Here is a 46,908-nt window from a genome sequence, read left to right as displayed (position 1 = left end):
GGTCGAGTCCGGCCGCCTCGACCCGGCCGCGGAGACCGTCGTCTTCAACACCGGCGAGGGCCTCAAGACCATCGACGCGGTGGCCGCCCAGGTCGGCCCCACCCACCGCATCAAGCCCTCCCTCCGCGCCGCCCGCGACGCCGGCCTCCTGACCTGACCCCACCCCCCCCACGCCCACCCCCACCCCGCTCTTGCAGTTGCTGCCCCGGCGTTTCGCTCTTTCGGCACATGCGGGGGGTCGCCGTCCCTCGCCGGGCCGCCACCACTCCGTTCCCCGGTCAAGATCGCGCTCGATGCAGGAAGTAGTGGCCTCCGAGCGATCGCGACGCCACTACTTCCTGCATCGAGCATGACTTCGGCGGGTGGTGGGCCAGGGCGAGCAGCCTGACCGCCCAGCCGACATGCCGACGGCGATCCGCCCGGCGAGCAGGAAGTGCAAGATCGCGGCGGCGCGGGGCGGCGCGGGGCGGCGCGGGGCGGCGCGGGGCGGGGCGGCGCGGCGGGGCGGCAGGGGCGGGGCGGCAGGGGCGGCGGAGCGCGGCGGGGACGGCGGAGCGCGGCGGGGACGGTGCGGTGGGTGCGGCGGGAGCGGTGGCGTGAGGCGGGGGAACGAGGGACGGGCGGCGGGGAAGGGGTGGAAAGGGGAGGGTGGGTCGGCCGGATGGGGGATTGGGGCGATTCGGTGGGTAGCTGGGTTTTCGCTGTGAGTGCGGAAAACGCGCCGACAAGGACTTGACGGCAGGAACCGGACGGCGCAAGATGCTCCGTGCGGGAGGGCGTTTCGCCGGAGACCTTGAGTTCTTGCGACCCAACGCCGGAGGCGTTGTGCGAGCGTCCCTCCCGACCAACGTCCGATCGGGCCAGCGATTTAATCGCTGGCCCGATCGTCGTTTCGTGCCGCACCCTCGGGGGATGGGCGTCACCATCGCGCGGATCGAAGCCGCCGACCAGGCCGCGATCGACGAGGCGTACCGGATCGGTGTGCTGGCCACCGAGGTCGACCTGCCGGACTTCCCGCCCTTCTGCCGGCGGCGCTTCGAGGCGTTGATCCGGCAGCCGCAGCCGGGTGCCGGCCCGCTCTGGGCGCTGGCCCGGCTCGACGGTGTGCCGGCCGGCTACGTGCTGCTGGACCTGCCGCAGCTCGACAACACGGAGAACGCCACGGTCGACCTCGTCGTGCACCCGGCGTACCGGCGTCGGGGCGTCGGCCGCGCGCTGCACGAGCATGCCGTACGCCTGCTGCGGGAGCGGGGCCGCAAGCGGATGCTGGGGATGGCGGTCGCGACGCTGCCCGGCGGTCCGGCCCGCTCCGGGGCCGCGGCGGCCTTCGCGGCGTCGACCGGTGCGCAGCCGGCGCTGGCCGAGGTCCGCAGCCGGCTCGACACCGCCGGGCTCGACCACGACGGCCTGGCCGCGTCGCTGGCCGGGGCCCGGTCCCGCGCCGCCGGGTACCGCACCGTCCGCTGGCAGGGACACACCCCGGAGGCGTACGTCGCCGACGTCGCCTACCTCGACGGGCGGCTGATGGCCGACGCGCCGCTGGGCGACGTGGAGTGGGAGCCGGAGCGGGTCGACGCCGAGCGGCTCCGGGGCACCGAGCGGGCGCTGGACGCGCGGGGGCGGCGGCGCTACCACACGGCGGTCCGCCACGAGGCGTCCGGCCGGCTGGTCGCGTGGACGCTGCTCGACGTGGGCGCCTCCGCCGACTGGCACGCGTTCCAGCAGATCACCATCGTCGACCCCGATCACCGGGGGCACCGGCTCGGCCTGCTCGCCAAGATCGAGAACCTGCGCCACCTGCTCGCCCACGAGCCCGCGGTACGCGCGATCGACACCTTCAACGCGGCGGAGAACAGCCACATGATCACGATCAACGAGCAGCTCGGGTTCCGCCCCGTCGACGCCTGGACGGACTGGCAGCTGAGGATCTGAGTTGTGACACGGCCCTACTGATCCTGGGGCTTCCTGTTGCATGATGGCGGGCATGACGGAGACCCCGCACCCCCTGTACGACAGGCACGCCGACACCCTCAACCGGGCGCTGACCGCGATCACGGAGCGCGGGTACTGGTCCGCCTATCCCGAGTCACCCAGCCCGCGGGTCTACGGCGAGACCGCCGCCGCCGACGGCAAGGCCGCCTACGAGGCGTACCTCGGCGGTGACTTCCCCCTCGACCAGCCGGGAGCCGGTGACCGGGTCGCCACCGAGACGAGCCCGTACGGCGTCGAGCTGGGCGTCCGCTACCCGCACGCCGGGGCTGACGAGCTGGTCGCCGCCGCCTCCGCCGCACTGCCCGGCTGGCGCGACGCCGGCCCGCAGGCCCGGGCGGGGGTGTGCCTGGAGATCCTCGACCGGCTGCACAAGCACGTCTTCGAGCTGGCCAACGCGGTGCAGTTCACCAGTGGCCAGGCGTTCGTGATGGCGTTCCAGGCCGGTGGCGCCCACGCGCTGGACCGGGCGCTGGAGGCGGTCGCCTACGCGTACGCGGAGATGACCCGGCACCCCGGCACGGCGGGCTGGGAGAAGGCGGCCGGCAAGGGCGACCCGCTGCGGATGAGCAAGACCTTCCACGTGGTGCCCCGTGGCGTGGCGCTGGTGATCGGCTGCAACACCTTCCCGACCTGGAACTCGTACCCGGGGCTGTTCGCCTCGCTGGTCACCGGCAACCCGGTGGTCGTCAAGCCGCACCCACGCGCGGTGCTCCCGCTGGCGATCACCGTGAAGTACGCCCGGGAGGTGCTCGCCGAGGCCGGCTTCGACCCGAACCTGGTGCTGCTCGCTCCCGAGGCGCCCGGCGAGAAGCTCGCCTCGACGCTGGCCCTGCACCCGGCCGTGAAGATCGTCGACTTCACCGGCTCCACGGAGTACGGCGACTGGCTGGAGGCCAACGCCCGGCAGGCGGCGGTCTACACCGAGAAGGCCGGGCTGAACACGGTGGTGATCGACTCCACCGACGACTTCGCCGGGATGTGCCGCAACCTCGGCTTCACGCTGACCCTCTACAGCGGCCAGATGTGCACCACCTCGCAGAACATCCTCATCCCCGCCGGGGGCATCGAGACCGACCAGGGGCACAAGAGCTTCGACGAGGTGGCCGGCGGGATCGCCGCGGCGGTCGGCAAGATCACCGCTGACCCGGCGCGCGGGGTGGAGCTGACCGGCGCGATCGTCAACGACGGGGTGCTGGAGCGCCTCGACGAGGTCACCAAGGTCGGCGAGGCGGTGCTGGCGTCGCGTACGGTCGAACACCCGGCCTTCCCCGGCGCGGTGGTCCGCACCCCGACGGTCGTCAGGCTGGCGGCCGACGACACCGCGACCTACTCGCGGGAGTGGTTCGGGCCGATCTCGTTCGCCATCGCGACCGACTCCACCGCGCACAGCCTGGAGATCCTGCGGTCCACGGTCGGCGAGAAGGGCGCGCTCACGGCGGCGGTCTACTCCACCGACGGGGCGGTCCTCGACGCGGCCGAGGCGGCGGCGATCGAGGTCGGGGTGCACCTGTCCTGCAACCTGACCGGCGGGGTCTTCGTGAACCAGTCGGCGGCCTTCTCCGACTTCCACGGCAGCGGCGCCAACGCGGCGGCCAACTCCGCCCTCACCGACGGCGCCTACGTGGCCAACCGGTTCCGGATCGTGCAGTCACGCCGCCACGTGTGACCCGCTCCGGTCGTCCCGGGTCGGCCCCGCGCGGGCCGATCCGGGCGGCCGCACCGGTCGTCAGGCCGCCCGACGCATCTGGAGCTCGGTGAGCGTCGGGACGGTCGGGTGCGGAACGCGTACCCCGGTGTCCACGAAGCCCAGCCGCTGGTACGCGCGGTAGGCCCGGTCGTTGCCGACCACGACCTCCAGCATCAGCTCCGGGCGTCCGCAGCCCCGGGACCAGGCCGCCACCGCGTCGACGAGTTCGCCGAGGAGCCCGGTGCCCCGCCAGGACGGGGTGACGTAGACGGCGTACACCACGGTGAGCCCGGGCTCGCCCGCGGTCGCCGTGCCCCCGGCGTGCCCGACCAGCCGGCCGCCCGGGTCCGCGACGAACTGCGCGGTGCCCGCGCCGGTGGAGACGGACGCGATCCGGGCCGCGTAGTCGGCGTGCGGTCGGGCCGCCGCGTCGGCGAGGGTCTCCAGGAAGGCCAGCGGCGCGTCGGCGAGCATCTCCAGCCGCAGGGCCCGCGTCCGGGCCGCGTCCCGTGGCCGGACCCGCCGGATCTCCGCCCACCGCCGCGCCGGCGCCGACCCGCCGGACGTGCTCGTCATCACGCATACCTACCACAGCGATGGACGCCGATGCGGATCGCTCGGAATATGCCCGATTTGTGGTCGTGCGCCGTCGTCACGCTTCGTGTAGCGTGCGATTTCGGTCACCGTTTCAGCGACCCTCGCCGATCGCAGAACCGGTGGTCCCTGGGGGTGTCCGGGTCTGCCCGGCCGCCGGGTCGTGGAACGCCGCGCAGAGTGAGGAAGTGCACCGTGGCACAGGGCACCGTGAAGTGGTTCAACGCCGAAAAGGGCTACGGCTTCATCGCCGTCGACGGCGGGCAGGACGTCTTCGTTCACTTCTCCGCCATCGAGATGGACGGCTACAAGGCGCTGGACGACGGCCAGCGGGTCGAGTTCGAGATCGCCCAGGGCCAGAAGGGACCACAGGCCGAGCGCGTGCGCGTCATCGCCTGAGTCGACCGACCCACTCCCGGCACCCGGGCCTCGCCGACGACGGTCGTACGGTGCCGGGCGGGACGACCTGCCGGGCCCGGCCGCCGTCAGCCGGTGCCCGACACCCCTCGGGGCGGGCTTGCGTCGACAGGGGAGGATCTGAACCGTTCCAGCCATCGCTGAGGAGGGTTCATGTCCGACCAGCCGCCCCAGGCCGCGCCGTCCCCGGGAGACTCGGGCCCCTCCGCGACGCCACCCGGCGATCCGGCCGTGCCGCACCCGGGCGCGGCCACGTCCCCGCCCACCGGGGCACCCGCGGACCAGCCCGCCGGGGTGCCGGCCATCCCGCCCGCCGGGCCCGCCGGCGATCCCGTGGTTCCGGGCGCCGAAGGGTCCGCCGGTCCGGGTGCCGGTGATCCTGCCGTCCCCGGTGCCGGCGAGCACGCCGGGGCGCAGCAGCCGCAGGGCTGGGCGTTCCCGCCCACCGGCGGCCTCCCGGTCGGCTCCGGTCCGTACGGCGGCCAGCCGTGGTATCCGGGCGCCCCGGTCGCCTACCCGGGCCAGGCGTGGTACCCGCCGGGGCACGGTCTCGACCCGGCCGACCCGCTCGTCACCCCGCCGGGTGCCGGCGTGAGCGGCTGGTTCGACCGGTGCGTCGGCGCGGTACGCCGGGGCTGGCGGGTGCTGCTGCCCATCCTGCTGCTCACCCAGGTGCTGCCGGCCGTGGTGGTGTCGGCGCTCACGCTGGTCGTCGACCCGTCGGCAAGGTGGGAGGAGTCGATGGTCGACGACCCCGCCGCGCTGCCCGACACCTTCGTGGCCGACCTGGGCGTCATGCTGGCCGTGGTGCTCGGCAGCGCCGTCGTGTTCGGCCTGGTGCAGAGCCTGGGCTGGGCGGCCGGCAGTTGGGTGATCGCCCGGCAGGCGGCCGGCGAGCCGGTGAGCGTGGGCGCGGCCCTGTCCTACGGCCTACGCCGGGCGCTGGGCCTCTGGGGCTGGACCCTGGTGATGAGCCTGATCATCGGGCTCGGCATCTGCTTCTGCTTCATCCCCGGCATCTACTTCGCCTTCGCGCTGAGCATGGCCGGCCCCGTCTACCTCTTCGAGCGGCAGCACCCGATCGGCCGCTCGTACCGGATGTTCCACGACCGGCTCGGCCTGATGCTCGGCCGCGTGGCGCTGGTGGCGGCGGCGGTGATCGTCGGCGGCGGGGCGGCCGGCCTGGTGGAGGGCATCGGCACGCTGCCGTTCGGCACCACCCCGCTGGAGTCGCCGGGCACCGCGGTGGGCGTGCTCGTGGTGACGCTGGTGGGCGGGGTGCTGGCCCTGCCGACCCACCTCGCCCAGCTCGTCGGCCTGGTCGTCACGTACGCCGAGCAGCGTGCGCACGAGGGGCCCGTGAACAGCGCGCGGCTGGCGGGGGAACTCGGCTGAGCGGGGCGGGCGTGCTTGCACTCGGCAGGGGAGAGTGCTAAACAAGTCATTGGCACTCGCATACCGTGAGTGCCAATGGTCGGGGCGGTAGGGCCACGGTCGCAGCGGCGTCCAGACGCGGTTGCGGCACATGGCCGGTCGTCGCGGGCTATCCGGCCCGGCCGAGGAGACGTCGTCGTCGCCAGGTGGCGACGTCCCCAAGGTGCGTACACCAGGCGGCCCATCCGGGACACACACTCGGGTGGCCCGTGAGTGTCCAGGAGGACAACGCCGTATGGCCAAGATGATCGCGTTCGACGAAGAGGCGCGCCGCGGCCTCGAGCGGGGCATGAACCAGCTCGCCGACGCCGTGAAGGTGACCCTCGGCCCCAAGGGCCGCAACGTCGTGCTCGAGAAGAAGTGGGGTGCCCCCACCATCACCAACGATGGTGTGAGCATCGCCAAGGAGATCGAGCTCGAGGACCCGTACGAGAAGATCGGCGCTGAGCTGGTCAAGGAGGTCGCCAAGAAGACCGACGACGTCGCCGGTGACGGCACGACGACGGCGACCGTCCTGGCCCAGGCCCTGGTCCGCGAGGGCCTGCGCAACGTGGCCGCCGGCGCCAACCCGATGGCCCTGAAGCGGGGCATCGAGGCCGCCGTGGCCAGCGTCTCGGAGGAGCTGTCCAAGCTCGCCAAGGACGTCGAGACCAAGGAGCAGATCGCCTCCACTGCCTCCATCTCCGCCGGTGACAGCACCGTCGGCGAGATCATCGCCGAGGCGATGGACAAGGTGGGCAAGGAAGGCGTCATCACCGTCGAGGAGAGCAACACCTTCGGGCTGGAGCTGGAGCTCACCGAGGGTATGCGCTTCGACAAGGGCTACATCTCGGCCTACTTCATGACCGACCCGGAGCGCATGGAGGCCGTCTTCGACGACCCCTACCTCCTGATCGCGAACAGCAAGATCTCGTCGGTCAAGGACCTGCTCCCGATCCTGGAGAAGGTCATGCAGTCGGGCAAGCCGCTGCTGATCATCGCCGAGGACCTGGAGGGCGAGGCCCTCGCCACCCTGGTCGTCAACAAGGTCCGGGGCACCTTCAAGTCGGTCGCCGTCAAGGCGCCGGGCTTCGGTGACCGCCGCAAGGCCATGCTGACCGACATCGCCATCCTCACCGGTGGCCAGGTCATCAGCGAGGAGGTCGGCCTCAAGCTGGACGCCGTCGGCCTCGACATGCTGGGCCGCGCCCGCAAGGTCGTGGTGACCAAGGACGAGACCACCATCGTCGACGGTGCCGGCGACGCCGACCAGATCCAGGGCCGGGTCAACCAGATCCGGGCCGAGATCGACAAGAGCGACTCCGACTACGACCGCGAGAAGCTGCAGGAGCGGCTGGCCAAGCTGGCCGGCGGCGTCGCGGTGATCAAGGTCGGCGCGGCCACCGAGGTCGAGCTGAAGGAGCGCAAGCACCGCATCGAGGACGCCGTCCGCAACGCGAAGGCCGCCGTCGAGGAGGGCATCGTCCCGGGTGGTGGCGTCGCGCTGGTGCAGGCCGGCAAGACCGCCTTCGACAAGCTGGACCTGGTCGGCGACGAGGCGACCGGCGCGCAGATCGTCAAGATCGCGCTGGACGCCCCGCTGCGGCAGATCGCCGTCAACGCCGGTCTCGAGGGTGGCGTGGTCGTCGAGCACGTCCGCAACATCGAGCCGGGCCACGGCCTCAACGCCGCCAACGGCGAGTACGTCGACCTGCTGGCCGCGGGCATCATCGACCCGGCCAAGGTGACCCGGTCGGCGCTGCAGAACGCCTCGTCGATCGCGGCGCTCTTCCTCACCACCGAGGCCGTCGTGGCGGACAAGCCGGAGAAGACCCCGGCCGCCCCGGCTGGTCCGGGTGGCGGGGACATGGACTTCTGAGTCCAGCTCCAACGCCGAGAGGGGCGGGCCGCGTCAGCGGCCCGCCCCTCTCGCTGTCACGTCGGTAGTGGCCGCTGGTTGCGCCTCTTGTGCGCCCTGTCGTACGGCTGCGGGACCTGCACCGGCTCGTCGACAAGTGTCACCGGCTCGTCGGCCGGGTCCTCGGCGCCGGTCATCTCGGCCTGCTGCTCGGCGTCGCCGTAGTCGAGCCGGTCGAACGGCAACGGGCCGGGGCGTTCGTCGTCCGTGGTCATGGCTGCCTCCCTCTACCGAAACGGTAGGGCGCGACGATCACCGATACGGGCGAATGGCGCGATGTCCCGTTCGCCCTGTTGTCAGTCCGCGAGTGTTTTGCGGTAGAGGAAGAAGACGCGCTCGATCCGGGCGCCCGCGCTGCCCGAGTAGAAGGGGACCGGCCCCACCCAGCCGATCTGCGCCGCCGTCACGCCCGCCGCCCGCTGGTCGCGCAGGCACCGGCGCAGCAGCACCCCGCCGATCCCCGCGCCCTCGGCCGCCGGGGCGGTGCCCATCGGGCCGAACCAGCTCGGCCGGGACGACCCGTACGCGGCGAAGCCGAGCAGCTCGCCGTCGCGTTCGGCCAGGTGGCAGCCCGCCCCCTCCCGGCCCACCGAGCCGGCCAGCTCGGCGTCCCAGGACCCGCCGAAGTTGGCGCGGGCGAACTCCGTAAGCGCCGGCAGGTCCCCCGGCCCGGCGCGGCGGACCGACACGCCCTGCCCGGCCAGCCGCTCCTGGGCGGCCTCCGTCGAACGGAGCGCGGGCGAACCGTCGTACGACAGGTCGGCGGTCATGTTCCAGGCCGTCCCGTGCTGTTCGTAGCCGAGCGCCAGCGCGGTGCACACGGCCGGGGTGTAGCGCACGTCGATGCCGGGCCAGGCGTAGTGCGGGGGATTGCCGACGAGCCGCACCTCGGCCGCGCCCAGGCCGGCGAGGGCCCGCTCGGCGGAGGCCAGCAGCGCCCGTGCCACGCCCTGCCGCCGGTGGGCGGGATCCACCGCGACCAGGTCCACGTGGCCGTGCTGGGCGTACCGGGCGGAGACGGAGCAGACCAGCGCGCCGACCAGCTCCGCCCCCCGGTACGCGCCCAGCGCGACGACCGGCCGGTCGACGGCCGCCCGGGACCACACCGCGTCCACCACGTCCGACGCCTCGGCCGCGTCCTCGGGCACGTCCAGGGCCCGGCGGCACAGTTCCGCCACGGCGGGCACCTGGTCGGCGGTCAGCTCGGTGATCTCCGTCTTCATGGTCGCCGACCCTAGAGCACGAGGTCCGGGGCAGGGCAAGACCCTGCTCACCCCCGGGCCGCCCGCACCGCCGCGTACGCGTCGACCAGACCGGTGCCGGTGATGTTCCGGTCGCCGCCGCAGGTGTCCGTCCGGGATGCGTACGACGGCTCGGCCGGGGCCGCCGTGTCCCGCAGGATCTGCCGGGTGCGGGGCAGGTCGCCGACCAGCGCCGGGTTGGCCGACCACATCAGCGCCACCACGCCGGCCACCTGCGGCGTCGCCATCGAGGTGCCGCCCAGGGTGGCGTACCCGCCCCCGGGCATCGCCGACAGCACCTCGTCGCCCGGCGCGACCACGTCCGGCTTGGCCGCCCCCGGCACCGGACCCCGCGACGAGAAGTCGGTCACCCGGCGCTGCTTGTCCACCGCGCCGACGGTCAACACGTCCGCGTACGGGGCCGGTGGGTCGTCGATCGAGCCGCAGTACGGACCGGTGTTGCCGGCCGCCGCGACCACCAGGATGCCGGCGGCGTCGAGGGCGGCGGTGGCCGGCAGGAACGTCCCCGGGTCGCAGCCCTCGATCGCGGGGCAGCCCCACGAGTTGGTGAGGATCTCCGGGGCGCGGGCCGGTCGCCCGTCGGTGAACGGGTCCCCGCCCGGCGGGAAGGGCGCCAGCATGAACTGGAGACAGTCCAGGTAGTACCCGGGGTTGCCGAGGTTGCGGTCGAGGTTGACGCAGCCGACCCACCCGGCGCCGGGGGCCACCCCGATGCCGCCCCGGCCCACCGCGCTGCCCATCGTGTGGGTGCCGTGCCCGCCCTGGTCGGTCGGCCGACGGGTGCCGTCCCACGGGTCGTACCAGGAGTCGTCGCCGCCCCGGAAGCCGCCGGCCAGCGCCGGGTGCCCGCCGTCCACCCCGGAGTCCGAGCTGCCGACCACGATCCCCGAGCCGTCCACCCCGAGCTGGGACCAGACCCGGTCCGCACCGAGCATCCGGATGTTCCACTCGGGGCCGGTCGGCGCGGGCGCGGTGCCGCGAGCCTGGCCGGCCGGCGCGGGCAGCGGCCGTACCCGCTGGCTGACCAGCACCCGGGCCACCTCGGGCCGGCGCGACAGCCAGGCCCGGACGGCGGGCCCGCCGTCCACCTCGACCGCGTTCACCAGGTAGTAGGGGGTGTGGTCCAGCCGCAACCGGCGCAGGTCCCGGCGCAGCTCGGCCTGGGTGCGGTCGGCGGTGTCGACCAGCCGCCGGTAGACCTCGCCGGCCCGGGCGTCCCGGCCGGCCCGTCCGGTCGTCGCCGGGATGCCGCCGAGATCGGCCTGCTCCCGCAGCACCACGAACAACCGCTCGCCGTGCAGGCCCGGCTGTCCCACGCCGACGGCGACCACGCCGACCGCGACCAGCAGCGCGGCGGCGGTCACCCCGGCCACCCGCCGGCTCGGCCGCCGGCCCCGGGCCAGCAGCACGCCGTACGCCACGGCGAGGACGGCCGCGACGGCGAGCCCGGCACCGGCGGCGACCGCCACCCAGAACGGCACGTCGCGGGTGCCGGCCAGGACGAGCGTGATCTCCTCGGGGTCGGCGAAGGCCAGCGGACCGAGCACGCCGAGCCCGACCAGCCAGCGGACCGCGGGACGATCCCCGGCCGGGCGGCGGGCCGCCGCGTGCAGGGCCGCCAGCGCGAAGCCGGCCGGCGGCAGGGTCAGCAGCAGGGGAAGCTGGGCCCCGGACTGCCCGACCCCGGCGGCGAGCAGGAGCAGGGCGACCCCGGCGACCAGCCCGCCGACCAGCACCAGCCGGGCCGGCCGGGGCGGCTCGCCGACGGCGAACGGCGACCAGAAGGCGTCGCCCAGCAGCACCCCGGCCAGCGCGCCCAACGCGGCCGCCGCGACCCCGGCGAGCACCGTCTCCAGCAGCCCGCCGAGCGCCCCCAGCCAGACCCAGGGCAGCAGCAGCGCCAGCCCGCCGGCCGCCCCGAACAGCGTGGCGGCCGGTGCCGGCACCCGGGACGCCCCGCCCGCGCGGCGGCGGGGCAGCGCGCGCAGCAGCAGCGCGGCCAGGGCGGCCGTGCCGGCCAGCGCGGCGAGGTACGCCTCGTGGTGCACCGGCGGCAGGGCCCGCAGCAGCGTCAGCGCGCCGAGCACGAGCACCGCCGCCAGCCAGGCCCGGCCGGTGGCGCGCACCGCCACCGAGCGGGGCAGCAGGGCGAGCAGCAGCGCGGGCGGGCCGACCAGCAGCACGGTCGCCAGGGCCACCGCCGGCCACAGCCAGACCGCCCGGTCCAGCCCGGAGGCGAGCAGGACCTGGTCGGCCAGCCACCCGCCCAGCTGACCGACGACGACGAACCCGACGGCCCAGCAGCCGGTCAGCACCGCCGCCACCACCGCCCACGGGCTCGACCGCCTCGGCGGGGCCGGGGGACGCGGTGCGGGCGGATAGGCGGGGAACGGGGGGCCGACCTCCATTCCCCAGACAGTACGGCGCGGACGGTCCCTGCCGCGCGGTGGCGGCGACGGTTACCGTGGACGGGTGCGTGACCCCAACGTGTCCCGAACCGCAGCCGGTCAGCTCTCCCCCGAGCGACGGGCAACCGACCTGCGCCGCCTGCGCGCCGAACGCTTCGACGTGCTGGTCATCGGCGGTGGAGTGACCGGTGCCGGGGCCGCTCTGGACGCGGCCTCGCGGGGGTTGAAGGTGGCGCTGGTGGAGGCGCGGGACTACGCCGCCGGCACCTCCAGCCGCTCCAGCAAGCTCATCCACGGCGGCCTGCGCTACCTGGAGCAGTTGGAGTTCCACCTGGTGCACGAGGCGCTCACCGAGCGTGGGCTGCTCGCCACCCGGCTCGCCCCGCACCTGGTCCGCCCGGTCCCCATCCTGGTCCCGCTGCCCGAGGGGAAGGGTGCCCGTGGCCTGCCCGCCCGGGCGTTCCGCCGGTCCTACTACGGCGCCGGCGTGGCGGCCTACGACGCCTTCGCCGGGATCTTCGGCGGTGGGCGCGGCATGCCGCTGCACCGGCACCTGACCCGCGAGGGCGCCCGCCGCGTCTTCCCCAGCCTGCGGGCCGACGCGGTGGCCGGCGCGATCCGCTACTACGACGGGCAGGTCGACGACGCCCGGCTGGTGGTGACCCTGGCCCGCACGGCCGCCAGCCTCGGCGCGACGGTGGTGAACAGCGCCCGGGCCGTCGGGCTGATCCGGCAGGCCCGCGAGGTCACCGGCGTCCGGGTCCGCGACCTGGAGGCGCCCCCCGGCTCCCCCGACGCCGAGTTCGAGGTACGCGCCCGCACGGTGATCGCCGCCACCGGAGTGTGGAGCGACGACATGTCGCGGATGCTGAACGACGTCGGGCTGCGCCCCGGCATCCGGGTCCGGGCCTCCAAGGGGGTCCACCTGGTGGTGCCCCGCTCGGCGATCACCGGCGAGGCCGGGCTGATCCTGCGTACGGCCACCAGTGTGCTCTTCGTCATCCCGTGGGGCGGGCACTGGATCATCGGCACCACCGACACCGACTGGCGGCTGGACAGGTCCCACCCGGCCGCCTCCGCCCGCGACATCGCCTACCTGCTGGACCAGGTCAACACGGTGCTGGACCGGCCGCTGACGACGGCCGACATCGAGGGCGTCTACGCCGGCCTGCGACCGCTGCTGGCCGGCGAGGCGGACTCCACCTCCAAGCTGTCCCGCGAGCACGCCGTCTTCGAGCCGATGCTCGGCCTGCTGCTGGTCGCCGGCGGTAAGTACACGACGTACCGGGTGATGGCCTCCGACGTGGTCGACCGGGCCGCCCACCGGCTCGGTGCCGTACGCCCCTCACGGACCGCCGACCTGCCGCTGCTCGGCGCCGACGGCTACCCGGCGATGTGGCGGGACCGGGCGGATCTGGCCCGCCGGCACGGGGTGCCGGTCGGGGTGGTCGAGCACCTGCTGGAGCGCTACGGCACCCTCACCCTCGACCTGCTCGCGCTTGTCGACGCTGACCCGCTGCTCGCCTCCCCGCTTGCCGGTGCCCCGGAGTACCTGGCCGCCGAGGTGACGTACGCGGCCCGCTCCGAGGGGGCGCTGCACCTGGAGGACGTGCTCACCCGGCGGACCCGGATCTCCTTCGAGACGGCCCACCGGGGCCTGGAGTCGGCGGAGCACGCGGCCGAGCTGATGGGCGCGGTGCTCGGCTGGGACGAGGCCACCCGGGCCCGCGAGGTGGAGCACTACCGGGCCCGGGTCGAGGCGGAACGCCAGTCCCAGCTGATGCCCGACGACGCCACCGCCGACGCCGCCCGGCTCGGCGCGCCCGACGTCCGGGGGTTCGCGGCGGACCGTGGCGTGGGCGACGATCCCGCCGAACTGCCGTCCTCGTCGCACTGATCGCCGGGCGGCGGTGTGTCGGTGCTGACGGAGCAGTTCGGGCTCCTCGACCGGGCGGAGCTGCTGGAGGTCGCCACCGCCGAGGGGCCCGGCGCGCTGATCGACCGGGTACGCGTCGCGGAGCGTGAGCACCCGGACCGGCTGCGCCGGCACGAGGCGGCCGACGACGCCTCGGTGCTGCTCTGCGAGTTCGACCCCGCCCGCGATGTAGATCTTGGTACGAAGTGGCCCCTTGGAGGGCCGTTTCCTACCAAGATTTACTGCCGTCGTGGGGGTCAGGGGCCAGGATCCAGAGGGCTCGCTGCTCTCAGAGGACCTTGCCGGGGTTGAGCAGGCCGGCCGGGTCCAGCGCGGCCTTGATCGCCTGGTGCACGCGTACGCCCACCGGGCCGATCTCGCGGGCCAGCCAGTCGCGTTTGAGCAGGCCCACGCCGTGCTCGCCGGTGCAGGTGCCGCCCAGGTCGAGGCCGAGGCGCATGATCTCGTCGAACGCCCGCCGGCCGCGTTCGAGGCTGGCCGGGTCGGCCCGGTCCACCACGATGTTCGGGTGCATGTTGCCGTCCCCGGCGTGACCCACCACGCCGATCGGTATGTCGCACTCCGCCGCGATCCGCTCGACCCCGTCGAGCAGCGCCGCCAGCGCGGCCCGGGGCACCGCCACGTCGTCGATGACCAGCCCGCCGTTGCCGCCCGGGTAGGTCTCGGCGGCGAACTTCTCCATCGCCGGGTGGGCGAGGCGGCGGGCCTGCAGCAGGGCCGCCGCCTCCACCGCGTCGGTGGCCGCGTAGACCTCGTCGGCACCGGCCGCCTCGCACACCGCCGACAGCGCGGCGAGGTCGTCGGCCGCCCGCGAGCCGGTGTCGGCGGCGGCCAGCAGCAGCGCCCGCGCGTCCGTCCGCAGACCCATCGGCCGGTACGCCTCGATCGCCCGCAGGTGCGTCTGGTCCAGCAGCTCCAGCAGGCTGGGCGTGAGCCCCCGGGCGGCGATCCCGGCGACGGCCGTCCCGGCGGCGGCGGTGGACGGGAAGACCGCCACCATGGTCAGCGACTCCGCCGGGGCGGGCCGCAGCGCCACCGTCACCTCGGTGATCACCCCGAGGGTGCCCTCGGACCCCACGAAGAGCCGGGTCAGGTCGTACCCGGCCACCCCCTTCGCGGTACGCCGGCCCGTGCGCAGCACCTCACCCGAGGCCAGCACCACCTCCAGCCCCAACACGTACTCGGTGGTCACGCCGTACTTCACGCAGCACATGCCACCCGCGTTCGTGGCGACGTTCCCGCCGATCGTCGACGACTCCCAGGAACCCGGATCCGGCGGATACCACAGCCCCCGCTCGGCGACGGCGGCCGACAACACCGCGTTGACCACACCCGGCTGCACCACGGCGATCCGGCTCACCGGATCGATCTCCAACACCGCGTCCATCGCCACGGTGCTCAGCACCACCGCGCCGTCGACCGCGTTCGCCGCGCCCGCCAGCCCGGTGCGCGCCCCCTGCGGCACCACCGGTACGCCGTACCGCGTGGCCGCCCGCAGCACGGCGGCCACCTGCTCGGTGCTGCGTGGACGGACCACCACCAGGGGCGTGCCGGCCGCACAGAGGTCGGCCTCGTCGCGCTCGTGCGCCCGCAGCAGGTCCGGGTCGGTGAGCACGGCGTCGTCGCCGAGCGCCGCGCGCAGGTCGTCGAGGAGAGGTCCGGCCATGTCGCCGAGGCTACGGTCGGCCCCGTGCGATCACCAACCGGCCCCCGAACGGGGGTAGCTTGGCCGGCATGCTCTACCTGGACCGGCCCGCCTGGCCGTGGCGGGGCCGGCTCTGGTCCCACCTGATCAGCGACGTCTCCCACGCCGAGCTGCACGCCTTCGCGGAGACGCTGGGCGTGCCCCGCCGGGGGTTCGACCGCGACCACTACGACATCCCCGCCGAACGGTTCGCCATGGCGGTCTGGTTGGGCGCCTGGGTGGTGCCGAGCCGGGAGCTGGTGCGCCTGCTCCGCGAGGCAGGCTTGCGCCGCCCCAAGCACCTCACCCGCCCACACCCTGACCCGTCCCCCACCCCGAGCCCCGCCCCGAGTCCCGCCCCCGCCCCGAGCCCCGCCCCGAGCCCCGCCCCCACCCCCACCCAGAGCCCCCGCGATCTTGCACTTCCTGCCCACCCTTTGCGGTGATCCGCGGCTTTCGTCCGGGCCACAAGTGCAAGATCGCGGGAGGCTCCGGGCGGGGGCGGGGGCGGGGAGGGTTAGAGGAGCGTCGCCAGTTCGCGGGTCAGGTTCGCCCGGGCCGGGGCCTCCCAGCGGTGGGCCAGCGGCGGCAGCCGGAACAGCGCGGGCAGGGCGAGCAGCCCGGTGAGCACCTGGGCGCGCCCGGCCCGGAAGGCGGGTTCGGGCACGTGCGCGTACTCCCGGCGGACAGCGGCGGCGTACCTGTCGTACGCCTCGGGTGGTGCCGCCAGGACGGCGAGGTCGGCGTCGCAGAGCAGCGCGCCGTCGGCGTCGTCCGGGTCGACGGCGTGCCCGGCGGTGAGCAGCACCAGCCGGCGTACCTCGGTCACGGCGTCGGCCGGCAGGCCCAACCGGGCGAGCCGGGTGCCGGCGAGCGCCGCGCTCTGCCGCTCGTTGTCGTCGCCGCCGGCGCGCGGGTCGTAGACCGCGTCGTGACACCAGGCCGCGAGGCGCACCAGGTCCGGCCGCGCGGCTGCCGACGCGTGGGCGTCGACCACGTCGAGGACGGCGGTCAGGTGATCAGGGGTGTGGTAGTGCCGGTGCGGCTCCCGCCAGCGCGTCAGCAGTTCCGCGCCGACCCGGTCCAGCTCCGCCGCGTCGATCGCCCCGGCACCGCGGGCCGCCGCCCGCCACCGGTCGAGAAGGTCAACCACCAGGCCGAGTCTGCCGTACGGTCGCCACCGCCGAGGATTCACCAGGCGCGGCACGGGTAGTCCCCGCCATGGCCGTGGCCCGGGACCGCCTACCCTCGCTCGTGCGGCGCGTCATCCTGCGGGACCGGGAGACGGACGTCGACGGGGCCCGGATCGCGGATGCGGTGGAGCACCTGCGGCACCGGGGCAAGGCGACCCTGCACGACCGCCTGCACCGGCTGCGGATGGCGTTGGGCCTGGCGGGGCAGGCCGGCCTCGCCGCCGGGCTGTCCTGGCTGGCGGCGCACGAGCTGCTGGGCAACCCGCAGCCGGTCTTCGCGCCGATCTCCGCCGTCGGTACCCTCGCCGCCTCGGTCGGCCAGCGGTTCCGCCGCACGGTCGAGCTGATCATCGGCGTGGCGATCGGGGTCGCTGTCGGCGACCTCCTCATCTATCTCCTCGGTACGGGGCCGTGGCAGCTTGGCCTGGTGGTCACCCTGGCGATCCTGCTGACCATCTTCGCGGGCGCCAGCGTGGCCATCGTCATCCAGGCGGCGGCCACGGCGGTGCTGATCGTCACGTTGAGCCCGTCGACCGAGGACCTGGAGATTCCCCGGTTCGTCGACGCGTTCGTCGGCGGCGGCATCGCGTTGCTGGTCACCGCGATCCTGCTGCCGCTCAATCCACTGCGGGTCGTCAACCGGGCCGCCCGGCCGGCCCTGGACCTGCTCGCCGCCCAGCTCGACATCACCGCGAACGCCCTGCGGGAACGGGACCGGGACAAGGCCCAGCGGGCCCTGGACCGGCTGCGCAACAACCAGGAGGAGCTGAACACCTTCACCGAGGCGATCCAGGGGGCGAAGGAGACCGCCATCCTGTCGCCGGCCCGGTGGCACCGGCGGGAGGAACTCACCCACTACGCCGACGCCGCCGACCCGATCGACCGGGCCATGCGTAACGCCGGCACGCTGATCCGGCGCGCGGTCACCCTGATCGAGGACGAGGAGCCAATCCCGGATCCGATGCCGGACGCGGTGGCCGACCTCGCCGAGTCGGTACGCCTGCTCAAGCACGAGTTCGCCGTCGCGGAGGAGCCGCAGCGGGCCCGGGAGCGGGCACTGCGCGCGGTCAGCGAGGCCGGCCGTGCGTACGCCGAGGGGGTCGGCTTCTCCGGCAGCGTGGTCATCGCGCAGGTGCGTACCACCGCCAGCGACCTGATGGTGGCCTCCGGCATCACCCAGGAGGAGGCGAACCAGGGCGTACGCCAGTCCTTCGGCGACCAGGACCGCCCCAACCCCGCAGACCAGAAACCCACCCCCGCCCCTCCCCCCTGACCCACCCCGCCCTCCCCGCCCCCGCCCCCGTCCGCAGTCGGTGATCTTGCACTTTTGGCCCGAGGGAAGGGCGTTATGCCCCTTTTTCCCGGGCAACAAGTGCAAGATCGCCGCGGGCCTGGGAGGGAGGGGCGGGGGAGGGTTAGGGGAGGGTTAGGGCAGGGTGGTCAGGGCGGTCAGGAGGTGGTCCACGTGGTGGGGGGTGGTGCCCAGGCCGATGCTGGCGCGTAGGGCGGTTGTGGGCAGGTCGTGGCGGCCGCTGCGGGTGGCGGCCTCGGTGAGCAGCCGCCGGGCCAGCGGATGGGCGCAGAAGAGCCCGTCGCGTACCCCGATGCCGTGCCGGTCGGCCAACGCCGCCGCCACCTCCGCCGAGTCCCGGCCGGCCACCACGAACGACACGATGCCCACCCGGGGCGCCTCCGGCCCGAAGGTGCGCAGCTCCACCACGTGCGGCAGGGCCGCGATGCCCTCGCGCAGCCGGGCCAGCAGGGCCTGCTCGGCGGCGTGCAACGCGACCCGGTCGGCGTCGGCCAGGGCGGCGCAGACCGCCGCCAGGGCGACCGCGCCGAGCAGGTTCGGCGTGCCCGCCTCGTGCCGGGCCGGGCCGGTCGCCCAGCGTACGTCGTGGGTGGCCGCCCCGACGTGGCTGGTGGCGCCGCCGCCGACCAGGTACGGGGGTGCGGCGTCCAGCCAGTCCGCCCGCCCGACGAGCACCCCCGCGCCGAACGGCGCGTACAGCTTGTGGCCGGAGACCGCGAGGTAGTCGACGTCGAGGGCGGCGACGTCCACCGGCGCGTGCGGGGCGAGCTGTGCGGCGTCCACCGCTATCCGGGCTCCGTACCGGTGGGCCACCTGGGCCAGCTCGGCCACGGGCCAGCGCTCGCCGGTCACGTTGCTCGCGGCGGTCACCGCCACCAGCACCGGCGGGCCCTGCTCGGCGCCGAAACGCGCAAGCCGAGGCGCCGGGTCCTGCTCGGCGCCGAAGCGCGCGGGCTGAGCATCGGAACGCGCGGGCTGAGCATCGGAACGCGCGGCCTGAGGACCGGGGCCGCCGGCCTGAGGACCGGGGCCGCCGGGCTGAGGACCGGGGCCGCCGAGCCGCGCCTCCGGTCTGCGCAGTTCGCCGAGCGCGGCGGCCAGCGCGCGTACCGCCCCGCCGGGCTCGTGCGGCACCGGCAGCCGGACCGAGCCGCGCGGCCAGGGCAGCAGGTTGGCATGGTGCTCCCCGCCGAAGGTCACCACCGTGGTGCCGGCGGGCAGGGCCCGGGCCAGCAGGTTCAGCGCGTCGGTGGTGTTCCGGGTGAAGATCACGTGGTCGTCGGCCCGGGCGCCGAAGAAGTCACCCACGGTCTGCCGGGCGCGCTCGTAGGCGAGGGTGCAGCGCCGCGACAGCGCCCCGGCGCCGCGATGCACGCTGGCGTACCAGGGCAGCAGCTCGGCCACCGCGTCGGCCGCGGCCTGCGCGCAGGGCGCGGTGGCCGCGTAGTCCAGGTTGATCTGGCCGGGCACGCCGAGCACGTCGAGCGGGCCGGCGGCCGCGGGCGGCGGCCCGGTCCGCGTCGGCTGTGGCACAGGCGGGGGTACGAGGGTGACGGTCATCGGCCGACCTCCGGGTCCAGGGACCCCGGGTGGGCGCACACGGGCGGGGTCCGCGCTTGCCCGGCGCGCGGTTCGGGCCGGGCCCGGTCATCACCCGGGGCACCCCACCGCGAACTCGACGAGGGTTGCCGGCCAGCTAGCCGGGGCTTGACGCTGACGCTCGTGACCTGCCGGCAGCATAGCCGGGGCGAATGCGGCCGGACCAGCCGGCCGGCGGTGACTACGCTGACCGCATGGCCGACACTCCGCCCGGCGGACCCCTGTCACCGTCGCCGTCCGCGCCCGCCGTCCCGCCGCCGGGCGGGGCCGCACCCCGGATGCCGCTGCGCCGGCTGGGCTGGCGGCGGATCCTGGTGCTGGCCGGGTCCGTCCTGTTCATCGCGGCCTGCGCGGTGTTCATGGTCTTCACGCTGGGCGAGAACCTCGGCGCCGAGGCCCTGCTGATCGGCGTGGTCGCCGCGATCCTTCCGGTTCCGGTGCTGGTGGCCTGTTTCCTCTGGCTCGACCGCTACGAGCCGGAGCCGTTGAAGTACCTGATTTTCTGCTTCGCCTGGGGCGCGTTCGTCTCCACCGCCGCCTCGCTGACCGTCAACGAGTTCTCGGCCGGCCGGTTCGAGGACTGGGGGCTGCCGACCGCGCTGACCGCCGTGCTGGTCGCGCCGTTCATCGAGGAGCTGACGAAGGCGCTCGGGCCGATCCTGCTGCTGATCTTCCGCCGGCGGGAGTTCTCCGGCATCACCGACGCCCTGGTCTACTGCGGGCTCTCCGCGATCGGCTTCGCGATGGTGGAGAACATCCTCTACCTGGGCGGTTACGGCTACGCCAGCGGCGTGGAGCAGTACGGGCCGGCGACCGGCACGCAGCAGGTCATCGCCATCTTCATCGTCCGGATCCTGCTCTTCGGCTTCGCCCACCCGCTGTTCACCTCGATGACCGGGGTGGGGCTGGGCATCGCCGCGCGGGCCGCCGACCGGTGGGTCCGGGTGCTCGCCCCGATCGCCGGCCTGCTGCTGGCGATGATGCTGCACGGCCTCTGGAACCTGCTGCCCACGCTCACCCAGGCCACCGGCGAGATGCTGATCATGCTGTACGGCTTCATCGGCGTGATGGTGCCGGTGTTCTTCGGCATGGTCGGGCTGGCCGTGTGGCTGCGCGCCTGGGAGGGGCGGCTCACCGAGCGGACCCTGCCCGACTACGTCCGGGCGGGCTGGCTCACCCCGCCCGAGGTGGCGGCGCTGAGCAGCCTGGGGAGGCGGCACGCGGCCCGGGCGTGGGCCAAGCGGGTGGCCGGCGACGCCGGGCTGAAGGCGATGCGCGGCTACCAGTACGCGGCGACCCGGCTGGCGCTGCTGCGCGACGGCGCGCTGCGCGGCCTGGACCGGCGGCCGGCGGACCGGGAACGGACGGCACGGGAGGAACGGGAGCTACTGGAGGCGATCGGCGCCTACCGGTCGTTCTTCGTGGGCCGGGATCCGCAGGTGCCGGCGGGAATCTGGGACGGAAACCGCTACCACCTGCGGTTCCCGGACGGTTCGCAGCGTGCCGTCGAGGCGCCGGACGAGCCCGTGGTGCCCATCCCGGTGGTCCTCGCCCCGCCTCCGCCTCCGGCCTATCCGACCGGGCACGGCGGTCCGGGCTGGCACGGCCAGCCACCGGCGGCACCGTGGTCGCCCGGCCACCCGTGACGTGACCGGCCCGGCGGCCCCGACGGGTCCCGGGCCGTCAGGTCATCAGGCTGGTGAGGAAGTCGCCGAGGCCCTGCGCCATCGCCATCAGCCCCGCCCCGATCGCCTTGAACATCTCGGCCGCGCCCTCCGGCCGGAACGCCATGAAGTAGATCAGGAACGCGACGCTTCCCCAGATCAGGAGCTTCTTCACGAATACCGGCATCGTCCCTCCCCAGGGCCGGTGGTGCGGCTGGCTTCCCGGCCGGGAGCGACGCAAACGACACCGACGCCCTCATCCGGGCGGGTGGGGAGACTGTCAGAGGTAGAGGCCGGTGGAGTCGTTCTCCACCCGCTCCGCGGCCACGGCGTGCACGTCGCGTTCGCGCAGCAGCACGTACCCACGGCCGTGCAGCTCGACCTCGGAGCGGTCGTCCGGGTCGAAGAGCACCCGGTCGCCGGAGACGATGGAGCGCACGTTCGGCCCCACACCCACCGCGGTGGCCCAGGCGAGGCGCTTGCCCACGGCGGCGGTCGCCGGGATCACGATGCCGGCGGTGGAGCGTCGCTCACCCTCGCTTCCCTCCATCCGCACCAGCACACGGTCGTGCAGCAGGCGGATCGGCAGCCCGGAGTCGAGGTTCTGGTCGACGGTCACGCCGGAAACGCTACCGTGTCCCGGACGGCCGGCCGTGGGCGGTTACGCGCCGAGGGGCGAGGGCAATGTGTGGCGGACCTGCCATACGGTGGCACGGTCGGACGTATCCTGTCCGCCCACCGGTGCGGTGTGGGCAGGCTGGTTCTACTGCCAGGAGGTGCGCTTGAGCCGCTTCGAGCGGATGCGCGGACGGCTCCGTCGCGCGTACGAGTCAGGTCGGGAGTCGGTGCGGGTCCGCCGTACGGACCCGGCCAGCGGTCCCGAACCGGCCGGCGTGGCCTCGCCGACCTCCCCCGGGCCGCTGGCGCCACCGTCCGCGACCGTGGTCGGCGCGGCTCCGCCCGCGGCCATGCACAACTCCACCGTCAGCCGGGACGACGCGGACGTGCCCCACGCGCTGCGGATCGCCGCCGCCTGGTCGTGGCGGCTGATCGTCGTCGGCATCGTCGCCTGGGCGCTGCTGAAGATCGTCGGCACCGTCCGGATCGTGGTCATCCCGCTGGCCATCGCGCTGCTGCTCTCGGCGCTGCTCGCGCCGGCGGTCGGCTGGCTGCTGCGGGCCCGCTTCCCCCGGTCCCTGGCGACCGCGGTGGTGCTGGTCGGCGGCCTGGCCGCGGTGATCGGCACGCTGACCCTGGTGGTGAACGAGTTCATCCAGGGCGTGCCGGAGCTGAGCAAGAAGTCCTCGGAGGGCGTACGGCAGATCCAGGACTGGCTGAAGACCGGCCCGCTGCACCTCTCCGACGGCCAACTCGACAACTACATCGAGGAGGGCCAGAAGTGGATCAACGACAACACCGACAGGTTCACCAGCGGCGCCCTGTCCACGGCCGCCACGCTGGCTGAGGTGTTGACCGGCACACTGCTGGTGCTCTTCGCCACCTTCTTCTTCCTGCGGGACGGCAACCGGATCTGGCGCTTCCTGGTGCGGCTGCTGCCGGTCGCCGCCCGCTGGAAGGTCGACGACGCCGGCCGGGCGTCCTGGGCGACCCTGGTCGCCTACGTCCGGGCGACCGTGCTGGTCGCCTTCATCGACGCGGTGGGCATCGGCGTCTTCCTGGTCATCTTCGACATCCCGTTCGCCTTCCCACTCGCGGCGCTGGTCTTCCTCGGGGCGTTCATCCCGATCGTCGGGGCGACGCTGTCGGGCGTCGTCGCGGTCCTGGTCGCACTCGTCGACAGCGGCCTGGTGACCGCGCTGATCATCCTCGGCGTGGTGATCGGCGTGCAGCAGGTGGAGGGGCACCTCCTCCAGCCGCTGATCATGGGCCGGGCGGTGGCCATCCACCCGCTCGCGGTGATCATCGGGATCGCGGCCGGCGTGGTCCTCGCCGGGATCACCGGCGCGCTGGTCTCGGTGCCGCTGATCGCCGTGCTCAACACGGCCGTCCGCCGGCTCGCCGCCCGCACCGTCCCGGACACCCCACCCGACGCCGTCGTGGTCGCCTCCCAGGCCCCCTGACCCCATCCCACGCCCGGCCCCGTGCCTACACGCCCCGCCGCGCCCCGCCGCGCCTCGTCCCGCTCAGTCCTCAAGATCGCGCTGTTTCATGGAAGTAGTGGCCTTCCCAGCTTGAGAGGCCACTACTTCCAGGAAACAGCGCGATCTTGAGAGCCGGGCAGAGGGCGTCGCGGGCGGGGCGGAGGGTGTCGCGGTCGAGCGCCGGTCAGGCCTTCGCGAGGCGTTCGAGGGCGCCGCGGGCGACCTCCGGCCGGGTGGTGTACCAGAACGGCGGCAGCGACCGGCGGAGGAACGGCCCGTAGCCCCGGGCGGTCTCCAGCCGCGAGTCGAGCACGGCCACCACGCCCTTGTCGCCGGTCGACCTGATCAGCCGCCCCACCCCCTGCGCCAGCCGGACCGCGGCGATCGGCACACTGACGGCGGCGAAGCCCGACCCGCCGCCGGCGTCCACCGCCGCCGCCCGGGCCGCCGCCAGCGGCTCGTCGGGCCGGGGGAAGGGCAGCCGGTCGATGACCACCAGTTGGCAGGCGTCACCCGGCACGTCGACCCCCTGCCAGAGGGACATCACCCCGAACAGACAGCTGGACTTCTCCTCGCGGAACCGGCGGACCAGCAGCGGCAGCGCCTCCTCACCCTGAAGCAGGATCGGCAGGTCGGTCCGCGCGCGCAGCAGCTCCGCCGCCTGCTGCGCGGCCCGCCGGGAGGAGAAGAGCCCGAGCGTACGCCCGCCGAGCGCGTCGACTAGCGCGAGCAGCTCCTCACCGGCCGCGTCGGGCAACCCGGACACGCTCGGTCGGGGCAGGTGCGCGGCGACGTACAGGATGCCCTGCCGGGGATAGTCGAACGGCGAGCCGACGTCGAGGGAGCGCCACCCGGCCCCCGACGTCGCCGGTGCTCCCGACGTGCCGGTGGGCTGGCGGCCGGCCGGGCCGACGTTCCCACTGGAGCCGGTCTCCTCCGGCCGGCCCCCGTTTCCGGCGGGCGCGGCGCCGGGGCGCCCTGCTCCGGCCCTGGCGGCCAGGGCGGCTGCGGCCGGCGACGGCGGGTCGGCCGGCGGCGCCTCCAGGCCCAGTGCCCGGGCCACCGTGTCGAACCGCCCGCCCAGGGTCAGGGTCGCCGAGGTGGCGACCACGGTGCGCTCGTCGTACAGGTGGGTGGCGAGGGTGCCGGCGACCGAGAGCGGCGCGACGACCAGCGCCCGGCGGCCGGTGTTGTCGTTCTTCTCCACCCAGGCCACGTCGTGGTCGGCTTCCTCCAGCAGCCGTTGTGCCGTCGCGGACAGCTCGTCGAGCACCGCCTTGGCCTGCTGCTTGCGCACCGGGTCCGGGTCGTCGGCCTTGACCTCGCCGATCGCGTCGAGCGCGGCCCGGGTGGCCGCGTCGAGCAGGGTGCACGCCTCGCGCAGCGCCGACGGCAGCCCGGAGGTGATCCGCCCGGCCGGCGCCTCGGCGAGCCCGACCGCCAGGGCGTCGCCGGCCGCGGTGAGTGACTCGGCGGTCTCCGGCCGCAGCAGGGGGCGGGCCCGCTTCGCGGAGCGGTCGATCAGCTCCGGCACCAGCTCCGCCTGGGCCGCCGAGGAGACCCGGTCGGCCAACTCGTGCGCCTCGTCGACGATGAGCAGCTTGTGCGGCGGGACGATGTGCCGGCCGGCGATCATGTCCACCGCGAGCAGGCTGTGGTTGGTTACCACGATGTCGGCCTCCCGGGCGCGGGCCCGGGACGCCTCGGCGAAGCACTCCGCGCCGAACGGGCAGCGGCTCGCCCCGACGCACTCCCGGGCCGGCATGGAGACCAGCCGCCAGGCCTGGTCGTCGACACCCGGGTCCAGCTCGTCCCGGTCGCCGGTGTCGGTCTTCTCCGCCCAGTCGCGCAGCCGCTGGACCTGCTTGCCGAGCCGCCCCGCCTCGCCGAGCCACCGCGTCCCGCCACCGGGTTGCGCCGCCGGTGCGTCGAAGAGAGTGTCCTCCGGCTCGTCCTCTGTGGAGTTGTCCAGCCGGGCCAGACAGAGGTAGTGGTGCCGCCCCTTCAGCACCGCGAAGGTGGGCCGGCGGCCGAGCACCGGCTCCACGGCGTCGGCGAGCCGGGGCAGGTCGTGGTCGACCAGTTGGGACTGCAACGCCAGGGTGGCCGTGGAGACCACGACCGGACCGTCCACGGTCAGCGCGGGCGTCAGGTAGGCCAGCGACTTGCCGGTGCCCGTGCCGGCCTGCACGAGCAGGTGCTCGCGGGCCTGCACGCACTCCTCGATGGCCGTCGCCATCTGCTGCTGCCCCGGGCGGGCCGCCCCGCCCGGCACCGCGCCGACCGCGGCCGCGAGCAGGTCGGCCCCGCTCGGCCGGGCGCCCCGCCGCCGCCCACTGGCGCGGGGCGAGGGGGCGGTCGGGCCGGTGGCGAGGCGCGGAGTCACCGTGCGACCGTACCCGCCGGCCCCGACACCGGTCGCGCCGATCCTGGCGTGGCGTCGTCACGGTACGGCGTCCCGCCGACCGCGTCCGGTTACTTCCGTGCGGCGACCGATGGGCGGTATCGGTTAGGGTGCGATTCATGCCGAGCGACGTGGTCCGTGTGATCTACCGCAAGTACGACGGCAGCGCCCACCGTGACTACCCGGCCCGCCGCCTGGCCGAGGACGACCTGGGCGTCTGGCTCGGGGTGCCCGAGGGCACGGCGTCCGTCTACCATGGCCGGCCGTCGGTCGAGCAGATCCCGTTCGTCCTGCTGGTGCCGCACCACGCCTGGTGGACCGGGATGTTCAACCCGCCACCGCGGACCAGTGAGGTCTACTGCGACATCGCCAGCCCGGCCCGCTGGGAGAACGACGACACCGTCCACCTCATCGACCTCGACCTCGACGTGGTGCGCCGCCGGGGCACCGGCATGGTGGAACTGCGCGACGAGGACGAGTTCGCCGAGCACCGGGCCCGCTTCGGCTACCCCGACGAGGTGGTGGCGGAGGCCGAGGCGGCGGCTCGCTGGCTCCTCGGCACGTTGGGCGACGGCACCGAGCCGTTCGCCACGGCGTACCGGAAGTGGCTGGCGCTGGTGGTCTGACCAGCGGGCTCCGGCGACTCGGCAGCGCGCCGCACGAGGCCGGGGCCGGGTCGCGCGGGGCCGGGCCGGCCCCGCGGGGCGGCCGGGAGGTGTCACCAGCGCGGCGGCCAGACATCCTCCGCCGTCAGCGGCGCCAGGCCGCGCAGCTTCTCCGGGTTGAGCTGGTGGAAGACCCCGGTCACCCGCCCGCCGTCCACCGCGACCGCGGCGACCACCCGCAGCGTCCGGCCGTCGGAGTGCGAGGCCTCCAGTTGCAGGCCCAGCACGCCGTCGACCAGCACCGGGCGGGCGCGCAGCCCGCCGGTGTAGCGGCCGGCCTGGCCGAACAGGCCCAGGAGGAGGCGGGCCACCGAGTCGGCCCCGGTCACCGGCCGCCGGGCCGCCGGGAAGTGGCCGCCGCTGTCGCCGATGAGGACCACGTCGGGGGCGAGCAGGCGCACCAGGGCGTCCAGTTCGCCCGATTCGACTGCGGCGACGAAGGCGGCGACCACCCGGCGCTGCTCGACCGGGTCGGCGGTGTGCCGTGGCGCGTCGGGCGCGTGCACCGCCCGGCGGGCCCGGGAGGCGAGCTGGCGGGCGGCGACATCGGTCGTGCCGAGCACCTCGGCGATCCGGGAGAACGGCACGGCGAAGACGTCGTGCAGCACGAAGGCGACCCGCTGCTCCGGCGCGAGCCGCTCCAACACCACCATCAGGGCCGTGCCGACCTGGTCGGCACGGACCGCCCGTTCGGCGGGGTCGGGCGCGAAGCCGTCGGTGCGGGGGCCCTGGTCGAGCGGGGCGACCACGGGCTCCGGCAGCCACTGGCCGGGGTACGCCTCCCGCCGCACCCGGGCGGAGCGGAGCACGTCCAGGCAGATCCGGGCGCAGGTGGTGGTGAGCCAGGCGCCGAGCTGCCGGATCTCGGCGCGGGCCGCCGGGTCGGCGAGCGCGGCGGCGTACCGCAGCCAGGTCTCCTGGACGGCGTCCTCGGCCTCGCTGCGGCTGCCGAGCATCCGGTGGGCCACCGCCAGCAGCCGCCCGCGTTCGGCCTCGAACTCCGTCGCCAGGTCCCGCATCCGCCGCCCCCCATCGGTCAGGTGACCATTCTCCCGCGTCCCGGCCAGTCCCATCCGACCCACCGGGCCCAGCCGCCGCCAGCGCTTGTTTCCACGGGCCGGCGGGCTGTCCCGTCCCGCGTTCCGGGTGCGAGGAGTTGGCCCTGGACGCCTGCTCGGGGAGACGTTCGACACTCTCGATCCCGGGTATCCGCCTGCCGGTTTCGACGTCCGGCGCGAACGGGAGCGGCTGCTGGGACCCGAGGGAACGCCGTAGATGAACGGCAGGTGAACGACCGGTGAATGTGGCCTGACCAGGGGGAGGCCGCAGAATTCCTCGATCCGTCGTTTTCTAGCATTCCCAGGCGGGCACCCTCCGGGCGGCCGCAACCCTTCCACCGACACGACGAGGTCCGTGCTGTGAAGTTTTCCTTCCGCCCGAACGAGGGCGCCTTCTACGAGCTCTTCACCAGGGCCGCGCAGAACCTGGTGAAGGGCACCGAGCTGCTCAACGAGCTGTCCCTTCCCGGCGTGGAGGTGCAGTCGGTCAGTGAGCGGCTCACCGAGGTGGAGCACGACAGCGACCAGATCACCCACGAGCTGTACAAGAAGATCAACTCGACCTTCATCACGCCGTTCGACCGGGAGGACATCTACCGGCTCGGCTCGCTGCTGGACGACGTGATGGACCACCTCGAGGCGGTCGGCAACCTGCTCTACCTCTACGGCCTGACCAAGCTCCCCTCGCTGCCCCGCGAGATGCACGAGATGGTCAACGTCCTCGACGCGCAGGCGAAGCTGACCGCCGACGCGATGCCGCGCCTGAAGTCGATGAAGGACCTCGAGGACTACTGGATCGAGTGCAACCGGCTGGAGAACGACGGCGACCAGGTGTACCGGATGCTGCTGGTCCGCCTCTTCTCCGGCGAGTACGACGCGCTGACCGTGCTGAAGATGAAGGAGGTCGCCGACGAGCTGGAGGCCGCCTGCGACGCCTTCGAGCACGTGGCCAACACCGTCGAGACCATCGCGGTCAAGGAGTCCTGATCCTGTGAGTCCCGAACTCATCGCCGTGCTGGCGGTGATCGCGGTGGCGTTGGCGTTCGACTACACCAACGGCTTCCACGACGCCGCCAACGCGATCGCGACCAGCATCTCCACCCGGGCGCTCACACCCCGGGTGGCCCTGGCCATGGCGGCGGTCGGCAACTTCATCGGCGCCCACTTCGGCGCCGAGGTGGCCAAGACCGTCGGCAGCGGCCTGGTGAAACTACCCACCGGCACGGCGAGCCTCGGCATCGTCTTCGCGGGCGTGATCGGCGCGATCGTCTGGAACCTGGTCACCTGGTACTTCGGCCTGCCGTCGTCCTCGTCGCACGCGCTGATCGGGGGCCTGGTCGGCTCGACCGTCGCCGCGTCCGGCACGGTGCTCTGGACCGGCATCGGGGAGAGCGTGATCATCCCCATGGTGCTCTCGCCGATGGTCGGCTTCCTGCTCGGCTACATCGTCATGATCGCCGTGCAGTGGATCTTCCGGAAGGGGCACCCGGGCCGGCTCAACCGGGGCTTCCGCTGGGCGCAGACCGCGTCCGCCGCCGCCATGTCGGTCGGCCACGGCATGCAGGACGCCGCCAAGACCATCGGCATCGTGGTGCTCGCCCTCTACGTCGGCGGCTACCAGGACGACCCGAGCTTCATCCCGGAGTGGGCGTTCTGGACGTCGGCCGCGGTGCTGGCGGCCGGCACGTACGCCGGTGGGTGGCGGATCATCCGGACCCTGGGTCGGAAGATCATCGACCTGAAGCCGCCGGAGGGCTTCGCGGCCGAGACCGTGGCCAGCGGGGTGCTCTACTTCAACGCGCTGGTGCTCGGCGCGCCGATCTCGACCACCCACACGATCACCTCGGCGATCATGGGCGTCGGCGCCACCAAGCGGCTCTCCGCCGTCCGGTGGGGCGTGGCCGGCAACATCGTCGGGGCGTGGATCCTCACCTTTCCCGCCGCCGGCTCGATCGGCGCCCTGATGTACTTCCTGGCCCGCCCGCTGTTCACCTGAGGCTACGCGGACGACGGTGTAAGGAAGGGCCCCTTCCTAACGCATAGCGTTAGGAAGGGGCCCTTCCTTACACCTCAGGTGTAGGAGACGCCGATCTGGGCGCGGATCCCGTCGAGGAGTGCCATCACCTCCAGCGTGGTGGCGTGGGACACCAGCGGGCTCTCCAGCAACCCCTCGGCGAGGCACCGCTGGACCTCGGCGGCCTCGTGCTGGTAGCCACCGCCGCCCGGCTCGCCGGTGATCGTCTCCGGCTCGGCGCCGGCCTGGTGCAGGATCACCGACCCCGGGCAGAAGAACAGCTCGGGCAGCTCGATCCGTCCGGTGGTGCCGGTGATGGCGGCGACCACCGGGGTCGCCCCGATCAGGCCGCAGCTCAGCGTGGCCACCGCCCCGGAGTCGTAGCCGAGGACGATCCCGGTGTTCTCGTCCACGCCCTCGGGGCTCAGCTTCGCCCAGGACCGGACGTGGTCGGGCACGCCGAGGATCAGGTGGGCCAGGCTGACCGGGTAGATGCCGAGGTCGAGCAGGGCGCCGCCGCCGAGCGTACGGGCCCGCAGCCGGTGCTCCGGCGGGAACGGCCCGGCCAGCCCGAAGTCGGCCCGCACGCTGGTCACCGTGCCGATCGCCCCGTCCGCCACCAGCTCGGCGACGCGGCGGATGAGCGGGTTCGTCCGCATCCACATGGCCTCCATGGCGAAGACCCCGGCCGCGCGGGCGGTGTCGACCAGCTCGGCGCTGGTCGCCAAATCGAGGGTGAACGGCTTCTCCACCAGCACCGCGCGGCCGGCCGCGAGGCAGGTCATGGCCGCCTCGTGGTGCGCGGCGTGCGGGGTGGCGACGTAGACGACGTCCAGGTCGTCGTCCGCGGCGAGTTCGGCCCAGGAGGCGTACGCCCGTGGCACGCCGTGCCGGCCCGCGAACCGCTCCGCGCTCTCGGCGGTACGCGAGCCGACCGCCACCAGTTCGGCGCCCGGCACCAGCCGGAGGTCCTCGGCGAAACGGGCGGCGATGTTGCCGGTGGCCAGGATGCCCCAACGAGTCATGGCGGCCAGGCTAGCGAAGATCACCGGGCACCGGCGTGGTGATCCACCCGTCGGGAACTAGGCTCGGCGCATGACGATCGACGCCGACGGCTTCCCCGCACCCCCGGCGCTCGTGGAGCACGCCCGCCGATTCCGCGCCGAGGGCGGCACCCCGGCCCCGCCCCGGGTCGCGGCGACCGTCCTGCTGCTCCGGCCCGCCGGCGACGACTTCGAGGTCTACCTGATCCGGCGGGTCGCCGCGATGGCCTTCGGTGGGATGTACGCCTTCCCCGGCGGCGGGGTCGACCCCTCGGACTCGCAGGCGCACCTGGGCTGGGCCGGCCCGACGCCGGCCGGCTGGGGCGAGCGGCTGGGGCTGGCGCCGGACGCCGCCCAGGCGGTCGTCTGCGCCGCGGCCCGGGAGGTGTTCGAGGAGGCCGGAGTCCTGCTCGCCGGCCCGGACGCCGGGACCGTGGTGGGCGACGTCAGCGGCGACGACTGGGAGGCCGACCGGGTGGCGCTGGAGCAGCGCCGGGGCGGCTTCGCCGACCTGCTCGCCCGGCGCGGGCTCACCCTCCGGTCGGACCTGCTGCTGCCGTGGAGCCGGTGGATCACGCCGGAGTTCGAGCCGCGCCGCTTCGACACGTACTTCTTCGTGGCCCTCCTGCCCGAGGGGCAGCGGACCCGGGACGTCTCCGGCGAGGCCGACCACACCCTGTGGGTCCGCCCGGCGGACGCGCTGGCGCGGGTGGCGGCGGGCGAGCTGCGCATGCTCCCGCCGACCCTGGTGAGCCTGGCCCAGGTGGCGGCCGGCGGGGACCTGGCCGGCGTGGCGCGTGCGGCGGCGACCCGCGACGCCGCCACCCCGGTCACCCCCCGCCTCGACGTGCCCGACGACGGCGAGCCCCGCTTCGTGCTGGCCTGACTGCGGTCGCCCGGTGCGCGGAGGTCGGCGACGCTAGGCCACGAAGATGCAGAACGGATGACCGGACGGGTCCGCGAAGACGTACAACGGCTCGTCGGAGTCGTCGGTCCGGTCGAGCAGGATTTTCGCGCCCAGGGCCTCCGCCCGCGCACGCTGCCTCTCCAACTCGGACGCGTCCGGCACCGTGAAGTCGAGGTGCAACTGCATCGGAACGTCGTGCCGGGGCCAGGTGGTCGGAGGCAGGCGGTCGACAAGTTGGAAGGCGAGCGTGGCGGCTCCGTCGGAGTCCCTGAGCACGAGCCAGTCCCGGTCGTCGGCCGTCCCGTCCGTCGGAGGTTCGTCACCGGGCCGGTACCGCAGCCCGAGCAGTTGCCTATAGAACTCGGCAAGCTCTCGTGGGTTCGTGCTGTCGAGCACGGTGTGCAGCAACCGGGGATATTCAGACATGCCCGTCCTCCGCAGCGACCGGTAGGCGTCTCCGCCCCGACCATAGAGCAGACCCCGGGACGCTGCAGGGCTCCCCGGGCGTTAGGAAGGGCCCCTTCCTATACACAGAACGATAGGAAGGGGCCCTTCCTAACACGGCTCAGCCGAAGCGGCCGGTGATGTAGTCCTCGGTCTTCTTCACGCCGGGGTTGCTGAAGATCTTCTGCGTGTTGTCGTACTCGATGAGGCGGCCCGGGTCGCCGGTCTTCTCGATCGAGAAGAAGGCGGTCCGGTCCGAGACGCGGGCAGCCTGCTGCATGTTGTGCGTGACGATGATGATGGTGAACTTGTCCTTGAGCTGGAACATCAGGTCCTCGATGGCCAGCGTGGAGATCGGGTCGAGCGCCGAGCAGGGCTCGTCCATCAGCACCACCTGCGGCTCCACCGCGATGGTCCGGGCGATGCAGAGCCGCTGCTGCTGGCCGCCGGAGAGGCCGGCGCCGGGCTTGCCGAGCCGGTCCTTGACCTCGTCCCAGAGGTTGGCGGAGCGGAGGGCCTTCTCCGCCGCCTCGTCCAGGATCGACTTCTTGCGGACCCCGTTGAGCCGCAGCCCGGCCACCACGTTCTCGAAGATGCTCATCGTGGGGAACGGGTTCGGCCGCTGGAAGACCATGCCGATCATGCGCCGGACGGCGGTGACGTCCACGTCCCGGTCGTAGATGTCCTGGTCGTCGATGGTGAGGCTGCCCTCGACCCGGGCACCGGGAAGCACCTCGTGCATCCGGTTGATCGACCGCAGGAAGGTGGACTTGCCGCAGCCGGACGGGCCGATCAGGGCGGTCACCGTCTTCGGCTCGACCGTCAGGGAGATGTTCTCGATCGCCTTGAAGGCGCCGTAGTAGGCGGTGACGTTCTCCGCCTCGATGCGCTTGGCCATGGTGGTGGTACCTCCGGGGTTCATCGGCCGAGCCGGTTGCGACGGGCGAGCAGCTTCGCCGCGACGGTCAGGATCAGCACGAGGGCGACCAGGGTGAGTGCCGCGGTCCACGCCCGCGCCGGCGCGTACCGGGACGCGTCACCGGCCTGCTGGTAGACGAAGAGGGCCAGCGACGACTGGTTGTTCTCGAACGGGTTGAAGTTGATCGCCGCGCCGCCGCCGGCGACGAGCAGCACCGGGGCGGTCTCGCCGGCCGCGCGGGCGATGGCGAGCATGACGCCGGTGACGATGCCCGGCAGGGCGGTCGGCAGGACGACCCGCAGGATGGTCTTCCACTTCGGCACGCCGAGGGCGTACGCCCCCTCGCGCAGCGGCGCCGGGACGAGGCGCAGCATCTCCTCGGTGGAGCGGACCACGGTGGGCAGCATCAGCACGCTCAGCGCCAGCGCGGCGGCGAAGCCGGAGAAGCTGGGCCGCCCGTCGTTGAACCACGGCGAGACGATCAGCACCCAGAACGCCAGCACGAACAGGCCGGCGACGATCGACGGGATGCCCGTCATCACGTCCACGAAGAACCGGATCGTCAGGGCGAACCGGCCCCGGCCGTACTCGACGATGTAGATCGCGCACAGGATGCCGAGCGGGACGGTGATCAGGGCGGCGATGCCGACCTGCTGGAGCGTGCCGACGATCGCGTGGTACGCGCCGCCGTTCGGGTCCCGCGCGCCGATGTTGTTCATCGAGGTGAGGAAGAAGTCGCCGTCCAGCCGTTCGACGCCCTTGCTGACCAGCGTCCAGACCACCGAGGCCAGCGGCAGGACGGCCAGCACGAACGCGGAGTGGATCAGCGCGCTCCAGGTGCGGTTGCGGGCCGACCGCCGACCCTCGACCCGGCTCGCGGCGGCGAACAGCCCGGCCAGGTAGAGCAGCGCGCCGACCACCACGACCAGGACCGGGCCGCCGGTGCCGGTGCCGTACACGAACGCGGCGGCGACAAGTAGGGCGGCGGCCGCGATGGCGGGTGCGGCGTACCTCGGCAACCGCCTGGCCTTCAGGCTCGGCGGCTGCGCCGCCGGCCGGGTCCGGTGAGACGTAACGGTAGTGGTCATGCGGCCGACTCCGTGAACTCCCGGCGGCGGTGGATGATCGCCCGCGCCGTGATGTTGACGATCAGCGTGATGGCGAAGAGCACCAGGCCCGAGGCGATCAACGCGCCCCGACCGGTGTCGTTCGCCTCGCCGAACGTGTTGGCGATGTTGGCGGCGATGGTGTTGCCACCGCTCTCGATCAGGTTGAACGAGATGTTGAAGGTGATGCCGAGGGTCATCGCCAGGGCGATGGTCTCGCCGAGGGCCCGGCCCAGCCCGAGCATCACCGCGGCGACGATGCCGGGGCGGCCGTACGGCAGCACCGCGGTGCGGATCATCTCCCAGCGGGTGGCGCCGAGGGCTAGGGCGGCCTCCTCGTTGGCGGTCGGGGTCTGCAGGAACACCTCGCGGGAGAGCGAGGTGATGATCGGCAGCACCATGATCGCCAGGACCAGCGCGCCCAGCATGATGGACTTCCCGAACGGGCCGTCGCCGCCGAAGATCGGGATCCAGCCGAAGTACGTGTTCAGCCAGGCGGAGAAGTCCCGCACCGGGTTGATGAAGACGTCCCGGCCCCAGAGGCCGAAGACCACGCTCGGCACCGCGGCCAGCAGGTCGATCAGGAAGCCCAGCGCGGTGCCGAGCCGGCGCGGGGCGTAGTGGGACAGGTAGAGCGCGATGCCCAGGGCCACCGGCACCGCGATCAGCAGGGCCAGCGCGGAACTGAGTACGGTGCCGAAGGCGAGCGCGCCGATGCCGAACTTCGGCTCCGCGTCGTTCGGGAACCAGCCCTCGAACGTCCAGAAGCTCTCGGTGTTGGCGCCCAGCGCCGGCACCGCCTTGGCGACCAGGAAGACCGCGATCGCGGCGATGATGACCAGGACGGCGGTGCCGGCGCCCAGGGTGAGCCCGCGGAAGGCCCGTTCGGCGCCGAAGGCCCGGGCCCGGGGCAGCGCGCCGCCGCCGCCCAACCCGGCTCCGCCCGGCGTACGGGTGCTGACTGGTGCCTCGGCCACACGCGCCGAGGCACCGGCGGGCCTGTCGTGACCTTCGGTCACACGGGTCCCGCCGGTGCCGGCGTGGGCCGAGCGGTGAGGGGTTTCACCCATCTGCTCGCTCGCTTCGAGTTGAGGTGGTGAGGTCTGTGTCGGTGCGTACGGCTCAGGCGAGGTTCTTGACCGCGGCCTCGACCTTGGCGCGGACCGTCTCGGGCAGCGGGGCGTAGCCCAGCTCGGTCAGGTCGGCCTGGCCGGCGGTGCTGGCGGCGTGGCCCAGGAAGCCCTTGACCAGCGGCAGCTTGTCGGCGGCGAGGCCCTTCGAGCAGACGATCTCGTAGGTCACCAGGACGATCGGGTAGGCCCCGGCCTCCTTGGTGTTGTAGTCGATCTTCATCTTGAGGTCGTCGCCCTGGCCGACCACCTCGGCGCCGGCGATGGTCTTACCGGCCGACTCGGCGGTCAGCTCGGCGAACTCGCCCGCGCCGTTGCCGATCTTGGCGGTCTTCAGGCCGCCGTTCTCGGCGTACGACCACTCGACGTAGCCGATGGTGCCGTCCTGGCCCTTGATGGCGCTGGCCATGCCGTCGGACTTCGTGGCACCGGTGCCGCCCGGGGCCTTCCACTCCTTGGCCTTGCCGAAGGTCCAGTCGGCGGCGGCGGTCTTGGTCAGGAAGTCGGTGAAGTTGTCGGTGGTGCCGGAGGAGTCCGAGCGGTGCACCGCGTTGATGGTGGTCGACGGCAGCGTGGCGCCCGGGTTGTCGGCCTTGATCGCCGCGTCGTCCCACTTGGTCACCTTGCCGGCGAAGATCTTCGCCAGGGTGGCCGGCTTGAGCTGGAGGTTGTCCACGCCGCTGACGTTGTAGGCGATGGCGACCGGGCCGATCACCATCGGCAGGTTGATCGCGGCGCCGCCGACGCACTTGGCGTTGGCCTGCGGCTGCTCCTCCTCCTTCAGGGCGGAGTCCGAGCCGGCGAAGTCGGCGGTGCCGGCGATGAAGGCCTGGATGCCGGCGCCCGAGCCGGAGGGCTCATAGTTGATCTTGGCGCCGGAGCACTTCTGCTGGTACGCCTTGATCCACTCGTCCATGGCGTTCTTCTGCGCCGACGAGCCCTGGGTGTTCAGCGTGCCGGTGGCGCAGTCGGCGGCGGCGGCCGACCCGGAGGCGGAGGCGCTGCTCGCGGGCTCGTTGTTGTCCGAGCCGCATGCACTGAGAGCGAGCGTCGCGGTAAGAGCGAGGCAGGCGAGGGTGCCGTGCCGCTGGAGCTTCACCTGAGGGGTTTCCCTTCACGTCTGACTTCGCACCCGGATTGGGGCCCGGGGTGCCGGCGCTGACCGGCTGATCCAAAAGTTAGGAGTGCCAGGTAGCCGGTTCGCCGGTCGCAAGTGAACGGAGGGTGAACAGGTGCGGCAGTGCAGATGACCGCTCGCTGAGGGTGAGTTGTCCGTTTAGTGAACTCGGATGCGCCTGTCGTAAGTATGCGGATTTTTCTGGTGCGCACCCGCCCGGAGCCCGCCAGACACCGGCTCGGACCGGCACGATGCCGCCGGCCCGGGCCGGTGCGGGCGGGTCAGGCCGACTGGTAGTTGACGTGCGCCGACCAGCGGGCGAAACCGATCCGCTCGTAGAGCGCGACCGCGGCGGTGTTCGACTCGTCGACGTAGAGCATGACCCGGTCCAGGCCGCGCCGGTCCCGCAGGTACGCCAGTCCGGCCGCGGTCAGCGCCCGGCCCAGGCCGCCCCGGTGCCCCGACGGGTCCACGCCGAGGACGTAGACCTCGCCGATGCGGGCCGAGCCGGGCCGCTCGTGCACCTTCGTCCAGTGGAAGCCGAGCAGCCGGCCGGTGGACTCCTCGACGGCGAGCAGGAAGCCCTCCGGGTCGAACCACGGCTCGGCGAGGCGTACCCGCAGGTCGGCGATGGACCAGCGGCCCTGCTCCGGGTGCGCGGCGAAGGCCCGGGCGTTGAGCGCCAGCCACTCCTCGTCGTCGACACCCGGCCGGTACGCGCGCAGCGTCACCCCCTCCGGCAGGGCGGGTTCGGAGATCGGAGCGGTCAACGGCCGGCGTAGCTGCCACAGCACCCGGGCCCGGCGCAGGCCCAGGTCGACGGCGAGCGCGGCGGCGGAGGGGTGGTCGCCGTGCGCCCAGACCCGCAGGGGCCCGTCGGCCGCCGCCAGTACGCCCCGGGCCAGTTCCCGGCCGGTCCCGCGCCGCCGGTACGCCGGGTGCACGACCAGTTCCACCCCGATCCCGGCGGCCACGTCTGTGGTGTCGAGGTGCGCGTACCCGGACAGCGTGCCGTCGTCCGCCCGGGCGGTCAGGTGCACCGCGGGCGCGTCCGGGTCGCGGAGCCGGAGCAGGACGTGCTCGTCGAAGGGGTCCGCTCCGTCCGCGTCGCCGGCGACCCGGGCGAGGGTCGTCACGTCGGCGATCTCCGAAGGGCTGAGGCGGTCGGCCCGGGTCACCCGGCCGTTGCTCGGTTCGGGGTTGCTCATGCGGTCACCGTAGTCCGGTCGGTCGCCCGTGCCGCCGACCTCGGGCCGGTTCCCGGGCTCACGTCGGGTCGGCGGGCAGCGCCTCCACCTCGAACCGGCTGGTCAGGTCCGGCAGGATGCGGTGCAACGCGTCCACCGTGCCCTGCCGGTCGCCGCCGGCGTCGTGCAGCAGCACGACCGAGCCGGGCTCGACGCCCGTGGCGACCGTGGCGGCGATCTGGCCGGCTCCTGGCATCTGCCAGTCCGACGTGTCCACCGTCCAGTGCAGCGGGGTCATCCCGAGCTGCCGGGCGACCGACACCACCGGGCCGGTCCAGGCGCCGCCGGGTTGCCGGTAGTACGCGATCGGCGCGTCGGGGACCGCCGCCCGGATCGCCTCGCTGGTGCGCAGCAGGTCCGCCCGGATGTCGGCGGGGGAGTGCTGGCCGAGGGTGACGTCGTGGTTCCAGCTGTGGTTGCACAGGGTGTGCCCGTCGGCCACGATCGCCCGGACCAGGTCCGGGTGGCTCTGCGCGTTCTCGCCGACCACGCAGAAGGTGGCCCGCACCCGGTGCTCACGGAGGATGGCGAGCACCTGCGGGGTGTAGCGCGGGTCCGGTCCGTCGTCGAAGGTCAGGGCCACCAGTGCGGTGCCGCTGGTGGTCTGCGTGCCGAACGGCCCGTCGGCCGGGTGCGGCGTCGGCGTGCCGTCCGGGTGGGCGCGGCCGTCCTGCCCGGTCTCCGTCGGGCGGCTGGTCCGGTCACCGTCCGGCGTGGGCCGGGGGGTGTCGTCCGCCCGCGGCTGGTCCGCCTGGTGCTGGCCGGTGGCGCTGGAAGGGGACCTGGGTGGGTCGGGGACCAGGCTGCGTCCCAGGGCGTACGCGGTGCCGAGCAGCGCGACGACCACGAGCGCGACGAGCCCGATGGTGCGTCCGACCGGGGCGTCCCGGATCAGTTGGTCCGCTCGCGCCGAACCGCTGCCCCCGTGGTCGATACGCACGACACCGCCCCCTTTTATCGCTAACCCGGCAGTCAGGATATGGCCGACGAGCAGCGCAAAAAGGGGCATACAGGAAACATCCCCGAAGGGATGGATGAGGTCAGACCGGCAGCGGAGCGTGCTCACTCTCGGGCAGCGACCGGGAGGGCGGTACGACGAACTTGTAGCCGACCTGCCGCACCGTGCCGATCATCGACTCGTACTCGGAGCCGAGCTTCGCGCGCAACCGCCGGACGTGCACGTCGACCGTGCGGGTGCCGCCGAAGTAGTCGTAGCCCCAGACCTCGCGTAGGAGCTGGTCCCGGGTGAACACCCGGCCCGGGTGCTGCGCCAGGAACTTCAGCAGCTCGAACTCCTTGTAGGTCAGGTCGAGCGGCCGGCCCTTGAGCTTCGCGGCGTACGTGTCCGGGTCGATCGTCAGCTCGCCCGCGCGGATCGAGCCGCCGGCCCCGGAGGTGGCGTTGCTCAGCCGGCCGACGGCGAGCCGCAGCCGGGCCTCCACCTCGGCCGGGCCGGCGGAGGCGAGCACGACGTCGTCGACGCCCCAGTCGGCGTTGAGCGCGATCAGGCCGGCCTCGGTGACCACCGCGACCAGCGGCACCCCGAGCCCGGTGGCGTGCAGCATCCGGCAGGTCGCCCGCGCCTCGCTCAGCTCCGAGCGGGCGTCGACGAGCACCGCGTCCGGGCTGGGGCCCGCGACCAGGGTGCGGACGTCGCGGGGCGCGGTGCGGACCGAGTGTGGCAGTAGGTCGAGCGCCGGCAGCACTGCGGATGGTTCGCCTGCGCGTGCGGTCACCAGCAGCAGGATCTCCACGATCACCTCCGTCCCGGCGGCCGTCGGCCGCGCGCGACCAGCGCACTCCGAGGGGGATGGCGCTGATGAACTTGCGTGGGTCCCGGCGTCGCTGACGGGCGGGTAAGCGAGTCGAGCGTAACCGATCGCCCCGGCTGCGCCCTGGCGTCCCTTCCTGTTTGCCCGAGTTGCCCATGATCGCGCTTCAGGTTTTAACGTTGCCGAAACCGTGACCTCCGCGCGGGCCCACGGGTCTGGCACGATCGGGGCGTGTTTCCCTCCAGCTCGCCCGAAACCGGTCGCGATCCGTGGTCCGACGGGCCTCACCCAGGGCCGTCCGGCCCGTCCCGCGGCCAGCCGCCGGCGCCGCGCACCGGGCCGGCCCCAGACGACGACGGCGACCGCCGGGAGCGCGGCGGACCGCGCCGCGCCCGGCGCGGCGGCGAGCCGGCCCGCCGGCCCGACGACGAGCCGGACGACGAGCCGGACGACGAACTGGTGGAGCCGGTCGAGGTACGCCGCCCGCTCGCACTCGCCGTCGCCGGGTTCGCCCTCCTGCTCGGGGTGGGTCTGGTGCTCGGCGCGCAGACCTCCGGCCCGGGGCACCGGCTGCCGTTCGCGTTCGTCATCTTCGGCGTGCAACTGCTCTTCGTGCTGGCCTGGACGATGGCCATGCGGCCGCCCGCGCTGCTGCTGGTCGCCCTGGTCAGCGTCGTGGCCGCGGTCGCGGCGGACGCCGCCGCCGTGCAGACGGACGTCGCCGGCCTGGCGCCGCTGGGCTACGTCGCGGCGGGCGGCTTCGCCCTCGGGGTGCTCGGCCAGCTCGTCCGGCGGGTCGACCGGGTGCGGGTCACCGACTCGCTCGGCAGCACCCTGCTGATCGTGGTCGGCGTCGTCGCCTTCGCCACCCTGATCGTGCTCAGCCGGATTCCGGCGGGCACCCAGGCCATCACCGTGTGCCTCACCGCCAGCGCTGTCGCGCTCACCGTCGCCCGGCTCACCGACGCCGTGGCGCCCTGGCCCCGGCTGGCCCCCCAGGTGCCCCGGGGTGCGGCCGGAGTGGTCGCCGGCGCGATGGTCGGCACGCTCGTCAGCGCCGTCCTCGGCAGCTACCTGGTGACGCCGTTCACCCCGACCCGGGCCGCGATCATCGGCCTGGTCGCGGCGGTCGCCGCCGTGCTGGCCGACCTCGCCGTCAACTACGCCGAGGCGGGCCGGCTGATGGCGGGAGAGCCGCCGACCATGTGGATCGCCCGGCACATGCAGGGGCCGCTCGGCGGCTTCGCCCTGGCCGCGCCGGCCGCGTACGCGATGTGCAAGCTCGTTCTCTGACGCGGCGATTGAGAGTTTCCCCGTCCGGGTACCACCGGTGCGCCGCACCGCGGCATCCGGGCACTGACGACAGGAGGTGGGCGTGGCGCGGGACGACACGTACGAGGAGCGGCCCCGGCGACGTGGGCGCAAGGTGCTCATCACCCTCGTCGTCCTGGTGCTGGTCCTGGGCGGCCTGATCGCCGTGGCCGACCGGATCGCGGTGGGCGTCGCCGAGAACGCCATCGCCGACCAGGTCCGGCGGGAGATCACGAAGCAGGGTGCGCACTCGTCGGCGCCGGAGGTGGAGGTCGGCGGGTTCCCGTTCCTCACCCAGGTGCTCGACGGCCGGTACGAGCGCATCTCCATCGGGCTGCGTGACGTGCAGGCCTCGGTGCGGGGCGACGCGGTCGCGATGCCGAAGCTCGACGTGGACGCCCGCAACGTGCGGGCCTCGCTGGACACCATCCGCTCCGGCCAGGGCGAAGTGGTCGCCGAGACCGTCGACGGCACCGGCACCATCAGCTACGACAGCCTCGCCAAGCTGCTCGACCGGCCGGGGCTGGCCCTCGCCGAGCAGGGCGGCCGGTTGGCCGTCACCGCCCCGGTCGACATCCTCGGCCAGCGCCTCACCGTGACCGGCACCGCCGACATCACGGTCGGCAAGGAGGGCCAGGTGGCGCTGCGCTTCAACGACCTGAACGCCGAGGGTCTGCCGAACCTGCCGCTGGCCCGGACGCTGCTCAACAACTACGCCCGCAGCATCTCCATCGACGTGCCCCTGCCCGAGCTGCCGTTCCAGCTCGCCGTCCGGGAGGTCTGGCCACTGCCCGAGGGGCTGACGGTCACCGCCGACGCCAGGAACGTGCCGATCAGCTCCGCCACCGGCTGACCGACCCACCGCCTCCGGCCCCGCCCGCCCCGACCCGCCCGCGCCTGCGTCCGCGGCCCGCTGGTCAGGAAGGGCCCCTTCCTCCACCGGTTGCGATAGGAAGGTGCCCTTCCTTGCGCCCCCGGCTACCAGTACGCGCGTCCCGGATGCTGGTCGGCCTGGTGGTGTCCTCGTAGCTGGCTGGTAGGCTCCCTGCTCATGGGGACGCTCCTCACCAAACGGCGCGCGGTCGACCTGTGCCGCGTGGCCACCTGCCTGTGTCGCCCCGCCATCTGACGGCGGGGCTGTCCTCGGTCGCCTAGCGGCCTCTGGCACGCAGGAGCCTTTCTTCTCCCGTGCTCTCCTTCAACGCCCGGCAGCGGCGCCGTCGCACGAACCCCTGATCCGTCCATACGGTGGATTCCGCGCGTGGTGCGATAGTGACGGCTTTCCATGTGCCTCGTGCTGGTTCACCATTCATCCTCACCAGGGAGTGATCTGATGAGTCGCGACACCGCACTCGTCTCGGCCGAGTGGGCCGAGAAGAACCTCGACGCCCCGGGCGTCGTCTTCGTCGAGGTCGACGAGGACACCTCGGCCTATGACACCGGCCACATCGCCGGCGCGATCAAGCTGGACTGGAAGACCGACCTCCAGGACCCGGTGCGCCGGGACTTCGTCAACAAGAGCCAGTTCGAGGCGCTGCTCTCCGAGCGGGGCATCGGCAACGACGACACCGTCATCCTCTACGGCGGCAACAACAACTGGTTCGCCGCGTACGCGTACTGGTACTTCAAGCTCTACGGCCACGGCGACGTCAAGCTGCTCGACGGTGGCCGCAAGAAGTGGGAGCTCGACGCCCGTCCGCTGGTGCGGGACGAGGTGACCCGCCCCGCGACGCAGTACGTGGCGCAGGAGCCGGACGCCTCGATCCGCGCCTTCCGCGACGAGGTCGTGGCCGCCATCGGCACCAAGAACCTGGTCGACGTGCGCAGCCCCGACGAGTTCGCCGGCCGGCTGCTCGCCCCCGCCCACCTGCCGCAGGAGCAGGCGCAGCGGGCCGGGCACATCCCCACCGCGATCAGCGTGCCGTGGTCCAAGGCGGCCAACGAGGACGGCACCTTCAAGTCCGACGACGAGCTGCGCAAGATCTACGCCGACGCCGGGCTGGACGACAGCCGGGAGACCATCGCCTACTGCCGGATCGGCGAGCGCTCCTCGCACACCTGGTTCGTGCTGCAGGAGCTGCTCGGCCACCGCAACGTGAAGAACTACGACGGATCCTGGACCGAGTACGGCTCGCTGGTCGGCGTGCCGGTCGCGCTCGGCGACGAGCCCGGGGAGGCCTGAGCCATGACCGCACCCACCGCTGCCGGCTGCGCCGCCCCGGACCAGGCCGCCCCGCTGCCCGCGAGCCTGGACCTGGAGAAGGAAACCGTGATCACCGGCGTCGTCCGGTCCGACGCGGGCGAGACCGTCCCGGGCGCGTACGTCCGGCTGCTCGACTCGACGGGTGAGTTCACCGCCGAGGTGGTGACCTCGCCGGCCGGCCAGTTCCGGTTCTTCGCCGCGCCGGGGGCCTGGACCCTGCGGGCGCTCTCCCGGCACGGCAACGGCGACACCGCCGTGACCGCCGCCCGGGGGATCAACGAGGTATCCGTCACGGTTGCCGCCTGACCCACGCTCTGATCGTTCGTGGCCCGCCCTCACCCGAGGTCGCGGGCCACGACCGTCGGAGGGGCACGTAACCGTGGGCGTGACACGATGGCCTCGTGAACGGTGTCGTCCAGGCGGGGCAGGCCCCGCCGACCGGTCCCGACCGGCCGACCTCATCCCGGCGATGGCGGCGGGTGCTGCTCGTCGCCACGGTGGCGTGGGCGGTGTTGCTGGCGGCGCTCACCTGGGCCTCGGTGCGGAACGACCCGCCGACCGTCCGTGAGCAGCGCAGCCTGGCGGAGGCCGGCCCGGTCGTCGACCGGGCGATCGGCGAGCTGGTCGCGGCGGCCGGCGACACCGCCGTGCTGACCCCGCCCGAGGTCGACCGGGGCTGCCGGGTGACGCCGTTCGCCGACGGCGCCGCCCTGTCGCGCGGGGTGGCGGTCTTCGTTCCGGCGGGCGGTGAGCGGACGCTGCTGGAGCAGGTCGCCGACCGGCTGCCGGAGGACTGGCGGGCCGGGGTCCGGGTCACCCCCGACGGCCCCCGGCTGCGCGCCGACGCCAGCGAGTTCGTCACCGTCTCCGGTGGGATCGAGCGGGACGGCCGGGTCCGGCTGACCGTCGACACCGGCTGCCGGCCGATCGGCGAAGGCTACGCCACACCCGGGACCGGCGCCGCCGATGTGGAGACCCGCGTCCTCGCGGAGGCGCTGCGGGCCCTCGGCAGCCCGGACGGGCCGGCCCCCGAGCTGGTCACCGCCCCCTGCCCCGGTGGCGGCACCGCCCGTACCGCCCACGCCGCGGGCGTGCCGGCTCCGTCGTCCCCGGCCGCCGCGTTGGCCCCCGTCACCCGCTTCCCGCTGCTGGACACCCCGCAGGCGTACGCCTACCGGCACGACCAGGTCACCGTCGTCGCCGACCTCTCGGGCGACCTGGTCGTCGTCTCCGCCGCCACCGGCTGCGCCGCCTGACCCGTGGGTCAGTCGCCTGGGTGGTCGTGCGGGGTGCGGCTGCGGCCGAGGGCGTCGACGTGGCCCCAGCGGCCGGGTATGTCGAGCAACTCGATCCGCCCCATCCCCTCGGGCACGGCCGGATCGATGATCAGGTGCTCGTCCTGCGGCTCCAGGCCCAGCATCACGCGGAGCAGCAGCAGCGGCGTCCCCGCCGACCAGGCCTGCGGGCTGCACGCGGTGGGATACTCCACGGGGTAGTCGGTGAGACCCCGCTCGTAGCCGGCGAAGGCCTCCGGCAGCCGCCCGTCGAAGAACCGCGACGCGGCCACCATCGCGTCGCAGATCCGCCCGGCCTCCTCGCGGAACCCGTACCGCCACAGGCCCCAGGCGATGATCGAGTTGTCGAACGGCCAGACCGTCCCGACGTGGTAGCCGACCGGGTTGTACCGCCCCTGGTCGTCGGCGAGGGTCCGCACCCCCCAACCGGAGAAGAGCCGCGGTCCCAGCAGGTGCTCGGCGATCCGGCCGGCCCGCGTCTCGTCCACGATGCCGCTCCACAGCAGGTGCCCGATGTTCGAGCTGAGCGCGTCGACGTGCCGGCCCTCGGCGTCGAGGGCGAGCGCGTAGTGCTCCCGCTCCGGGATCCAGAAGTCGCGGTTGAAACGCGTCTTCAGCTCGGCCGCCTCCCGTTCCAGCCGGTCGGCGTACGCGGGGTCGCCCCAGACCTTCCGGGCCAGCCGGGCGCCGCGGATCTTCGCGTCGTAGGCGTACCCCTGGAGTTCGCAGGTGGCGCGGGGGAAGTCGGGCAGCCGGCCGTCGCGGTAGGAGATTCCGTCCCAGGAGTCCTTCCAGCACTGGTTCCGCAGCCCGGTCTCCGGGTTCCGGGTCTGGTACCAGAGGTATCCGGTGCCGAGCAGGTCCCCGTACGTGTCGATCCAGTCGAGCGCGGCGCGGGCGCTGGCCTCCAACCGCCGGACCAGGCGGGTGTCGCCGGTCCACCGCTCGTACTCGTCGAGGAGGACGACGAAGAGCGGGGTGGTGTCGGCCGCCCCGTAGTACGGCGAGTGCGGCTGTTCCTCGAAGCCCGCCGTCTCGCCGTACCGCAGCTCGTGCAGGATCTTGCCCGGCTCCTCGTCCCGGAAGTCGTCGAGCCGGTGCCCCTGGAGGCCGGCCAGGATCATGAGCGTGGGCGGGATCAGCTCCGGCAGGAAGGGCACCAACTGGAGCGAGGTGATGATGCTGTCCCGGCCGAAGAGGGTCATGAACCATGGCAGCCCGGCGGCCAGCAGCCGCACGCCGAGGGCGATCGACTCGTAGCGCAGCGCCGCGAGGTCGTTCAGGCTCTGCCGGTACGCGCCGGCCAGCGGCTGGCAGTCGCAGCCGAGCTTCGGCGCGCGGGCGATCAGCTCGTTCTGCTCGGCGCGGATCGCGTCCGGGCCGCGACCGCCCCCGCTCAGGGGCAGGCTGGTCCGGAAGTCCTCGCCCCGCGCCCCGTACACGAGGGTGGTCACGCGCAGCCGGGTCGTCCACTCGCCGTGCGGTCCGACCCGGATCCGGTAGGTCATGCCGGAGACGTCGATGTGCGCGGGTTCGCTGGTGCTGATCACCGTCTCCCGGTGGAAGAGCTTCCGGCGGTACGCGAGCCGCAGCTCCTTGTCGCCGACGGCGGCGCTGGTGTGACCCTTCTTCCGCTGGACGTCCTTGATCTCGAACAGGTCCGCGAAGTCGGCGGCCACGTCGATGTGTACGACGTACTCCGCCTCCTCCCCGGAGTGGTTGAGCAGGGTCAGTTCCTCCTCGAAGCCGTCGCCGATGGCCCTGCTGCGGATCACCGAGACCTTCGCGTCCACGTAGTGGGTCGGCGCGCCGGGGACGAGGAAGAACCGGGTGCGGAAGGACTCGTTGGAGTCGACGGAGAGGGCGTGCAACCGCTCGCCGTCGAGGCTCAGCGACCAGGTGGAGAGGAACCGGGTGTCGAAGGAGAAGAGCCCGGTGGGAAAGTCGAGGGACGGCTCGATGTCGCCGCGGTGGTCGCTCACCAGGAACGTGTTGCCGTCCAGGATGTTGACCAGTTGCTTCACCGCAGCCGTCCGGCCTGGTCACGGGCGATCTCGCGGGGGTCCCGGGTGCCGGGCGGGTCGGGGAAGAAGCGCCGGAACGCCAGCAGGAGCACGACGTCGCCGCTGAAGCTGCTCTCGTTGCGGAACACCGCCGAGATTGCCTGGGCCCGCCCGGTGACGAGCCGCTCGAAGAGTTCCTCACTGGAGTACCAGATCGCGTCGGCCGGCCTGCGGTCGTGGCTCACCTCGATCGCGCCCGGACGGAGCTTGACCAGCCAGTGCACGGTGTGGCTGCCGTGCGAGAGGTCGATCTGCATCGTCCCGCTGACCGGGCTGCGCAGCACCTCCGGAGCGCGGGCCGGCAGTGATTCGAAGAACCGCTCCGTCGCCTCGGTCACACCCGAATCGTAGGCATCTGCCCGACCTGTCGGGCCGGTATCAGGGAGCGCTGGTCAGTAGACCAGGGCCTGGGCGCCCTCGGCCATCGACTCCTCGACGAAGACCGCCGCGCCGGCGATGCGGACACCCGGCAGCACGTCACCCGGCCCGATGTCCCGCCGGGCGGCACACTGCGTGCAGGCGGTCACGGTGCCGGTGGTGAGGATCACGTGCAGCAGCTCGGCCAGCGGGGCAGAGTGCGGCAGCTCGAACTCCTGCGCCTTGCCCGGCAGCGCGAACCAGGTCGACTCCCCGGTCAGCCAGAGCGACACGTGCACCCCGGCGGCGGCCGCGGTGGCGGCGACGGTGAATGCCTGCGCGCACCGCTCCGGGGCGTCCGCGCCGGCGGTGGCCTTGACGACGAGAGTGCGGGCCATGGGGCCCAGCATAGGATGGTCGCGATGGTTACCGAGATCGGGTTCGTCAGCCTGCTGGTCGCCGGCCTGGGCGCGCTCGCCGGTGGCCTGGTCTACCTCGCCGTCCGCATTTCGAGAGGGCGCTGGTGAGCGCGAGGAGTGAGCCGGGTTTGCGAGCCCCGCAGTCGCGAACGAAGGTGGCGCTGGTGAGCGCGAGGAGTGAGCCGGGTTTGCGAGCCCCGCAGTCGCGAACGAAGGTGGCGCTGGTGAGCGCGAGGAGTGAGCCGGGTTTGCG

At 73.5% G+C, this 46,908-nt stretch carries 44 protein-coding genes, 2 pseudogenes and 1 riboswitch; of the genes and pseudogenes, 23 read left to right on the top strand and 23 right to left on the bottom strand.

Going from position 1 to position 46,908, the window contains the following annotated elements:
* The 3 genes and pseudogenes from ABZ809_RS12750 to paaN all read left to right on the top strand — a co-directional run.
* Nucleotides 1-157: pseudogene (locus ABZ809_RS12750) on the top strand (threonine synthase); the annotation flags it as partial.
* A 755-nt stretch (nt 158-912) separates the two neighbouring features.
* Nucleotides 913-1,932: a GNAT family N-acetyltransferase gene (locus tag ABZ809_RS12745; RefSeq protein ID WP_357562594.1), complete on the top strand. Its 1,020-nt coding sequence runs from the start codon at nt 913-915 to the stop codon at nt 1,930-1,932.
* Between the two features lie 52 nt (nt 1,933-1,984).
* Nucleotides 1,985-3,658 carry a phenylacetic acid degradation protein PaaN gene (gene paaN / locus ABZ809_RS12740; RefSeq protein ID WP_357562593.1) on the top strand — a complete coding sequence of 558 codons (1,674 nt, stop codon included), beginning with the start codon at nt 1,985-1,987 and terminating at the stop codon, nt 3,656-3,658.
* Between the two features lie 60 nt (nt 3,659-3,718).
* Here the strand turns inward: paaN and ABZ809_RS12735 are convergent, their stop codons facing one another.
* A complete protein-coding gene (locus ABZ809_RS12735; protein ID WP_357562592.1) occupies nt 3,719-4,255 on the bottom strand; it encodes a GNAT family N-acetyltransferase in 537 nt (178 codons plus the stop codon).
* Nucleotides 4,256-4,468: 213 nt separating this feature from the next.
* On the opposite strand from ABZ809_RS12735, the gene ABZ809_RS12730 reads away from it, so the two are divergent.
* From ABZ809_RS12730 to groL, 3 genes are all read left to right on the top strand, one after another.
* Nucleotides 4,469-4,672, top strand: a complete 204-nt coding sequence (locus ABZ809_RS12730) for a cold-shock protein (protein WP_013288855.1) — start codon at nt 4,469-4,471, stop codon at nt 4,670-4,672.
* 171 nt (nt 4,673-4,843) lie between these two features.
* Nucleotides 4,844-6,085, top strand: coding sequence for a hypothetical protein (locus tag ABZ809_RS12725; RefSeq protein ID WP_357562591.1), 1,242 nt, complete (start codon nt 4,844-4,846; stop codon nt 6,083-6,085).
* Nucleotides 6,086-6,359: 274 nt separating this feature from the next.
* Nucleotides 6,360-7,982, top strand: coding sequence for a chaperonin GroEL (groL, locus tag ABZ809_RS12720; protein WP_357562590.1), 1,623 nt, complete (start codon nt 6,360-6,362; stop codon nt 7,980-7,982).
* A gap of 56 nt (nt 7,983-8,038) precedes the next feature.
* On the opposite strand, the gene ABZ809_RS12715 is transcribed toward groL, so the two are convergent.
* From ABZ809_RS12715 to ABZ809_RS12705, 3 genes are all read right to left on the bottom strand, one after another.
* On the bottom strand, nt 8,039-8,236 hold the full coding sequence (locus ABZ809_RS12715; RefSeq protein WP_357562589.1) for a hypothetical protein: 198 nt from the start codon (nt 8,234-8,236) through the stop codon (nt 8,039-8,041).
* Nucleotides 8,237-8,317: 81 nt separating this feature from the next.
* Nucleotides 8,318-9,244 carry a GNAT family N-acetyltransferase gene (locus tag ABZ809_RS12710; RefSeq protein ID WP_357562588.1) on the bottom strand — a complete coding sequence of 309 codons (927 nt, stop codon included), beginning with the start codon at nt 9,242-9,244 and terminating at the stop codon, nt 8,318-8,320.
* A gap of 47 nt (nt 9,245-9,291) precedes the next feature.
* Nucleotides 9,292-11,691: a S8 family serine peptidase gene (locus ABZ809_RS12705; RefSeq protein WP_357562587.1), complete on the bottom strand. Its 2,400-nt coding sequence runs from the start codon at nt 11,689-11,691 to the stop codon at nt 9,292-9,294.
* A 79-nt stretch (nt 11,692-11,770) separates the two neighbouring features.
* On the opposite strand from ABZ809_RS12705, the gene ABZ809_RS12700 reads away from it, so the two are divergent.
* Together ABZ809_RS12700 and ABZ809_RS12695 are read left to right on the top strand one after the other, a co-directional pair.
* Entirely contained in the window at nt 11,771-13,588 is a 1,818-nt protein-coding gene (locus ABZ809_RS12700) for a glycerol-3-phosphate dehydrogenase/oxidase (RefSeq protein ID WP_357562610.1), read from the top strand.
* 21 nt (nt 13,589-13,609) lie between these two features.
* Nucleotides 13,610-13,918: a hypothetical protein gene (locus tag ABZ809_RS12695; protein ID WP_357562586.1), complete on the top strand. Its 309-nt coding sequence runs from the start codon at nt 13,610-13,612 to the stop codon at nt 13,916-13,918.
* Here ABZ809_RS12695 and ABZ809_RS12690 read toward each other — a convergent pair.
* Complete coding sequence (locus ABZ809_RS12690) at nt 13,896-15,293, bottom strand: FAD-linked oxidase C-terminal domain-containing protein (RefSeq protein WP_357562585.1); 1,398 nt, start codon at nt 15,291-15,293, stop codon at nt 13,896-13,898. The two genes, ABZ809_RS12695 and ABZ809_RS12690, sit on opposite strands and share 23 nt — an antisense overlap.
* Nucleotides 15,294-15,361: 68 nt before the next feature.
* Between ABZ809_RS12690 and ABZ809_RS12685 the strand changes: the two genes are divergently transcribed.
* Entirely contained in the window at nt 15,362-15,757 is a 396-nt protein-coding gene (locus ABZ809_RS12685) for a DUF4031 domain-containing protein (protein WP_357562584.1), read from the top strand.
* A gap of 71 nt (nt 15,758-15,828) precedes the next feature.
* On the opposite strand, the gene ABZ809_RS12680 is transcribed toward ABZ809_RS12685, so the two are convergent.
* Complete coding sequence (locus ABZ809_RS12680) at nt 15,829-16,464, bottom strand: metal-dependent phosphohydrolase (RefSeq protein WP_357562583.1); 636 nt, start codon at nt 16,462-16,464, stop codon at nt 15,829-15,831.
* A 68-nt stretch (nt 16,465-16,532) separates the two neighbouring features.
* Between ABZ809_RS12680 and ABZ809_RS12675 the strand changes: the two genes are divergently transcribed.
* A complete protein-coding gene (locus tag ABZ809_RS12675) occupies nt 16,533-17,777 on the top strand; it encodes an FUSC family protein (RefSeq protein ID WP_357562582.1) in 1,245 nt (414 codons plus the stop codon).
* Nucleotides 17,778-17,930: 153 nt separating this feature from the next.
* Here the strand turns inward: ABZ809_RS12675 and ABZ809_RS12670 are convergent.
* Nucleotides 17,931-19,286, bottom strand: a pseudogene (locus ABZ809_RS12670) (aminotransferase class V-fold PLP-dependent enzyme); the annotation flags it as partial.
* A gap of 137 nt (nt 19,287-19,423) precedes the next feature.
* Nucleotides 19,424-19,544, bottom strand: a riboswitch (SAM riboswitch).
* A 23-nt stretch (nt 19,545-19,567) separates the two neighbouring features.
* Between ABZ809_RS12670 and ABZ809_RS12665 the strand changes: the two are divergent.
* Nucleotides 19,568-21,061, top strand: coding sequence for a PrsW family intramembrane metalloprotease (locus ABZ809_RS12665; protein WP_357562581.1), 1,494 nt, complete (start codon nt 19,568-19,570; stop codon nt 21,059-21,061).
* Between the two features lie 37 nt (nt 21,062-21,098).
* Here the strand turns inward: ABZ809_RS12665 and ABZ809_RS12660 are convergent, their stop codons facing one another.
* Together ABZ809_RS12660 and ABZ809_RS12655 are read right to left on the bottom strand one after the other, a co-directional pair.
* Nucleotides 21,099-21,266 (bottom strand): hypothetical protein, encoded by a 168-nt coding sequence (locus ABZ809_RS12660; RefSeq protein WP_176737359.1) that lies wholly within the window; start codon nt 21,264-21,266, stop codon nt 21,099-21,101.
* Between the two features lie 93 nt (nt 21,267-21,359).
* Nucleotides 21,360-21,698 carry a co-chaperone GroES gene (locus ABZ809_RS12655; protein ID WP_357562580.1) on the bottom strand — a complete coding sequence of 113 codons (339 nt, stop codon included), beginning with the start codon at nt 21,696-21,698 and terminating at the stop codon, nt 21,360-21,362.
* A gap of 181 nt (nt 21,699-21,879) precedes the next feature.
* Here ABZ809_RS12655 and ABZ809_RS12650 point away from each other — a divergent pair, with 181 nt between their 5' ends.
* Complete coding sequence (locus tag ABZ809_RS12650; protein WP_357562609.1) at nt 21,880-23,160, top strand: AI-2E family transporter; 1,281 nt, start codon at nt 21,880-21,882, stop codon at nt 23,158-23,160.
* 205 nt (nt 23,161-23,365) lie between these two features.
* Here ABZ809_RS12650 and ABZ809_RS12645 read toward each other — a convergent pair whose 3' ends face one another.
* The gene (locus ABZ809_RS12645; RefSeq protein ID WP_357562608.1) at nt 23,366-25,480 is read right to left on the bottom strand and encodes an ATP-dependent DNA helicase; all 2,115 of its coding nucleotides are present in this window, start codon (nt 25,478-25,480) and stop codon (nt 23,366-23,368) included.
* 224 nt (nt 25,481-25,704) lie between these two features.
* Between ABZ809_RS12645 and ABZ809_RS12640 the strand changes: the two genes are divergently transcribed.
* The gene (locus ABZ809_RS12640) at nt 25,705-26,211 is read left to right on the top strand and encodes a DUF402 domain-containing protein (protein ID WP_357562579.1); all 507 of its coding nucleotides are present in this window, start codon (nt 25,705-25,707) and stop codon (nt 26,209-26,211) included.
* A 92-nt stretch (nt 26,212-26,303) separates the two neighbouring features.
* Here the strand turns inward: ABZ809_RS12640 and sigJ are convergent, their stop codons facing one another.
* Nucleotides 26,304-27,269, bottom strand: a complete 966-nt coding sequence (gene sigJ / locus ABZ809_RS12635; protein ID WP_357562578.1) for an RNA polymerase sigma factor SigJ — start codon at nt 27,267-27,269, stop codon at nt 26,304-26,306.
* 399 nt (nt 27,270-27,668) lie between these two features.
* Between sigJ and ABZ809_RS12630 the strand changes: the two genes are divergently transcribed.
* Both ABZ809_RS12630 and ABZ809_RS12625 read left to right on the top strand, forming a co-directional pair.
* The gene (locus tag ABZ809_RS12630; protein WP_357562577.1) at nt 27,669-28,295 is read left to right on the top strand and encodes a DUF47 family protein; all 627 of its coding nucleotides are present in this window, start codon (nt 27,669-27,671) and stop codon (nt 28,293-28,295) included.
* A gap of 4 nt (nt 28,296-28,299) precedes the next feature.
* The gene (locus tag ABZ809_RS12625) at nt 28,300-29,304 is read left to right on the top strand and encodes an inorganic phosphate transporter (protein ID WP_357562576.1); all 1,005 of its coding nucleotides are present in this window, start codon (nt 28,300-28,302) and stop codon (nt 29,302-29,304) included.
* Nucleotides 29,305-29,378: 74 nt separating this feature from the next.
* On the opposite strand, the gene ABZ809_RS12620 is transcribed toward ABZ809_RS12625, so the two are convergent.
* Complete coding sequence (locus tag ABZ809_RS12620; protein WP_357562575.1) at nt 29,379-30,347, bottom strand: Gfo/Idh/MocA family oxidoreductase; 969 nt, start codon at nt 30,345-30,347, stop codon at nt 29,379-29,381.
* Nucleotides 30,348-30,417: 70 nt separating this feature from the next.
* Here ABZ809_RS12620 and ABZ809_RS12615 point away from each other — a divergent pair, with 70 nt between their 5' ends.
* Nucleotides 30,418-31,251, top strand: coding sequence for an NUDIX domain-containing protein (locus ABZ809_RS12615; RefSeq protein WP_357562574.1), 834 nt, complete (start codon nt 30,418-30,420; stop codon nt 31,249-31,251).
* 33 nt (nt 31,252-31,284) lie between these two features.
* Here ABZ809_RS12615 and ABZ809_RS12610 read toward each other — a convergent pair whose 3' ends face one another.
* The 8 genes from ABZ809_RS12610 to ABZ809_RS12575 all read right to left on the bottom strand — a co-directional run bounded on the left by ABZ809_RS12610 (nt 31,285) and on the right by ABZ809_RS12575 (nt 38,995).
* Nucleotides 31,285-31,698 carry a VOC family protein gene (locus ABZ809_RS12610; protein WP_357562573.1) on the bottom strand — a complete coding sequence of 138 codons (414 nt, stop codon included), beginning with the start codon at nt 31,696-31,698 and terminating at the stop codon, nt 31,285-31,287.
* A gap of 139 nt (nt 31,699-31,837) precedes the next feature.
* Entirely contained in the window at nt 31,838-32,614 is a 777-nt protein-coding gene (gene pstB / locus ABZ809_RS12605) for a phosphate ABC transporter ATP-binding protein PstB (protein ID WP_357562572.1), read from the bottom strand.
* A 20-nt stretch (nt 32,615-32,634) separates the two neighbouring features.
* Nucleotides 32,635-33,723, bottom strand: a complete 1,089-nt coding sequence (gene pstA / locus ABZ809_RS12600; protein ID WP_357562571.1) for a phosphate ABC transporter permease PstA — start codon at nt 33,721-33,723, stop codon at nt 32,635-32,637.
* A complete protein-coding gene (gene pstC / locus ABZ809_RS12595) occupies nt 33,720-34,811 on the bottom strand; it encodes a phosphate ABC transporter permease subunit PstC (RefSeq protein ID WP_357562570.1) in 1,092 nt (363 codons plus the stop codon). The genes pstA and pstC overlap by 4 nt, the downstream gene beginning before the upstream one ends.
* 52 nt (nt 34,812-34,863) lie before the next feature.
* Nucleotides 34,864-35,970, bottom strand: a complete 1,107-nt coding sequence (pstS, locus tag ABZ809_RS12590) for a phosphate ABC transporter substrate-binding protein PstS (protein WP_357562569.1) — start codon at nt 35,968-35,970, stop codon at nt 34,864-34,866.
* A gap of 299 nt (nt 35,971-36,269) precedes the next feature.
* Complete coding sequence (mshD, locus tag ABZ809_RS12585; RefSeq protein WP_357562568.1) at nt 36,270-37,196, bottom strand: mycothiol synthase; 927 nt, start codon at nt 37,194-37,196, stop codon at nt 36,270-36,272.
* A 58-nt stretch (nt 37,197-37,254) separates the two neighbouring features.
* Nucleotides 37,255-38,130: a polysaccharide deacetylase family protein gene (locus tag ABZ809_RS12580; RefSeq protein ID WP_357562607.1), complete on the bottom strand. Its 876-nt coding sequence runs from the start codon at nt 38,128-38,130 to the stop codon at nt 37,255-37,257.
* A 145-nt stretch (nt 38,131-38,275) separates the two neighbouring features.
* The gene (locus ABZ809_RS12575) at nt 38,276-38,995 is read right to left on the bottom strand and encodes a response regulator transcription factor (protein WP_357562567.1); all 720 of its coding nucleotides are present in this window, start codon (nt 38,993-38,995) and stop codon (nt 38,276-38,278) included.
* 243 nt (nt 38,996-39,238) lie between these two features.
* Here ABZ809_RS12575 and ABZ809_RS12570 point away from each other — a divergent pair, with 243 nt between their 5' ends.
* From ABZ809_RS12570 to ABZ809_RS12545, 6 genes are all read left to right on the top strand, one after another.
* The gene (locus tag ABZ809_RS12570; RefSeq protein WP_357562566.1) at nt 39,239-40,300 is read left to right on the top strand and encodes a hypothetical protein; all 1,062 of its coding nucleotides are present in this window, start codon (nt 39,239-39,241) and stop codon (nt 40,298-40,300) included.
* A gap of 82 nt (nt 40,301-40,382) precedes the next feature.
* On the top strand, nt 40,383-41,171 hold the full coding sequence (locus ABZ809_RS12565; protein WP_357562565.1) for a DUF2993 domain-containing protein: 789 nt from the start codon (nt 40,383-40,385) through the stop codon (nt 41,169-41,171).
* Between the two features lie 198 nt (nt 41,172-41,369).
* On the top strand, nt 41,370-41,447 hold the full coding sequence (locus ABZ809_RS12560) for an Ms5788A family Cys-rich leader peptide (RefSeq protein WP_325050676.1): 78 nt from the start codon (nt 41,370-41,372) through the stop codon (nt 41,445-41,447).
* Nucleotides 41,448-41,651: 204 nt separating this feature from the next.
* Nucleotides 41,652-42,500 (top strand): sulfurtransferase, encoded by an 849-nt coding sequence (locus ABZ809_RS12555; RefSeq protein WP_357562564.1) that lies wholly within the window; start codon nt 41,652-41,654, stop codon nt 42,498-42,500.
* A gap of 3 nt (nt 42,501-42,503) precedes the next feature.
* Nucleotides 42,504-42,827, top strand: coding sequence for a DUF1416 domain-containing protein (locus ABZ809_RS12550; protein ID WP_357562563.1), 324 nt, complete (start codon nt 42,504-42,506; stop codon nt 42,825-42,827).
* Between the two features lie 95 nt (nt 42,828-42,922).
* Nucleotides 42,923-43,777 carry a hypothetical protein gene (locus tag ABZ809_RS12545; RefSeq protein WP_357562562.1) on the top strand — a complete coding sequence of 285 codons (855 nt, stop codon included), beginning with the start codon at nt 42,923-42,925 and terminating at the stop codon, nt 43,775-43,777.
* An 8-nt stretch (nt 43,778-43,785) separates the two neighbouring features.
* On the opposite strand, the gene ABZ809_RS12540 is transcribed toward ABZ809_RS12545, so the two are convergent.
* Genes ABZ809_RS12540 through ABZ809_RS12530 form a run of 3 tightly spaced genes read right to left on the bottom strand, consistent with a single transcriptional unit; the run spans nt 43,786 to nt 46,646 of the window.
* A complete protein-coding gene (locus ABZ809_RS12540; RefSeq protein WP_357562561.1) occupies nt 43,786-45,840 on the bottom strand; it encodes a glycogen debranching N-terminal domain-containing protein in 2,055 nt (684 codons plus the stop codon).
* Nucleotides 45,837-46,217 (bottom strand): SCP2 sterol-binding domain-containing protein, encoded by a 381-nt coding sequence (locus ABZ809_RS12535; RefSeq protein ID WP_357562560.1) that lies wholly within the window; start codon nt 46,215-46,217, stop codon nt 45,837-45,839. The genes ABZ809_RS12540 and ABZ809_RS12535 overlap by 4 nt, the downstream gene beginning before the upstream one ends.
* Before the next feature lie 54 nt (nt 46,218-46,271).
* Nucleotides 46,272-46,646, bottom strand: coding sequence for a DsrE family protein (locus ABZ809_RS12530; protein ID WP_357562559.1), 375 nt, complete (start codon nt 46,644-46,646; stop codon nt 46,272-46,274).
* Between the two features lie 12 nt (nt 46,647-46,658).
* Between ABZ809_RS12530 and mtfM the strand changes: the two genes are divergently transcribed.
* Entirely contained in the window at nt 46,659-46,763 is a 105-nt protein-coding gene (gene mtfM / locus ABZ809_RS12525; protein ID WP_267897534.1) for a small membrane protein MtfM, read from the top strand.
* Nucleotides 46,764-46,908: the final 145 nt, after the last annotated feature.

Source organism: Micromonospora sp. NPDC047074, from assembly GCF_040643815.1.
Lineage (GTDB): Bacteria > Actinomycetota > Actinomycetes > Mycobacteriales > Micromonosporaceae > Micromonospora.
The sequence above is the reverse complement of the archived record's forward strand: the minus strand, read 5'-3'. Positions and strand labels throughout refer to the sequence as shown.

What these genes read in the sequence shown, in the direction of transcription:
- ABZ809_RS12745 (WP_357562594.1), top strand. Translation starts at nt 913, where the DNA reads ATGGGCGTCACCATCGCGCGGATCGAAGCCGCCGACCAGGCCGCGATC.
- paaN (WP_357562593.1), top strand. Translation starts at nt 1,985, where the DNA reads ATGACGGAGACCCCGCACCCCCTGTACGACAGGCACGCCGACACCCTC.
- ABZ809_RS12735 (WP_357562592.1), bottom strand. Translation starts at nt 4,255, where the DNA reads ATGACGAGCACGTCCGGCGGGTCGGCGCCGGCGCGGCGGTGGGCGGAG.
- ABZ809_RS12725 (WP_357562591.1), top strand. Translation starts at nt 4,844, where the DNA reads ATGTCCGACCAGCCGCCCCAGGCCGCGCCGTCCCCGGGAGACTCGGGC.
- groL (WP_357562590.1), top strand. Translation starts at nt 6,360, where the DNA reads ATGGCCAAGATGATCGCGTTCGACGAAGAGGCGCGCCGCGGCCTCGAG.
- ABZ809_RS12715 (WP_357562589.1), bottom strand. Translation starts at nt 8,236, where the DNA reads ATGACCACGGACGACGAACGCCCCGGCCCGTTGCCGTTCGACCGGCTC.
- ABZ809_RS12710 (WP_357562588.1), bottom strand. Translation starts at nt 9,244, where the DNA reads ATGAAGACGGAGATCACCGAGCTGACCGCCGACCAGGTGCCCGCCGTG.
- ABZ809_RS12705 (WP_357562587.1), bottom strand. Translation starts at nt 11,691, where the DNA reads ATGGAGGTCGGCCCCCCGTTCCCCGCCTATCCGCCCGCACCGCGTCCC.
- ABZ809_RS12690 (WP_357562585.1), bottom strand. Translation starts at nt 15,293, where the DNA reads ATGGCCGGACCTCTCCTCGACGACCTGCGCGCGGCGCTCGGCGACGAC.
- ABZ809_RS12685 (WP_357562584.1), top strand. Translation starts at nt 15,362, where the DNA reads ATGCTCTACCTGGACCGGCCCGCCTGGCCGTGGCGGGGCCGGCTCTGG.
- ABZ809_RS12675 (WP_357562582.1), top strand. Translation starts at nt 16,533, where the DNA reads ATGGCCGTGGCCCGGGACCGCCTACCCTCGCTCGTGCGGCGCGTCATC.
- ABZ809_RS12665 (WP_357562581.1), top strand. Translation starts at nt 19,568, where the DNA reads ATGCGGCCGGACCAGCCGGCCGGCGGTGACTACGCTGACCGCATGGCC.
- ABZ809_RS12660 (WP_176737359.1), bottom strand. Translation starts at nt 21,266, where the DNA reads ATGCCGGTATTCGTGAAGAAGCTCCTGATCTGGGGAAGCGTCGCGTTC.
- ABZ809_RS12650 (WP_357562609.1), top strand. Translation starts at nt 21,880, where the DNA reads ATGCGCGGACGGCTCCGTCGCGCGTACGAGTCAGGTCGGGAGTCGGTG.
- ABZ809_RS12640 (WP_357562579.1), top strand. Translation starts at nt 25,705, where the DNA reads ATGCCGAGCGACGTGGTCCGTGTGATCTACCGCAAGTACGACGGCAGC.
- sigJ (WP_357562578.1), bottom strand. Translation starts at nt 27,269, where the DNA reads ATGCGGGACCTGGCGACGGAGTTCGAGGCCGAACGCGGGCGGCTGCTG.
- ABZ809_RS12620 (WP_357562575.1), bottom strand. Translation starts at nt 30,347, where the DNA reads ATGACTCGTTGGGGCATCCTGGCCACCGGCAACATCGCCGCCCGTTTC.
- ABZ809_RS12615 (WP_357562574.1), top strand. Translation starts at nt 30,418, where the DNA reads ATGACGATCGACGCCGACGGCTTCCCCGCACCCCCGGCGCTCGTGGAG.
- ABZ809_RS12610 (WP_357562573.1), bottom strand. Translation starts at nt 31,698, where the DNA reads ATGTCTGAATATCCCCGGTTGCTGCACACCGTGCTCGACAGCACGAAC.
- pstB (WP_357562572.1), bottom strand. Translation starts at nt 32,614, where the DNA reads ATGGCCAAGCGCATCGAGGCGGAGAACGTCACCGCCTACTACGGCGCC.
- pstA (WP_357562571.1), bottom strand. Translation starts at nt 33,723, where the DNA reads ATGACCACTACCGTTACGTCTCACCGGACCCGGCCGGCGGCGCAGCCG.
- pstC (WP_357562570.1), bottom strand. Translation starts at nt 34,811, where the DNA reads ATGGGTGAAACCCCTCACCGCTCGGCCCACGCCGGCACCGGCGGGACC.
- mshD (WP_357562568.1), bottom strand. Translation starts at nt 37,196, where the DNA reads ATGAGCAACCCCGAACCGAGCAACGGCCGGGTGACCCGGGCCGACCGC.
- ABZ809_RS12560 (WP_325050676.1), top strand. Translation starts at nt 41,370, where the DNA reads ATGGGGACGCTCCTCACCAAACGGCGCGCGGTCGACCTGTGCCGCGTG.
- ABZ809_RS12555 (WP_357562564.1), top strand. Translation starts at nt 41,652, where the DNA reads ATGAGTCGCGACACCGCACTCGTCTCGGCCGAGTGGGCCGAGAAGAAC.
- ABZ809_RS12550 (WP_357562563.1), top strand. Translation starts at nt 42,504, where the DNA reads ATGACCGCACCCACCGCTGCCGGCTGCGCCGCCCCGGACCAGGCCGCC.
- ABZ809_RS12530 (WP_357562559.1), bottom strand. Translation starts at nt 46,646, where the DNA reads ATGCTGGGCCCCATGGCCCGCACTCTCGTCGTCAAGGCCACCGCCGGC.
- mtfM (WP_267897534.1), top strand. Translation starts at nt 46,659, where the DNA reads ATGGTTACCGAGATCGGGTTCGTCAGCCTGCTGGTCGCCGGCCTGGGC.